Origin of the sequence: Frondihabitans sp. PhB161 (assembly GCF_003814635.1) — a bacterium.
Lineage (GTDB): Bacteria > Actinomycetota > Actinomycetes > Actinomycetales > Microbacteriaceae > Frondihabitans.
In genome coordinates this window covers 1-55,112 of sequence record NZ_RKQW01000005.1, presented here as the reverse complement: position 1 = coordinate 55,112, position 55,112 = coordinate 1, and the positions used below count along the sequence as shown (strand labels likewise).

The window sequence follows — 55,112 nt, the reverse complement described above, 5'->3', positions numbered from 1 at the left end:
CGCCCGCATGGGCCGCCTCGTTGAGCAAGCCCAGTCCGGGAAAGCGGACGTGCAGCGCCTCGCCGACCGGGTCTCCGCCATCTTCGTCCCCGTCGTCATCGGGCTCGCCATCGCGGCATTCATCGGCTGGCTCGTTGTCGGGGGAAGTGTCGAGGCGGCATTTACCGCCGCGGTCGCCACGCTGATCATCGCCTGCCCCTGCGCACTCGGTTTGGCGACTCCGACAGCGCTTCTGGTCGGGACCGGGCGCGGCTCTCAACTCGGCATCCTCATCAGCGGCCCCCACGTCCTCGAGCAGACCCGCAGCGTCGACACCATCGTCCTCGACAAGACCGGCACCATCACCACCGGAAAGATGACCGTCACCGGGACACACCCCCACGGCGACATCTCCGAGGAGGACCTGATCAGGGTGCTGGCCTCGGCCGAGCACGGATCAGAACACCCCATCGCCCACGCCCTCGTCGCACACGCTGAAAGCTTCGGCCTCAACCTCATCCAGGCCGAGTCCTTCACCGCCACCCCCGGTCACGGTATCCACGCCGTCGTCGACGGTCGAGTCATCCTCGCCGGGCGCACAGACTGGCTCAGCACCCACTGGTCGATCCCCATCCCTGTCGAGGCCGAAGCCCTCCGCGCGACGGCGGAAAGCGGCGGGGTGACGGTCGTTGCTGTCGCGTGGGACGGGGAGCTTCGGGGGCTGGTGATGGTCGGTGACAGCGTGAAACCGACAAGCGCCGCCGCGATCGCCCACTTCCGGCAGCTCGGGCTGCACCCGATCCTCCTTACTGGCGACAACCACGGCGCTGCCTCGCACGTCGCCCGGCAAGTCGGAATCGACACCATCCACGCCGCCGCCACCCCGCAAGGGAAACTCGACGTCATCCGCGACCTGCGATCGGCAGGACGGACGGTGGCGATGGTCGGTGACGGCGTCAACGACGCCGCCGCCCTCGCGGCCGCCGACCTCGGAATCGCGATGGGCACCGGCACCGACGCGGCGATCGCCGCCAGCGACATCACCATCGTGACCGGCGACCTCGCCGCCGCCGCCGACGCGATCCGCCTGGCACGCCGAACCCTGGGCACCATCAAAGGGAACCTGTTCTGGGCATTCGCATACAACGTCGCAGCGCTCCCCATCGCCATACTTGGCCTGCTGAATCCCCTGCTGGCCGGGGCCGCGATGGCGTTCTCGTCCGTTTTTGTCGTCACGAACAGTCTCCGTCTGCGCAAATTCGCGGCCGCCCCTTCAACCGCCCGCATCACTCCTGACCTGCCAGAGAGCACGCTTCGCAGCCCACAGATCAACTAAAGGGGTGAGCCAAACCTAGACACAGCCGGCAGAACTAACGGGCTCGCGCGTGGGGGGCGAACATGAGCACTGACACACCGAGAAGGCAGATGATCGCGCCGGCGATGTCCCACCGGTCGGGTTGAAACCTGTCAGCGATCATCGCCCACACGAGCGACCCCGCCACGAAGACGCCACCGTATGCCGCCATGATCCGCCCGAACTCGGCACTGGGTTGGAGGGTGGCGATGAACCCGTACGCGCCGAGCGCGATCACGCCAACGCCCCTCGCGGAGGGCCTGCCAGACAAGCCACGCGCCACCGATCTCGGCGATGACCGTTAGGACGAAGAGGACCACGATCCGCGCGATGGGCATGTTCGATCATCCCAGGCGCACCGGGCCCAATCCTCGTTACGAAGGAAACCGAAGGCGTTCGTAAGCCCGCTCTCTCGGTACTCCTCCAGCCGTGATCCTTAAGGTGTCCGATGACGTTCTGATGACTTCTCTCAGTTGCAAGTTCACCCCCGAACCTTGAGGATCCCGTGGCTCGAACCCCGCCCGACGGCAGCTCTAAGACCCCGTCAACGAAACAGGAACGCCTCGCCCGCCGGCAAGAGAAAGTCGCTGAGCTTAAACGCCAGCAGGCCCGGGCCAAACGCAACCGTCTTGTCGGCCTCATCGTGGGAGGCGCCGCCGCCGTTACCGTCCTGACTCTCGTGATCGTGTTCGTCGTCACCTCGGGATCATCGAGGGCGCCGGCCGCGTCGTCGATCACCGGCGTGAAGACGTATGACGGCCTCACGAGCAACCACGTCGCAGGAACTGTCGACTATGCACAGACACCGCCGGCGGGCGGGAACCACAACCAGGTGTGGCTGAACTGCGGCGTCTACACCAAACAGGTCCCCAACGAGAATGCCGTCCACGACCTCGAGCACGGCGCGATCTGGATCACCTACGACCCCGACCAGGTCACCGCGTCCGACATCGCAGCGCTCCGCAAGCTCGCCCCGAGCACCTACGCTGTCCTCTCGCCCTTCTCGGGCCTGGACAAGCCGATGTTCATCTCCGCCTGGGGCGCGCAGCTCGGATTCTCCAAGACCGACGACCCGCGGATTCAACAATTCATCACCAAGTACTGGCAGGCCTCCACCGCGCCGGAGCCGGGCGCCCCGTGCACCGGCGGGCTCGACGGCCCCGGCAAAATCGCGTGACGAGAAGCAGGATCCGCCTCACCGCCGCAGCCGTCCTCGCGGCGACACTGATCCTGGTCGCCGGGGTGTTCCTCGGGACCCGGACCGTTCGCGGTGACGCCGTCCCCTCGACCACGAGCGCGGAGGCCGGCTTCGCCCGAGATATGCAGGTGCACCACAACCAGGCCGTGGACATGTCTTTCACGGTCCGCGACCGCGGTGAGAGTGCCGCGGTGAAGACGATCGCGTACGACATCGCCAGATCCCAGCAGCAGCAGGCAGGACAGATGTTCGGGTGGCTTGAAGTGTGGGGGCTGCCGCAAGCACCGGCCGAACCCTCGATGACGTGGATGAGCGGGCCTGCACTCGCTCGCGGCATGTCGATGGGCCACCGGGGCGGCGCCGCGCCTGCCGTGATGCCGGGATTCGCGTCCGCTCGTGACCTTGCACGGCTGGGGAAGCTCTCCGGCGCCGAAGAGGATCAGTTGTACCTGCGCTTGATGATCGCCCACCACCGCGGCGGCATCGAGATGGCGCAGGCAGTTCTTGACCGGTCCACGAACCCGCAGGTCACGGCGTTGGCCCGCAACATCATCGTGACCCAACAGAGTGACATTCGGGCCATGCAGGCTCTGGAAGAGGGCATTTAACTGGTAGCTGCGCAGGTTTCCTGCTGAGGTTCCCGGCGCTATTCGATTAGACGCGCGGCACGCGGCGACCCGGTTCCTCAGGTCAGGATGCTCGGGGGTTGGTCATCTCGCCGACGGCGTGGTGTCCGGTGGGTCACTCCGCAGTCGCAACGCCACCCAGAGTCCGCACCTTCGACAGATGAGCGCGGTGTCACCAAGTGCGTGGAGGCGGCGGCGCGGATAAGACCGACCACAGCAGGAGCAGACGGGACTGATCGTGTCATCCATGAGCTGCAAGCGCTTCAAGAAGTTGTTCCTGCGTTGGAGCGCCCGCCAGGCCGTTCGGGGTGATGTAGATCCGGCAGGCAAGGTCGCGGGTGCGTCCCTCCGAAGGGAAGAGGTCCATTCCGTTGACGAGGATTGTCGGGGATCCGCTGAAATGTGTCGCCTCCGCTTTCTCGGCGGAATCGATGAGTGTTGCAGTCAGGGAAGCATTCGTGGAGAGCGCTGTCCCGGCGGCAATTTCCAGCCGCTGGAAGGTCTCTTTCCAGTTCGGGCAATCTGCGATGTGGAGTACCTCGAGCGTGACCATGGGTTACTTTCTCACTTTGTAGACGGTCAGAAGGTTTAATCCGGCTGCTACACAGACCCCGAGAGCCGCCGTGGCAAACAGGACGAGGCTGGCCGCTTGTTGATCGGTTGCAGCCGCGCCGAGACCGTCTGGATTCATGACGGCGAACCAGTCAGCGAGCCGTTGGGGCCCGAGAAGCGTCACGCCGGCGAGTGTCAGCGCCCCCACGACTACGGTGCCGAGACGCAAGGAACCGGTCCATGCCCCTGCTGCCTGGGCGCGTCGCCTGGCGAATGAAAAGCCAGCTCCCGCCACAAGAACCAGTGCAAACACCACCATCCGCCCCACGGGGTCCGTCACAGCCCACCGCATGCCCCACGGCAGCACAGCAAGAACCACGACAGCCCCGGCCGTGACCCCGGCGCCTGCTCCGGTGAGCAGCACTTGGGCGACTTGTGATGTCCAGAGCGTCCGCGCCCATTCCCGAGAACCACGGGAATTGTCCGCCCGAGTAGGGAGGGTGAGAGCGGCGAGGGAACCGGGCCTCCCGGCTGCAAGCAGCATTCCGGCCCCCAGCAGCAGAACGACAGACAGTGTGTACGCGCTGACCCGGTAGGTGCTGTAGATCGACAGGGGACCGCACGTCACCCACAGCGCGAGGAAGAGGCCCGCCAGGAACACCACCGTCCGGGAGAGGCGCCAGGAGACCCGACGCCTAGCGAGGATACGAAGGGCACCGAGATAGAGAATCCCGGCAGTGGCGACGGCGAACAACCAGACCGGGTCGGGCTGTCCGGAGAAGACCGTCGACCAGGTGGGGGCCGCGGGGAATGCCGCTCCGGTAAGAGATTCTGCGGCGGTCACGGGACCGGTGTCGTAGATCTCCTGTTCCGCACCCGGCGGTGCTGTGCGGGCCAGAACCGCCGCCAGACCCGAAGCGACCCCCATGAACACCACCTCGACCGCGACGAGCACCCAGAACATCCTCGAGCGTCCACTCTCGAGCAGCGGCAACAGCCTGGTTCGGAAGGAAGCACCGAGGGAGCCAAGGATCAACAGCACCGCGATTTTGCCGAGGAGGATCAGGCCGTAGGAGGTGCTGGTCAACGTGGTGAGGTCGGTGATCCGAACGGTCGCGCTCACAAGCCCTGAGAGTGCCACGGCGAAAAAGCACACCAGCGCGGCGGCCGAATACCGCCACATGACGCTGGGAAGAAGACGGGCCGGGAGGGTGCGGCGAAGCCAGACGATCCCGACGAGGCCGCCGAGCCAGAGCGACGCGAAGCTCACATGCATGAGGATCGACACGACGGCCAGGTTGTGGGAGGCGGAGCTGGCGGCGTGGCCCTGCTCGGCAAGGGGCACCAACCCGCCGATCCCGACGAGGGCCAGGGCCGCGGCATGCCCAGCGGACGGGACAGCGACTGACGCCCAGACCGCGATGACCAAAGCGACCACGATGGTGGCGGTCCAGCCCTGGCCGAGTTCGATGCCGGTGGCGTAGTAGCTCGCCTGTGACCAGAAGTCGCTCCTGCTGGCGTTCCCGATGGGGACGCCGCTGATGTTGGCGAAGGTGAACACGCTCGCGACAATGCCGGCGCCGGCCCAGGCCAGGGCCGCGGTGCGGATGAGCCGGAACATGCTCCGGCGAGCGGCTTTGTGAGCGGTGAGGGCGGTGGCGACGAGGAAAGCGGCACCGATGGTGACCGCGGCGGCGAGATTGCTGGCCGTCTTACTGAGGGTGTAACCGGTGCGGACGATCTCGCCGGGGTCGACGATCAACACCAGCTCGCCCGGCTTGATCACAACCAAAACGGCCACGACCACGGCGAGGGTCACGGCCGCCGCCAGGCCCAGCACCACCAAGGTGCGGGGCCGCGCCATCTGGGGGCGTGTCGCCGTCATTCGTCGCCGTCCGGCCGGGCGGGTGCCGTGCGGAATCCGCGCCGGCGCCGGGTGAGCCAGATGACAGCGCCCATGACGAGGACCAGGGGGATGCCGATGACGAGCGCGGCCGGAGCAAATTCGATGCCACGGTGCGAGCCCGCCGATGGCGGCTCAGCGGTCGTCGAGGCGGCGTCTGAAGCTTCTGCCGTCCTGGCGGGCGAGGGTGTGTTCGTGGTCTCGGGCTGAGCGGTGGGGAGGGGGCCGGCGTACGTGAAGGTGAAGGTGCCCGAGACGGGGTGCCCGTCCCGGGACACGCTCTGCCAGGCGACGGTATGGACCCCGGTGCGGGTGATCGTCACCGGGACGGTGAGGGAGGTTCCCTCGGCCGTCGGGGCGCCGGTGGTGACGGTGGCTCCGGTCGGGTCGGTGACTTTCAGCGCGATCGCGGAGGCGAAGTCCGCAAGGGGCGCTTCGGTGAAGGCGACAGCCACGGTGGTGAGGGCCGTGGTGACGGTCTCACCGGCGGCGGGGGTGGAGCCGGCGAGGGCGTCGTGTGCCGCGGCCGGTCGGGCAAAACCGACGATGCTGCCCAGGACGATTCCGGTCAGAACGACCAGGGCGGCGAAGCGGCGCGAAAGGGTAGGAAGTGGCATTGGTGTCTCGTCAGTTCGTGGGGCAGGTGAAGGTGCCGGTGGGTCCGTCGTGGGTGCCGGGGCCCTGCTCAGCGCAGACCCCGGTGTCGCCGTTCACGACGGCATGGAAGTAGAAGACCCCAGCGATGAACACGCTCGTCGCTGCAAGGCCGACGATGATCCCGGCTACTGCGACCGGGTTGGGCTGTTTCCGGTGTCGGGATCGAAAGAACGCGGTGGCGCTGACAGCGACACCGACCGGTCCTGCCAGGCAGGAGAGGATCAATCCGAGGACGGCCAGGGTCCGAAGCTCGGGACGGTCGCCGTCTTGCGTTTGTGGCCGTCGGGTGGTGACCGGCGGCGTCTTACCCATTGGCGACAGCCTTGGCGACGGCCGATTCGAGGTCTCCGACGGCTTGGAGGTTCACTTTGTCGCCGTCGACGAAGAACGTGGGCGTGCTGGTGACCCCGAGAGCTGTCCCTTCGGCACGGTCCGAGACGACCCGTTCGAGCGTGGCGGGATCTTGGACAGCGGCATCGAATTTCGCCATGTCGAGGCCGAGGTCTTCGGCGAAGCTGCGGAACAGGGCCGCTTTCGACTCCTGTTTCTCACCCCATTCGGGCTGGGTTTTGTACATGCGCTCGTACATCGCCTCGAGCTGGCCCTGCTGGGCGGCGGCCTCCACCGCGACGGCTGCGTTCTCGGAATTCCGGTGAGAGGGGATCGGGAAATAGCGGACCACGACGTTGACCTTCCCGTCGTATTTCTCGCGCATCTTCTCGACGTACGGGTACATCGCCGCGCACGACTCGCACTCGAAATCGAGGAACTCCACCACGGTCACCTCGTCATCTCCCGCGGTGTCGAGATAGCGGCTGTTGTCTCGGACGAGCTGCGCGGTACCTGCGGACACGGTGGGGTCCGCTTGCAGGGGTTGCGGGGTGTCGGTGCGGGTGCCGTTGTAGACGACGATCCCGATCAGTGCGGCCGCCCCGAGGACGACGGCGATGACAGCGACGATGAATTGATTTCTCGCCATCACCGTGCCGGCCCGTCCTGACGAGTGGTCCGGCTGTCGGCCGCGGGTGCGGGTGCGGGTTTTCGGGGTGGGAAGAGCATGAAGAGGTGTCCTTTGTCTCGAAAGAGCGCGCGCCGCACGGGCAGCGTCGAAAGCTGCCGTGGGTGGCCGCGCAGGTTGGGAGCGCAGAGACCGCTAGATGCGGGAGATGCCCAACACCGTCAAACTGACCGGCCGCGCACCAATGCCGCCGGCCGCGACCCGGAAGGCTGCAGCGCCAGCCCCGGCGGGGGTGAAGAACACTGCCAGAGAACCGCGTGCGTGCAGCAGCAGAACCACCACGGTCACCGCTGACAACAACGCCAGCAGCTCACACGCCACGGCGCCATCCAGGCCGGCGACGTCGACACGGTCAGACGCGACAGTCGAGAAAGCAGGGAAGTCGGGCGGCGACGCTTCAGTCACCGGTTGGGCCACGGTGGTGGCCGTGGGCTGGTGTCCGAGGGCTGCGGCCTGGTCACCGAGGGTGTGAATCCCGAGGATCCCGGCAAGCGCGGCCGCGGTGACCGTCAGCAAGAGCGTCCACATTCCGAAGGTGCGACGCATGCGGAGCGGCGCTGATGACCGGGGGAGCATTACGCCTCCTCTTGATCGTCGATGCGTGTCCTGTCGAGCAGGACACAGGGTAGCGAACGAGCGTGCAGCCACCCTGACCGGGGAAGCGAAGGCCGCTCCCGAGGGATAGATCTCGTGCGGGATCGCTTCTGGCGTTCAGGCGTGGTCGGTTTCGGATTCGTGGGCGGCGTGAGCTGCGGGCTCCAGCTGGAAGGTGCTGTGTTCGACGTCGAAGTGACCGACCAGGCATGCCTGCAGCTCGTCGAGAACCCGCGGTGCGTGGCCGTCGTGGAAGCACTCGTCCGTCAACGTGACGTGAGCGGAGAGGGCGGGCAGATCCGACGTGACAGTCCACACGTGCAGGTCGTGGACCGTGAGGACATGGTCGGGTTCCATCAGGTGCCCGCGGATGGTGTCCAAGTCGATGCCCTCGGGGGTGCCTTCCAGCAGGATGCGGCCGGAGTCTCGGAGGAGCCCCCAGGCGGCGTGCAGCATGAGGACGACCACGATCAGCGACGCGATCGAGTCCGCCCGGGTGAATCCGGTGAACAAGATCACAATTCCGGCAACGACGGTGGCGATGAACCCGTAGAGGTCGGTGAGGATGTGCTGGAAAGAGCCCTCCACGTTCAGGCTCTGACGGTTCGCTTTGGCCAACACCCACACCGCGACGATGTTCACCGCCACCCCCAACAGCGCGACGATGAGGACTGGACCGCCCTCGACCTCGGGTGGGTCGAGGAGACGACGAATCGCCTCGACGGCGACGATGGCGCTGATGACCACAAGCGTGATGCCATTCACCGCAGCCGAAAGAATCTCGGCCCTTTTCAGCCCGAACGTCCATCGTGAGCTGCTGGGACGAGCGGCCAACCGGATTGCGACAAGCGACCCAGCAAGGGCGGCTGCATCGGTGAGCATGTGCCCGGCGTCCGAGAGCAAAGCCAGCGAACCGGAGATGATCGCGACGACGACCTCGACGATCAAGAAGCCGACCATCAGCGCCAACGCGATGCTGAGAAGGCGGGTGTTCGCGTCGGGTGACGCCCCGTGGGAGTGGGAATGGCCCTTCTCGTTCTCGTGGGCAGTGTTGGTCACGGGCGAGCTCCGGTCGAAGTGGGGCGTGTCAAAGAAGGGTTGTCCGGGTGCGAGGTCGTCAGCGTGTCGGTCAGCAGCAGTCGCACGCGTCGACCTCGCGCTCACCCGTGAGGGCAGACACAGGAGTCTTGCACGCGTCACCACGCCACGCTTCCAGTCCCTCACGGACGGCGAACACGACGATCACGAGCCCTGCCACCGCGTCAGCCCAGGCCCACCCGAAGGCGAGGTTCAGCACGAGCCCGATGAGGACCGCGGCGGACAGGTAGCTGCAGATCAGCGTCTGCTTCGAGTCCGCCACCGCCGAGGCTGAGCCCAGCTCTTTGCCCGTTCGCCGCTCGAGGAGGCTGAGGAACGGCATCACCACAAGGCTCACGGCGGAGAGGACGATTCCGACCGGGGAATGGTCGGGCTCTCGAAGCCCCGTCAATGCCAGTACGGCGTCGACGCTGACGTAGGCGGCGAGGCCGAAGAACGACACCGCGATGACGCGAAGAGCGACCCGCTCCCGCTTCTCGGGGTCGGGGGCCGCGAACTGCCACGCGATAGCCACCGCCGAGAGGACCTCGACGATCGAGTCCAAGCCGAAACCGATCAACGCGGTCGAGGACGCCACGCTACCCGCCGCGATCGCGACGATGGCCTCGATCACGTTGTAGGTGATCGTGATGGCGACAATGATCCGAATCCGCTTCTGCAACACCGTCCGGCGGGCAGGAGCAAGCAGCGTCGGGACGCTCGTCACGCTCACGCGCCGACTCCGCAGCACAACGGCACATTGCACGTCTCGTCCATGCAGGGTTCGCCGTCATCGACCGCGAGTACGACGTCGACCAGCGCCGTCAACGCCCGCGTCAGGTGCGCGTCCGCGATTTCGTACCGGGTCGAGCGACCCTCAGGCACGGCCACGACGATACCGCAGCCGCGAAGGCACGCCAGGTGATTCGACACGTTCGAGCGGGTCAGCCCAAGCTCCGAGGCCAGAGCCGCGGGATACCCGGGCCCTGCGAGAAGGTGAAGGAGAATGCGAGAACGCGTGGGATCCGCCATCGCTCGCCCGAGACGATTCATCACGTCGACGCGCGTCGAAAGAGTCAGCATGCACTGACTATACAGCGACCGCTGACTCGTCTGGTGGGTGGTCCATTCGTATTTTCTCGCTGGACGTCGGCCCGTGGGCTCCCTGGTGGTGACGGTGGCGGGCCGTAGGGTCCCGACCGTGGGTGTCCAGGGTCCAGGCGAGAGCGTCGACAAGATCCTCCGACGCCCGATCCCATCGCACCCGCTCGCCGTCCCGCCGATCCCGGGCTCCTTCGGGGTGTGGCAGGTGCGCCGGGTGCCGGAGGCCCCGATCGGCTATGTCCTATCGCGAAGCGAGCGCGGGGTAATGGTGTTCCACTGCTACGCCCACGGCCGCGACCCGGCCGGCGGCCGGCCCTGGCTGCGCCGGGCCGACACGCTGAACAGCGCTGTTGCGTGGATGGTTCAGCACGAGGCCGAGCTGTTCGCCTTGACGAAGACTCTCGCGCCCGAGCCCGACGAGTGGCCAGCATGAGCGCAGGTAACGCCCGTGTCGTGACCTGGTTCGTGCGACACCGCCGCAAGGGCGACACCAACGCGGAGGCGACCGTCGTGGAGGTCCAGGCCGCGACGCCGGCCGAGGCGATCGCCCGGGTGCGTCCGACGCTGCCCGAGGGGCACATCATGACCTCCGTCGCCCCGTACTGACACCAACCCTGGGCCCCGGGTACCGTGGGCTTCGTCGCCCTGCCCCCAGGGCGTCAGAGAGCCACCAGGTGAACCCCCCTTCATCTGGCGGCCTGTAGCCCTCGACTCGTAGCCCCTGGCTCGTCGGGGGCTTCTCTCTGCCCGGGACTGCGCTCGAGGCGGGTTTTCCAGAGCAGGCCGGCGGGGCCGGCAGGTCGCTGCGCTCCCGGGGGAGCCGCTACGCGGCGCGGGGTGTTCTTCGGGGACGTCTTTTTGCCGTGAAGCCTTCGGCGGCTCGGTCGCTGCGCTCCCTCGTAGCTACCTCCGGGCTCCGTTCAAGTGGCTCCGCCACCGGCTCCTCCGAGATTTTCGGCACGCGGTCGCAAGCTCCCTTATTTCGCGCCGAAATTCTCTCCCCTGCCGCCCTTCGGGTTGCACTGCGCCCTCCGGTTGCTAAGGCGGAAAACCGCCTTCCTTACAGTTTTTCTCGTGGATTCGGGGCCTTCGTAAGCTTCGGAACGCGCCAGGGATCCTGGGTATGGCTGCCCGCCTTCCGCCGCCTGACGGCACGCCGTGATTAGCCGCCCGAGATCCCGCAACGGCTCGACCGCTCATTGAGAAACGCGAAACAGTTCGCCCCGTAAGGACATGCCGGCATGGTCGTTCACGGCGCACCACACCATCACCGAAAGGACCTTACGTGCCACAACTCTGGGCCGGAATCGACGCCGGCAAAACCGAACACCACTGCGTCGTCATCGACGGCAACGGAACCAAACTCCTCTCCCGCCGATTCAAGAACCGGGAAACCGAGATCCTGACGCTCATGGGCGACGTAGCCAGCCTCCCCGGGGGAACCGAAGTCTCCTGGACCACGGACCTCAACCACGGCGGCACCGGGCTTCTCCAGTCTCTGCTCGGCAGTCACAAACAACCCCTGCACTACATCTCCGGACGCGCCATCCACCACGCTTCCGGTGCCTACCGGGGCGAGGCCAAGACCGACGCGAAAGACGCCGTCATCATCGCCGACCAAGCTCGAATTCGACGTGACGTGGACCTCATTCGCCAGGCCGACGACGTCACCGCGGAGCTGCGACTGCTGTCGGCCCGGCGAGAGGATCTAGTTCACGATCGCACCCGCGCCGTTAATCGGCTCCGCGCCCTCATGACCCACTACTTCCCATCCCTTGAAGCCGCGTTCAACTACGCGACCACAAGAGCTCCGCTGGTGCTGCTGACGAAGTATCAGACTCCCGCGGCCATCCGTCGGGTGGGGGAGCGGCGGCTGGCGACGTGGCTAAAGAACCAGGACTGCTGGAAGTCCGCATCGGTTGCCGCGGCGGCCGTCCAAGCCGCGGGCGAGCAGATGGCCGTCGTCACCGGCGAAGGAACCGCTGCCCGCATGGTCGCTCGCTTCGCCCGCGACCTACTACGCCTTCGAGACGAGCTCGCCGAAGTCGAAGCGGAGATCGACACGGCCCTGAAAGGCAGCCGGCTCGCGGCCCCGTTGATGACGGTGCCGGGGTTCGGGCCGCGCCTCGCAGCCGACTTTCTTGCCGCCACCGGCACCGACCTGGCGTCGTTTGAAACCTCGGACCGGCTAGCTAGCTTCGCCGGCCTCGCACCTGTTCCCCGCGATTCCGGGAGAATTTCTGGCAACCACCACCGCCCGAGACGCTATGACCGGCGGCTGCTAAACGCCTGCTTCCAGGCCGCCTTCATCGCTGCCAGAACTTGCCCGGTCTCAAAGTCGTTCTACGAGCGAAAACGGCGCGAAGGCAAGTCTCACAAACAAGCTCTGATCGCTCTTGCGAGGCGGCGCATCAACGTCATCTGGGCGATCGTTCGAGACGACACCACCTACAACCTACCCATTTTGGATGCTGGTCAAGACCTTCGACGGTTAAGACCAAGCCGCACGATGACCGCGCCGAGGAGCATCACGCCGACCACCAGTAAGACGATTTTCCCCACTCCGGCATTGTGAATCACTCCGTCGAGGCCAACGAGGAAAAGGACTAGGCCTCCAATTCCTACTACCAACAGCGCTATCGGACCACCACGTCTCATGGGGGGAAGCCTACGGCGATGATTCCGACATGACGACGAATTCCTGATGCCGCATCCATCGGGAGGTTTGCAGGACTAGGGGTCGCATGCCTTCGGCAGGCGTCGCGTTGCTGCGCTGCGCGCTTTTTCGCCTGGAAGCCTTCGGCAGCATACGGACCTCCCTCGTCCACGCAAGCGGCAAGCCGCTGCCTCCTCCGACATTGCCGGCACGCGGTCGCTGCGCTCCCTTATTTCGCGCCAACAATGTCTCCTCCGCCACCCTCCGGGTTGCCCTCCCGCCTGCGGCCCTGCCGGTACTTCGTACCTTCCAGGCGAAAAAGACGTGGGGAGGGAATGACCGTCAGGACCATCTCGAGCGCCCGTTTCGGCTTGACAAACCTGATTGAGAATCACGGCAAAAAAACGAGAGGGAGAGGAAGACCACATGCAGCAGATCACCACCGTCACCACCACCGTTCCGACCGGAGACGACGACGGGCCGTTGCGTCAGCGCCAGTCGGCGATGCGCGACGAGGACTTGGCCGCTCTCGGCCGGGTTCGCTACACGCTCCACAACACGCAAGTCATCACGGGCACCGAGCGCGTGACCTTCGTGGACACCCTCACCCGCGACAACGAGTGACACAGCGCGGGAGGGGACGAACCGTAATCGCCCCCTCCCGCGCCTCCCATCATCCCCGACACCAGCCCGAGAGGCACAGACCATGACCGCCACCACCCGCACCACTAAGACCACGACCCGCCGCCCCGCCAAGGCCGCCGCACCCCGCAAGACGATGGAAGAGAAGAAGGCCCAGGCTGCGGCCCTCCACGAGTCGATCGCGACGCAGGTCGATGCCCTCCGCGACTCCGACCGCTGGACGGCCTTTCTCGCGTTCGCTTCCGCGTTCCATGCCTACAGCCTGGGCAACGTGTTGTTGATCCTCAGCCAGCGCCCCGACGCCGAGCGCGTCGCGGGGTTCCGCAAGTGGCAGAGCCTCGGCCGCCAGGTCCGCAAGGGTGAAAAGGCCGTTCGGATCTTCGGCTACAGCACCAAGAAGGTGACCGAAGAGGACGAAAACGGTGACGAGGTAGAAAAGCGCATCGCCCGTTTCCCCATCCTCTCCGTGTTCGACGTGGCACAGACCGATCTCGTCGACGGGGCGGCCGATCCGAGCATCGTCGACGACCTCACCGGCGCCGATGGACACGGCATCGTGGACGCCCTCAGCGCCTACCTCGACGGCGAAGGGTGGACGGCCTCGCACCAGGACCTCACCGGCGGCCGCAACGGCTACAGCGACCCCGAGGCCCAGCGCGTCGTAATCGGGAACCACCTCAGCCCCGAGCACGCCGCCAAGACCATGATTCACGAAACCGCGCACGTGCTCATGGGCCACGTCGACGACCTTGCGGAGTACGCCGAGCACCGCGGCCTCATGGAAACCGAAGCCGAGAGCGTCGCCTACGTCGTCGCCGGGCTCGCCGGATTCGACACCAGCGCCTACAGCGTCGGCTACGTCGCCGGATGGGCGGACGCCGACACCGAGATGATCCGTTCGACCGCCGCCCGGGTGCTCGCCACCGCGCACCAGATCGCCGCGATTCTCGACCCCGAGGACGAGGACACCCACGAGGACGACGCCGCCTGACAACGGCCGGGGCCGTAGCAACAGCTACGGCCCCCTTACCCGCCGTCAAGCGAATCAAACCCGCAAGGAGAACCGCCGTGATTATGAACTACAGCCGCCCCCAGGGCCTCGACCCTCAGCAACTCGACCCCGCCGCCCCCGCCGCAGACCTCGACCCGACCGGGGACGAATGCCAGGCCGAGACGGTCGACGTCGACGGGACCCCGTGGAGCTGCACCCGCCGCCCCGGTCACACCGACGACGAGCACCGCGCCGTGTTCGGTCAGCTCGGAGACGGGCCCGCCGAAGCCGTCGCGATCGCGTGGGCCTACGAGTGGGGAGGGGCCGGTCACGGTCCGGCCTCTCCCGAGCCCGTGCACACCATCACCGTGACCATCACGTTTCCCGAAACGGCCGCGACAGGCGTCGACGCCGACCGCATCGCGGCCGACGTGCTGGCGAACTTCTGGGAGTGCGACCACGACCACGTGCGCGTGGCCGTGACCAGCTCGACCCGTCCGGCCTGACCCAGCGGTGCCCGGCCGCCCGCGAGCGGCCGGGCGAGGGGCCGGCCCCTCGCACACCCCAGCGGAGCAAGCTCCGAAAGAGCCGGCGTGAACGCCGGCACTGCTGGGCCCCGTGCCGGGGCCGTTTCTTTGGTCGTGGAGCCTGGGGCAGCGTACGGACGATCGGGCTCCGCGCAACCGGCTTTCGCGGCATATCCTCCCTCGCTTCGCTCAGTCCGGTATTCCACGACCAGTTGCACTGCACCCGCTCGTCCTGCCGGCGATTCCATCGCCTCCACGGCCAAAAAAACGTGGGGGAGAGAGGGAAGAAGCCATGACCCAGACCATCGACACCAGCGCGCCCGAGGTCGTGCAGTTCCTCGACGTGTTCGACGACCAGATGCTCGCCGGGGACGTCGGCCCACGGTTCACCTGTGGCGAGGTCGAGGCCCTAGCCGGGATGCTCCGAGCAGTCGGAGCCGAGGGTGCGGCCGCTGCTTGGATCGAGGGGCACTCGTGGGGAGACGACGATATCGACGACCTCCACCGCCACCCGGAAGTCGAAGCGAAATAACACTATCCCCCCTTGTGCTATTAGCACTAGGGGGGATATACTTTTAGTTAGGGACAGCAACCAAGGGGGTTGGAATCGTGATTACCGTCTACAGCAAGCCCGACTGCATGCAGTGCCGCATGACCTACCGAGCGCTCGACGCCAAGGGGCTCGACTACCAGGTGGTCGACGTCACCGAGAACGCCAACGCCCTCGAATTCGTCAAGGAGCTGGGCTACCTCACCGCCCCCGTCATCGTCGTGTCCGAGCACGACCACTGGGGCGGGTTCCGGCCCGACCACATCGACCGCGTGGCCGCCGGGGGAGCGACCGAGAGCGAAGCGGTCGAGGCGTAGTCATGGATCAGTTTGGGTGGGCCGAGGAGGAGGTGCCGCCCCTCACCGACGCCGACGCCCCACCCGAGTACGACGACCCCACGGCCGACGTCGAGCCGTGGGAGCTGACCGCCCACGAACGCCGCATCTACGAAGCGGGGTTCATGGTCGGGTACGCATTGCGCGAGCCCGAGGTCGAGCAACTGAACCACGAAGCCGACCGCCTGTACCGAGCAGCGTTCGACCACCGCAACTGTGCCTGCTGGAAAGGGCACAAGACCACCACGAGAGAGAGCCGAGCATGACCGCCTACGAGCACGACACGATGACCACCACCGTCCCCGACGAGGCCGACCCGTAGAAGCGCGGCGAGAAGCTGGTCGACCGGCAGGCATGGCTCGACGCCTCCGGTCGCAGCGGGTGGAAGCTCGCGAGCACGATCACCCTCCCCGGCGATCGCGTGACCTACATCGTCGACACGATCGAGCGAGAGAAGGACTAGCGCCATGCCTGACACCAGGACCGAGGACGTGACCGTGACTCTCGCCCGTGAGGACTGGGAACGCCTCGTGCGTCTCGCGGACAACGCCGCGCAGGTGTCCGCCCAGAGCGTCGAGGATGCCGAGGACTACGACCCAGAGGAAGGCCCCGACGCCGACTGGATCGCCAGCCGCCACGAGCGCGCCGAGGCCGGTCGGGCGTTCTCGACGCGACTCCGCGAGAGCGTGACGCACGCCCAGTGACCCACCGGCCGCAAAAGCAATAGCCCCCCTTGTGTTGCGAACACTAGGGGGGCTATACTAAAGTCATGCCGAAGCCGCAGAAGTACCGGGACGTGACCAAGTTCCTGAAGTCCCAGGGATGGGTTTTCCTTCGGTCCGGCAAGGGCAGCCACGAACTCTGGGGCCTACCGGATGAGTCAGTGTCCGTCGCGATCCCGAAGCACGGCGAAGTGTCGGCAGGCATCGTCGGCCAACTCATCAAGAAGCTACCCACCCACCCGCACAACTGGCGATAGGAGACACCGTGACCGATACCAGCTCCGGGCCTCGGCCCGTTGTCGTGACGCTCGACGTCACCGACGACGACGTATACGCCGTTCTCGTGAACTCACTCCGAGAGGCCGCCGACCGCGGGGCGTGGGACGCAGAGCGTGAAGGAGAGATGACGAACCCCAACGACGACTGGGCCGAGGACCAGGAGCGAAAGGCGCAGATCGCGCGCGAGCTGGCCGCGAACATCGAGACACAGGTCGACGCACTATCCACCGCCCCGAAGAAAGAGCAGTCATGACAGAACCCCGCCAGCTCGAAGCGACCGCAACCCGCGACGGACGCTGGTGGCTCGTGCGCGTGCCAGACCTCGACGCCGTGGGCCAGGCCCGTACCGTCCGGGACATTCCCGCTGTAGCCGCCGAGGTCGCCGCGCTCCACTTGAACGTCCCCGAAGAGGACGTCGACGTGCACGTAACCGTGCACGTCTCCGAGGAAGCGGAACGCCTTTGGGAGGAAGCCCGCAAGATCGAGGAGGAGGCCCGGGCCGTGCAGCAGCGCGCCGCCGAGCTGCGACGCGAGGCCGTGCGCCTGTCCCGCGCGGACGGCTACAAGCTCGACGCCGCTGCCGCGGCCTTCGGCGTCACCCCCGGCCGTATCCAGCAGCTCGCTGCCGAGCCCGTCGCCTCCTAGCGCCGGCACGATCCGAGGAGGCCGGCGTGAGGCTCAGCGAGCACGACCGGTTCTGGGGCTACGTCGTGAAGGGGCCGGCGGCCGACGACTGCTGGTTGTGGACCGGAGCCGTATCCGACGACGGCTACGGCCGGTTCTGGACCAAGCAAGACAACGGCCGCCAGCGGGCCGTGCGTCCCCAACGGTATGCGTACGAGGAAGCGACCGGCGTCGCTCTGCCGTCGTCGACACTGCTCCTCCACGGGTGCGATGTTCCGTTGTGCGTGCACGCCGACGTCGATCCCGAGGTGTCACACGTGACCCCCGGAACACATCGCGACAACATGCTCGACCGCGCGCAGAAGGGGAGGCACGAGAACCGCTGGACAGCCGTTCACTACTGCGGCCTACCCCGGGAGGAACGGGTGCGCCGATCGCGCGAGCTGCGCGACAGTGTGCGCGAGTTCGGGTGGGACCCGGAGCGCATTCGACGTGCCCTAAATGGAATCGGCCCGGGCCAACCAACTCTGTGGTGACCCGGGCCGAAACCTAACGCCTACTAAGCGAACGAGGGTTCGCCCTCGCGCTGCTCCGCAGGCGCTTCCGCGGACTCGTCTTCGCCTTCGGACGGCTGCGCCGCCCCGGCGGGGGAAGTCTCGCCGCCGTCCCCGGCGGGGGCCTTCTTGACGTCGCGCACCGCGACACCGAGACGGGATGCGACCTCGGTGCGAGTGATGCCGAGAGCGAGCATCTTCTGCATGACCGACTCCGCCTCTGCCCGAGCGTCGGCGCTCTGCTTCTCCGCGCGAGCGCGGACAGCGGCTATCTCTTTCTCGGTCGCGGCGTCGATTTCATCGAGCGAGTCCGCGGCGACGAAGTAGTCCACCGCGAGCTGTTCGAGCTTGTCCTGCTGCTCCCGGAACTCGGCAGCCTTCTCGCGCGCCCGGCGGCGCGCCTCGGTCTGCTTGGCAGACTTCCGAACCTCAACCATGAGCGGCCCCCTCCTGTTGGTGCCTCCATTATGCACGCACCCCTCGCGCGGCTCGGGGTGGCTCGGCGCTCTGGCACCGACGACACCCCCCGGCGGGGTCGTCGTGGCCCTGGTCGGGCCACCGGCTCGGACTGGCCGCGGGCCGGTTCCCGAGCCCGACGTGCGGCCACGGGCGCGGCTCGGCCTTGGCTGCTCGACCGACGTTCACTCCCGCGGCTTTCCTCGTTCCTCGTCAGCCGCTCCCGTTCACTTCCCGGTCTCCCAGCACAGCCGCAGTCTCTACGAGCCTGGCCGCCAGTCCACTCGTTCCTCGCTCCCTAGATCGTCACACCTCTGGCATCAATTGATCAACGAGGTAAAGTACCCCCATGATGACCATGCACGTCCTCTCCGCAGGGGACGGGTATGCGTACTACACCAGCGAGACCGCCACGGGCGACGTCGCCCGCGAGAACGGCCGTGAGCTGGGCGACTACTACACCGCGGACGGCAACCCTCCTGGCGTGTGGGTCGGATCCGGTCTCGACGCTGTCGGCGTCAAGGGCACCGTCACCGAGGAGCAGATGAAGGCCCTCTTCGGTGAAGGACTGCACCCGGACGCTGACCGCATCATCCGTGAGGCACAGGCGGCCGGGAAGACCGCGGCGCAGGCGCAGGACGCCGCACGGCTCGGCCGCGGCTACTACAACTACGAGCAGGGCGCGACCGGTCTCCGCGCCGCCATTGACGAGGGCTACGCCCGGTTCGAGCGCACCGAACACCGCGAACCCGACGCGGAAGAACGGCGCGCTATCCGCGTCCGCGAAGGCGCGCAAGCGTTCCGCGAGGCCAAGGGCCGGCCCCCGGCCGACAAGGAAGAACTGGGCCGATTCATCACCGCAGCGTCCCGCCCCACGCAGCAGGCCGTGGCCGGCTTCGACCTCGTGTTCTCACCCGCCAAGAGCGTGTCGACCCTCTGGGGACTCGGGGACAACGACACCCGGAAGGTGATCGAAGACGCCCACGAGCAGGCCATAGCCGACACCGTCAAGTACCTCGAAGACGAGGCCATAGCTACCCGCGCCGGACGGAACGGCGTGGCGCAGATTGACGTTGAGGGCGGGCTGATAGCGACCCGGTTCCGGCACCACGACTCCCGCACCGGTGACCCGCAGCTCCACGACCACCTCGTCGTGGCGAACAAGGTCAAAGGCTCCGATGGGAAGTGGCGCACCATCGACTCCAAGCTCCTTCACCGCCAGGGCGTTGCGGCGTCCGAGTTCTACAACGCCCGCGTGATGGACTTCGTCACGGAACGTCTGGGCGTCACCACGGAACTCCGCGAGGTCACCCGCGGCAAGCGCCCCGTCGTGGAAATCGCCGGCGTGGACGACCGACTCACCAAGGGCTTCTCTACCCGGTCGGCCAGCATCAAAGACGCCATGAAGAAGCTCGAACAGGACTACCGGCACGACCACGGCCGCGCCCCCGACTTGAAGGCCCGCATCGCCCTCGCCCAGCAGGCCACCCTCGACACCCGGCCCCAAAAAGAGACCGCACGGTCCCTGTCAGCGCTCCGCGATTCCTGGCGCGCCCGCGCTATCGGCATCGTCGGCGACCGGGTCGTTGACGACGTGGTGGAGTCCGCCAAGCAAGCTGGCAGGGACGCCCGCGCCGGCACCTCCGGCACCCGTGAAACCATCACCACGGCGGACGCCTCAGCCCGCGTCGTGGAGACCGTCTCCGAGCACCACGCGGTCTGGGGACCGCACATGATCGAAGCCGAAGCCCGCCGGTTCGTCCAGGCCGAACGGACCAAGGGGAACACGGTCGAGGGCACGGTAGAACAGATCACCAAGCACGCTCTCACCACCGACTCGATCACGGTCACTCCTCCCGCTCCGCACGGCGCATTCCAGCCCCTCACGCGCAAAGACGGCACGAGCATCTACGAGCACAAGGGGACGCAGCTCCTCACGTCGCAAGCCGTCCTCGTGGCCGAAGACACCCTCCTCGACGCCGCCCGAGACCGCACCATCCGCCCCGTCAGCCGGGAGACGTTCGACCGGATCGCGAGCGAGCAGGGACAGCACCTGGACGCCGGGCAGCGAGCCCTCGCGGGCGAGTTCGCGACGTCCAGCAACCGCCTCGTCGTCGGCACCGGCCCTGCCGGCACCGGGAAGACGACCGCCCTGCAAGTCGCGGCCCGGGCGATTGAAGCCGAGGGTGGCCGGATGATCGGCCTTGCCCCGTCCGCCGCAGCGGCCGACGTCATGGCCGACGCTATCGGCATCGAAGCGAACACGATCCACTCGTTCACCCACGGCCACGGCACCCTGGCCGAACTCCTCAAAGGGAAGGGCCGCATCGAAGGCGTCGACGTGAAGCCCGGCGACGTTCTCGTGGTCGATGAGGCCGGCATGGCCGGCAGCACCAACCTCGCCAAGGTGACCCGGATCGCAGAACGCCACGGCGCACACGTCCGCCTCATCGGTGACGATCGTCAACTTTCCGCAGTCGAAGCAGGAGGCGCACTCCGGCTCCTCGAACACGAGGTGGGATCGGTCAAGCTCCAAGAGCTGCACCGGTTCTCCAACCGTGAAGAGGCCGAGGCCACCAAGCTCCTCCGCGACCCGGCGAAGACCGGCGACCCGTTCGCTTGGTACGTCGACAACGGCCGCGTCACGGGCGGGAGCGTTGACCAGATGACGGCCGACGTGTTCTCCGGGTGGCAGCACGACACCGACGCCGGGTTGCAGTCCGTCATGGTCGCCAAGACCAACGCCACCGTCTCCGAGCTGAACGCCCGAGCGCAGGCCCTCCGCATGTCCCAGGGGGTCGTGAAGGGCCGCGAGTCAGCACCGCTTCACGACGGCCTGTCGGCCTACCGGGGCGACACCATCGTCACCCGGCAGAACGACTCCCAGTTGAAAGTCAACGTGGGCCGTGACCGAGTAAAGAACAACGACGTCTGGACCGTCGAGAAAGCCCACCAAGACGGCTCCCTGTCGGTTACGGGCGTGAAGACTGGCGCGAAGATCACCCTCCCCACGGAGTACGTGGCGAAGAGCGTCGAGCTGGGTTACGCGTCCACGCTGCACCGCACGCAGGGCATGACCGCCGACACCGCACACGTCCTCGCAGACAGCTCGACATCCCGCGAGCTGGCCTACGTCGGGCTCACCCGCGGCAAGCACGAGAACCACCTGTACGTCGAGACCGAACAGGCCCAGCCGGTCTCCGACGTCCTCGCGTCGATCGCGCGGACCAGTGACGCGGCACTCTCGGCCACCGAGACGATCCGAGGGGAGCAGGCGCGCGTCGACAACCTCGTGACACTCATCGACCAATACGGCGACGTCGCCGAGCGCGCCGACGTGATCCGGTTCGAGAAAATTGCAGACGAACGCCTCGGCGTCGCTATCGCGGCCGAGCTTCGTGGCCACGACAGTTGGGGTGCCGTAGAAGCGGGCCTGCGTCGTGCGGAGGCGGCTGGCCTTGACCCGGCCGATACCCTCGACCGGGCATGGCACCAGCGCGACATGACGGGCGCCGAAGACCAAGGCGCGGTCCTCGCCTCCCGGATCACGGACGCCACTGACCGTCAGACTGCCGAGAACGCGGACAAGCGGCCGCAGGAGTCCTCGCGGGTGCCGGGGTGGATCGCTGATCGCCGGCCGCTCGACTCCGAGCACACCGCGCCCGAGTGGCGCGAGCACCTGGCCGAACGGTACGACTACCTCGAAACCCGCCTCGAGGAGCGCGGCCAGGCGATCGCAGCCGAGCCGCCCCAGTGGGCTCTGCAGCTCGGAGACGTCCCGGTGGACGACAACCGCCGCGCCCAGTGGACGCAGCTCGCCGCCGAGGTCGACGTGTTCCGCGAACGCTACCGCGTGCCGGCCGATGCCCCTGAAGCAATCCCGGCCGAGTACCGCCAGCGCCCTGTCGGCGCAGACCTCGCCGCCCGGGTGACCGAGCTGAACGGGTCCAAGGCGATCCGTGACCAGACGCCCGCCGTATCAGACGATCGACAGCAAACAGCCCCACGAGCGGAGGAAACAGACCGTAGGGCCCGCGAGGCGGCTGCCGCCTCCTCTGCGCAGCAGTCGGCCGCCGCAGTACCAACTCAGCTAGAAGTGGACTCCCGCAAAAGCCAGCAACAGGACGCCTCAGCGCAGCCCGAACGAGATTCCGTATTGGAGGCGAAGCGGACACCCGAGCAGCAGGAACGTTCGGTCACCTCGTCTCGTCGGCCTGAACAGGAGGTCCAGCCGGATCACGAAGCGCCGCAGACGATCGATACGTCTGTGACTGCGCGGGACCGCGTTTCGCGGGCTAATCAGGCCAGCACCAACCAAACCGCAGTGCAACGAGACGAGCCACTATCGGCTCAGAAACCCGCATCGGCGCCATCCCAGGGTTCGGAGGAACAGATCGGCGGAGGTGAGCGGCTGACGGCCGCGGAGCGAGTCGCGCGCGCGCGACAGGCAGCCGAGGAACGCCGAGAGCAAGACACCGACCGGGAACGCTAACACTGCCTGCTTGGCTGCGGTGTCGGTGCTGGGCGGCAGGATAGACAGCTCAGGGACAATCGCACTCCCCCGCCGACCGCTAACCAGGCCGGCTCGGGGTAGGCGGGTGGAGGGGATGCATGATGACGTGGGGTCCACAAGCACACGGTGGGGCCGCCGCCCCGAACCTCAAACGTGGAGGTGGGTGGCTGTGGTGGTTCCCCGTCCTCTGGGCGTTCACCTTCCCCGCCTGGCTGATTGGGCTTCTCGCCTCCATCGGCACCCCGGTTGGCTTCACCTGCCCCGGCACCACACCCAGCGACCCACAGAACTGCCCCGACGTCACCCGCCCCGTGATCGCAGGTCAAATGCAAGGCTTCGAGGATCTGCTGCTATGGGCGTTCATCCTCTCGGGCGCGATCGCCGTCTGGATCGGTTGGCTGAACGGCCGACGCGCCACCCGCCCCTTTTACGCTCGCCCGTACCTCACAATCGCTGCATTCGTTGTTTCACTTCCCCAGGCCCTCGCTTACCTCATCGGCTACTTCCTGGGTCGGCTCCCTCGCACCGGTCGCCCCAAGAGTCCGTCCAAGCGAACGCTTTCGAGGACCGAGTCCCATCAACTAATCGCTGCCCCGAACACGGTCGCTGCCATCACCGACCGGATCACCGATCGCACCGGGAAGCTCCCCGGAGCGGTCCTTGGCTGGTCCCTGGACGGCAGCGCCACTCTCGTCACCGCTCCCCCACGCGGCGGCGTCCTCGTCCTCGGGCCTCCCGGATCCGGTAAAACCAGCGCCGTCCTCATCCCCAGCGTCCTGATCGCACCGGGTGCATGCGTATCGTCATCGATCAAATCCGACATCATGATCGCCACCGCCCCCACCAGGGCCGGCAAAGGACGCGTCTGGCACTTCGATCCGGGCGGCGACGAAATCACCCCACCCGGAATTGAACACGTCCGCTGGTCACCGCTCGTGTCGGTCCGCAGCTGGGACGACGCCCTCCAGGTCGGTCAAACAATGGCCGAACCCCTCCTCCAAGGCGGAACTGGCGGTAACGATAGGCACTTCATTGGCCGCGCCACTGATTGGGTGCAGACGCTTCTTTACGCCGCTCACCTCGGCGCCCGGCCGATCGCCGCCGTCGCCCGATGGGCCCTGTCTGCTGCCGACGAGGACACCCAGACCGAGATCGTCACCATCCTTGGCGACGCTGAAGCGGACGGTGATGAAGGGGCAGGTATTGCCGTTCAAAAGCTCCTTGGGTTGATCGCGACGCCGGACAAGGAGCGTGGCTCGATCATCTCCACCATGGTCGGCCTCCTCCGCGTCTATGACTCGGTCAGCGCCCGCAAAGTCGGAGACAACCCCAACTTTGACCCACGAACATTTGTCGAATCCAACGACACCCTCTACATCACAGCCCGGCCGGACAAGCAGAGTCTTTATGCCCCACTCCTCGCGGCACTGCTCGAGCAGATCCGCTTTGAAACCTACGATCGGACAAAAAGGGAACAAGCGGGCCTCGAGCGAGTCCTTCCACACGTCACCTTTGCTCTCGATGAAGCCAACACCACCGCACCAATCCCCCTGCCCGCGATCATTTCCGAAGCCGGTGGCCAAGGCCTGCACATCATCGTCGGAATCCAAGCCCTCGGCCCCGCAATCGCCCGCTGGGGCGACGCCGCGAGATCCTTCCTCACCCTCTTCCCCACGAAGGTCATCTTCCGCGGCGTCTTCGACAAAGACACCGTCAGTGCTCTTAGCTCCGCCTCTGGCGAGTACGACCGCCAAATGACCTCGTACTCCGTCTCCACGTCGTACCTGGGCAAGTACGCGCTGCCCATCCAGCAAGTCACCCCGAGCTACACCGCCCAGCGGCAACAAGTCCTTACCGAAGGTGACATCACCTCCATCCCCCAAGGACGTGCCCTTGTTTGGGACGGACCCACCTGGGGTCTTCTCGGAATCGGCATGCACTGGAACACGGCAATATGGCAAGCAGTTAGCGACCAGGCGCCACTTTCAGCGCTTCCGAGCGGGTTTGAATTAGATCAGACGTTAGGTGGGGGCAACTAGAAGGCGACGCTCAAATGGGTGCGTCGCTCCCCCTCACTCGTGCGCGGAGGAAAGCTCTTGAGCCGTAGCCATGATGGTCGCCGCGACGGTCATGATCGGCTCATTTCGAGAGAACGCCACCGCCAGCTTGTCATCAAGAATCCGTGTCTCTTGCGAGTTCAAGCCGTCCACAGAAATGGTGTCGCTCAGCGTGTCATAGATGATCTTCATTGTGCTTTATGCCCTCCCGAGGAGCGATTGTGGCCCGTTGGGCAGCTCAGCCCGTCTTGATGCCCTCGCAATGAGATCGAGTGGGTCATCCCCCAGCGCACGGCAAAGCATGATCAATTCCACGACAGTTACGGGGCGTTGGCCTCGGAGAATTCGGTAGATCGAGTCATGGCTCACAGCTGCTGTCCGTGCCCAGGCCCGGACCTTGATGTTCGCGATCGCCAAGGCGCCACGCAGTTCGGCAGCGAGAGCCTCTTGTAGAGCGTCGGCAGCTTCGTTGCTGCTGAGCTCCACCTCTTCGGTGGGGCGGCGACTGTCGGGGTCTGCGCCAGCACTTAATTGATGAGTCGTGTGAAAATGCTACCCGCAAGCAACCGCGCTAATCCCTTGCAATTCTGCTAGAGCCCGTTTTCCACGCTTTGTAATGGGCAAGGATGCGGGGTTCACGGCTCGATATCTCCGGGAGCCTTGTCCATTCCGATGACACCCGCAACCATGGCCATGACTCCGATGCCCTCAACTAAGAGACCGGCGGTAGCGACAACGGCTGCCAGTGAGCTGGGTCGACTGGACAGTATCCGGCCTGTCGGTGCAAGGGTCATGCCGCCCACGGTCAGTGCGGCTCCACCGCAAAGCACCACGATTGACCTGGCCAGGACTTTACTGAACACGAATCGATCCAAGCACGAGTACGTGGATCTGAAGACGTCGATTCTCAGTCCGACTGACGCTACGAAGCAGGTTCATTGGCGTTGCCTAACTCGGAAGTGGCGAGTCGCGCGGGTTCGCGCTCCGAATTTAGAAACATGATGCGCTTCCGTAACAGAGCGCCGTAATGCCCATTCTCGCGACACGCCGGTCGCCAGAGGTATGTGCATGCATGTTCCCAGCACGATGGGCTTCATGAGTGACTACGGACGCCGCGCCAGCCGTGCCCAGAACGCCCCCACGGTGTTACTTCAGGGCCGTGTTTCGCCGGAAACTCGTCAAGCATTCAAGGATGCAGCCGAAGCAAGTGGTGTCTCTATCGCCTACTACCTCGACGCGTTCACTCGTCAGCTGGTAGCGGAGAATGGCCAATTGCCTTTGGTTCGTGACCCGCGCTCCATCACTCACACGGAGCTGCCCATCGCAGACGTTGCCTAACGAGTAAGAGCCCGTCGTTTCCACGACGGGCTCTTCAAGAGTCGTAGCTCAGAACCCTCCTAGCCGCCAAGCACGAGGTTCGAGCTAATCCAGTCCAAGTTCCGGCAATCAGCCGGGCCTTTTGCCTGCCCCGCAGGAATTCACCTGAGGAGATGACGCCATCGTAACGCGTCTACGTCCCAACGCGCCATCTGCGTACCCGAAATCTTCCGGCGAGTCGTCAGCAATGTCGACTGCCTGGGGGCTGTCCCGTGTGCTTTCTCCGCGGGATCGGGTGCGTGTGATGAAGCGCGACGCGTATGGGCGTCTGGATGAGAACTCTTACCCGTTGTTCCACCAGGTCGGACCCACTCCTCCGACGACGCCGTGGGCTATCCGCCTGGCAGATGCCACAGGCACATACCGCTTGCTCTGTTTTGACTTTGACGGCAAGGAAGCCGGCGGCGTCTCCCCTGGGCTGATGGAACGTGCAGTGGACGATTGCGACGAACTCTCCGCTCTCTTGAACACCCACGACGTTCCCCACGTCGTGTGCCAGTCCTCCGGCACAGGCGGGCGGCACATCTGGATCGCGCCTCGTAACGGCGCCACAGCGGAGCTCGTCGGGGCGCTGGCGCGGGCAGCCCGTGCCCGCTTCCGAACGCTGGACCACGGGATGCTCTGCAACCCGGCCGAAGGCGCCGCACGCCCGCCGCTGTCGCCGCACCGTGACGGTTCCACATCCACCGTCCTTCGGGGCTCCTTGGAGGCGCTGACGGGCCGCCACGCGACTGTGGCTGGCCTGGTCGGTGTGCTGGAGGCCCTCGAGACGCTCCGGCCGGCGCCTCGCGCTCAGGACAGTGCCCCTTCGGGGCCTGTGAACACGGGCCACCGGCCGCACCGGCGCTTGAGCCGTCAGGGTGAGGCGCATATGGGCACCATCAACGGGGGCTCTAATCCGTCCTGGACGGGGTTCATGTGCTTGCTGTCCGCCGCGGTAGCCGGTTGGGCCCTCCGGGACGTTGAGCATGCCGTCAGGACAGCGCCGGGAATGGAGCACTACCGGACGAAGAACACCGGCCGTGGCGGCAGGCGGAAGAGGGATCCTCGGGAGGCTCAGGCGCGCCTGGAACGGCAGTGGGACAAGGCGCAGCAGTACGCGGCCCTGTACCGGCCGCTCCCGGCCGAACAGGAGCCCCGCGACTACACGGAGCTGATTGGCATCGTCAACAGCGTCGAGCAGCTCCTGACCCGGCTCCGGGTTACTCCCGGCCGGTGGACCCGGACCGAGGCCGCCCACTCCCAGGTCAGCGTCCTGCAGGCCGTGGCTTTTCTTACTCTGCACACCGGGAAGCAGGTTGTTGCGGCGTCCATCCGAGACCTCGCCTTGATGACGGGCCTTGGCCGCACCACCGCAGCCACTGCGCTGCACGCCCTCCAGGAGGCCGGCTTCGTCCAGCAGGTCGCGGGCGCCGATCAGGGCAACGCCGCTGAATGGCGGCTCACCCCGCCACTTTCCACAGGTGACGGCATGGTCCGGTCACAACCACTTAATAACCCCCGCCCCCCTACCGGGCTTTTCGACAAACGTGCCGAATTGATCATGGTTCTGGAGAACACGCTGGTAGATGCCCGGCACGATCTTTTTACCCGTGCCGGCATTGGACATCTCGCAGGGAGGACGTACGCCCTGCTGCGCCAGCACGCAGCTCTGACGGTCGATTCAGCAGCTGCGCTACTTGGAGTGACGGCACGACACACAACGACAATCTTGAGCAGACTGCGACGGCACCGGCTCATCATCACCCACCCCGCGGGCTGGGCGCGCAGCAAGCAAGATCTACGCACACGAGCTGCACGCACTGTAGGCGTTGACGGGTACCTTGTCGCTCGAGCGCATCGATATTCGGTTGAGCGCGAGACCTGGCAATGGTGGCTAGCAGAACTAACCACCATGAACTCCTCCCCCAAGTCACGTCCGAGGCGCCAGCACGTCAGCAGCCGAGTGCTTTTTCAGGCCGAACCAAGCGGTGAGCGCACCTGGCCCCGGTACCCCCGGTCCGCTGATCGTCGAGCCGACCACAAAAGCGCCCGCTCACTTGTTTTCGACGGTGTGCTCAATCCGGAGAGCCGATTCCAATACCTCGGGGATGCAGCGTAGGCGCAAGACTGATTACTTCCAATGACAGTAATACGTGTAATAGCGCTATTAACGGTAATGTCGTCGACAGACATGACGGCGTGGCATCGACAACAGTCGGTTAATCGTGAGAATACTGTTTTTAACCCTTATGGAGGTAATGGCAACAATGACTGTAAATATGGTCGAACGAGGTGCCCTGGAACGAGTCATCGCGGTAATCAATGGGAAGGGTGGGGTGCTTAAGACCACCCTGACGGCTAATGTTGCCGGCCTTCTGGCGACTAGCGGATATCGCATTCTTGTTGTGGATTTGGATCCGCAGGGCAACCTCGCCGAGGACCTGGGCTACACGGATGATTCGAGGGACGACAAAGGTCGAAGTCTTGCTCAAGCGTTGATGTTCGGCGGGGGAGCGGCACCGGTCGTGGGCGTCCGACCCAATCTCGACGTGCTGGTCGGCGGCTCGGTGTTGGATCAGGCGACCGCTGGCCTGTCCTCTCGAGCCAATAAGGATCCCGACGGCGCGAAGCTGGCTTTGGCGCAGTTGCTTGTTCCCCTGGCGGGGGACTACGACATGATCCTGATCGATTGCCCTCCGGGGGATGAGACGTTACAGACGGCGGCGGTCGCTGCGGCACGGTGGGCTCTTGTCCCGGTGAAGACGGACAAGTCGAGCCGGAAGGGGCTGGGGGCGGTCGCTGCGAGGCTCGATGCTGTTCTGGCGATCAATCCGACTCTTGACCTGTTGGGTGTGGTTCTCACTGCGGTGGGTTCTGGTGCGACGGCGGTGCAGCGCGAAGCGCGTGAGCAGATTGCCGCGCTGTTCAACTCTGACCATGACGTGGTGTTCACCGCGACGGTCAGGCACAGTGAGGCGACCGCGCAGGCGACTCGCGAGCGGGGCCTTTTGGTCCATGAGCTCGATGAGCAGGTCCGGAAAGGACCTAAGTGGTACGAGATCAGGCGGGGAGATGCGAAGGCGCAGGCGCAAGCGCCTCGGAGTGCGTCGTCCGTGGCTGATGACTTGCAGGCGGTCGCCCAGGAGATCGTGTTCCGGATGAGCGCTGCGGAAGCTTTGGAGGTGACCGCATGAGCGACACCCCGGACCGTGCGATTACCGGCCTTTCACCTCGTGGAGCCGCCCCGGACTTTTCGCGACTGCAACGCCGCAACAGGGTCGTCGTGCCGGAACCCGCAGTCGTCGATGTGCAGCACGTCGAGGAGCCTTCGCGGCCGCCGGCGGTCACATCAGAGTTGCCCGCACCATTTCTGCTCGCAGCTGCGCCAACTGTCGTGTCAAAGTCGGCGGTGACGGAACGAGAGCGTGTGACGACGTATCTGGATGGGCGTCTTCGTGCGCGAGCGAGGGAGGCGTACCGGGCAACGAGTCACCTCGAGGGCGACAAAAGTTGGTCTGACTTCGTGGAGCGGGCAATTCTTGCTGAAGTCATTCGGCGTGAGGCCGCCCATAATGACGGCCGGCCGTATGCCGGTGACGAAACCCCGTTGTCACCCGGGAGACCGCTCAAGTAATCGAAACCGGCACCGCGTCCTACCAGCTTGCTCATACCCGCCAGCAGCAATTCGCCTGACCGGGCGGTGTCTTTAGTTGGTTCCGGTGACGGTGCTGCGGCGTTCGAGTAAAACGTTGTTCCGCCATTGCCCGGCCCAGGGACCAAAGCTCATCCGCCCGATGCGTTCGCGGATGCCGACTTCCCGGAAGCCGTGAGCGGCATGAAGGGCAAGGCTTCCGCGGTTCTCGGGAAAGATCGCGGACTGGATCATCCACACCCCGGCCAGTTCCGACACGGTGATGAATTCCGCCAGGAGCAGGTGCCCAACCCCGGCACCGCGAGCCGTCTCGGCGACATAGATGGAGTGCTCGATGACACCCCGATACACCGGCCGAGACGACACCGTCGACGCGGCCGCCCACCCGACGACGTCGCCCTGCGCGTCCACAGCGACGAAGCGAAGATCTCGGATCTTTCCTTTGTCGAACTCTTCCCAGGACGGGGCCTTGTCCTGGAAGGTCGCGTTCCCCGTCGCGATGCCCTCGGCATAGATCCGCTCGACGGCTGGCCAATCGCCCGCCTTCATGACGCGGATGGTTACCACGGTCATACCGGGTTGAGCGCCCGACTGCTGACTGTGAGGGCGGTGAAGTCGGCGCGGTAATAGGCCCACTTGCCGCGCTGCTCGCGGGTGGCAAGGCCAGCGTCGACGAGCTGCTTCATGTGATGGGACACCGTCGGCTGCGACAATCCGACCGGGGCGGTGAGGTCGCAGATGCACGCTTCCCCAGTGGGGCTTGCCGCGATGAGAGACAGGAGCCGGACCCGGGTCGGATCTCCCAGGGCCTTGAAGACCTTCGCGACGTCCTCAGGTTGCGACGCGTCGAGCGCGTCTTCACCGGCTGGTGCGCAGCAGGCGTCGACGGGCTGGAGAAGGAGTGTGGCGCTGGTGGTCCTGGACGAAGCTGATCGGCGGTGATGGAATTCCTGCTGCAGCTAGCACCTCTCACCTTTCCCCATTCGTGCGCTTCAGAAAGCATATTGCCAGCCAGCCAAGGCACAGCCCTGGACCGTCCACAGCCGGTGCGAGCTCGTGCGCGCTACTCGCTTGCTCGGCCAATGAGCGTTTACTCGGGGTGATGGCTTTGTCGACGGGGCGATAAGCGGGCTTCGTCCTACCCGACCCCTCACGAGTGTTGCTTTGAGATATGCCCCAAAGCAACATTTCCTGGGGTAGAACTCGTGTCGCACCTAACGGTTGACGAACTTCTGGCCCAAGCCGACAGACAGCTGGCTGCTTCCACAGCGCGTGGGTTTGGACACACCGAAATAGGCGTGGCCGCTCGAGGACTCGCGTGGAACGGGTGCCACCTCTTGTGGAAGGGGTGGCACCCGCCCGTCCGGCCAACCGACTAAGGAAACTGGCCGCTTTGCTGCACACGCTGGGCGTGTGCCGGTCCGGGTTGGTCGCTCAAAACCGCCCGGAACGCCTGTGGGCTCAGTCGACCAGGCCGTAGGGCAGGTCGGGGTGGAGGTCGCTGATCTCGGTGAGCCTGTTGTACTTGGCGACGCGTTCTCCGCGGGCGGGGGCTCCGGATTTGATCTGCCCGGTTCCGGTGCCGACGACGAGGTCGGCGATGAACGTGTCGGTTGTCTCTCCGGACCGGTGCGACACCATGCTCTGCATACCCGCGGTGCGGGCGGCAGCGATGGCGTCGAACGTCTGGGAGACGGTGCCGATCTGGTTGGGTTTGATCAGGGCCGCGTTGGAGAGTCCCTCTTCGCCGCCGGCTTGGATGCGGGCCGGGTCGGTGACGTAGAGGTCGTCGCCGACGATCTGAATGCTGTCGCCGAGGCTGGTGAACATCGCTCTCCACCCGTCGTGGTCGTCTTCGGAGAAGCCGTCCTCAATGCTCCTGATCGGATACGAGCCGACAAGGCGCTCGTAGTACGCCACCATCCCGGCCCGGTCGAGAGTGCGATCGGCGATCCGGTAGTTACCGCCACCGGTGGCAAATTCGTTCGCGGCCGGGTCAAGGGCGATTGCGAGTGCATCGGCGCCGGGCTCGTAGCCGGCCCGCTGGATCGCGGTGACGAGGAGGTCGAGGGCTTCTTCGGGGGCTCCGATCGAGGGGGCGAAGCCGCCTTCGTCGCCGAGGCCGAGCGACCCGAACCGGTCCCGGACGAGGCCCGCGAGGGCGTGGTAGACGTCTGTTCCGATGCGGACGGCGTCGGTGATGGTGGCGGCGTTCACGGGCGCGATCATGAACTCTTGGAAGTCCAAGGCGTTCGCGGCGTGCGCGCCACCGTTGAGGACGTTGAAGTGCGGCACGGGAAGCCGTGGCGTGCTCCGTGTGGCGTCCGCGATCCACTGCCACAGCGGCAGCTGGGCTGCTGCGGCGAACGCCCGCGCCATGGCGATGGACGTCGCGACAACCGTGTTCGCTCCGAGCCGCCCATACCCAGCAGTGCCGTCCAGCTCTGCCAGGGCGCGGTCGACGTGGCTGATTGAGTCCCAGGACCGACCGGTGATCATGGGCTGGATCTCTGTGTCGAGGAGGTTCAGGGCGTGGGTGACGTCGCGGCCGCCGTAGGGGGCGCCGCCGTCTCGGAGTTCTTGGGCTTCGTGCGCGCCGGTGGAGGCGCCCGCGGGGGCGTCGCCGGTGACGTGTGTGCCGTCGGTCAGTCCCAGGTGCACCCGGATTGTCGGGTAGCCGCGGGAGTCGAGGATGCGGCTGCCCCGCACCTGGGCGATCGAGGCCGGGTGGGAGGTGAGGGTGACGTATTCGCCTTGACGGTGGGAGTGGTGCAGGTTGCTGATGTAGTCGTTCATGGCCGGAATCCATTCGAGGAGTACTGCGGGCAGCCCCAGGGGTGTGGGGCGGTGGGGGTGACGGTCACGGGTGCAGGGTGGCCTGCTGTTGTGCCGTGCGGATGACTGCTTCGGCGTCGGTACGTGGAGCCCACCCGTTGGTGGTGACGTGCTTGCCGTGTTCGATCTCCTTGTAATGGGAGAAGAAGTGCTCGATCTCCGTCAGCGTCGCGTCGGGGACGTCGGTGATGTCGCGGAGGTGGTCGAAGCGGGGGTCGCCGTTCGGGACGGTGAGGATCTTGTCGTCGCCGCCGTTCTCGTCGACCATGCGGAGCATCCCGAGCGGGCGGACGTCGACGACGACTCCAGGGAATGTCGGGCGCGGCAGGAGCACGAGGGCGTCCAGGGGGTCGCCGTCTTCGCCGAGGGTGTCGTCGAGCGAGCCATAGTCCTGGGGGAACACCATGCTGGTGAACACGGCCCGGTCCAGCCGGATGCGTCCGGTGCTGTGGTCGACTTCGTATTTGTTGCCGCTGCCGCGGGGTATCTCGATGGTGACGTCGAAGTGCATGGTCAGGGTCCTGTCGTAGATCAAAGGTGGGTGCCGAGGAGAATGCCGGCGGTCGCTGCGGCGACGGAGACGACGAGCATCCCGAGACCGTTGACGGTCGCGGCGGTGATGCGGCCGCCGCGGGCGAGGCGGACCGTTTCGAAGCTGGCGGTGCTGAACGTGGTGTATCCACCCATCACCCCGGTCCCCAGGACCGCCACGGGAAACTCCCCGAGGTGTAGGGCCGCGCCGGTGATGAGCCCGAGGAGGAGGGAGCCGGTGATGTTGATCGTCAGGGTCCCGACCGGGAGCCGGAACTGTCGGCCGGCGTTGATGCTCCCATCCAGCAGGAACCGCAACGCAGCACCAATCCCACCCCCAGCGGCGACGGCGAGAACAGCAAGCCCGCTCACGAGGTACTCCCTGGGGTGGGGCGGGGCCTGAACCAGCCGGCGATGGTGAGACCGACCGCGGTCGCTATCGCCCCGGTAAGGACGGTCAAGAGGGCGTACCCGGCGGCGGCGAGTCCCCGGTCGGCGAGGAACAGGCCGGCGGTCGTCGTGGCGAGGGTGCTGTAGGTGGTGAACCCGCCAAGGACACCCGTCCCGAGCAGCAGCCGCAGGATGCGGCGGCGGCCTTCGTCGGGGCCTCGGTGCGCGAGCGCTTCCAGGAGCACCCCGAGTAGGAGGGCGCCTGTGACGTTGATCCAGAAGATCGACCAGCTGACCCCGTCGTGTGCCGGGTACGCGGAGCTGAGGAGGTCGCGAGCGGCCGTGCCGAGGGCGCCGCCGAGCGCGACGACACCGAGATACCGCCAGCGCAGGTGCACGGGCCGCATGGTCTTTTGCGGGTCGCCGACGTCGATATCCGGATCGTCGGGAAGAGAGTTCTCGGGCATGGTGGTGTCCGTTCGGGTAGTCATGTTCCGCCTTCTGCCGCGACCAGGGCTGCGGCGTCGTCTGCTGTCCGGTCCAGATACTCGCCACCACGCGGGCGCAGCGTGTCGCCTTCACCGACCCGGTAGCGCAACGGTTGCCCGGTCGGCAGATTCAAATCTGCGACTTCTTTTTCGGTGAGGTCATCGATGCAGGCGCATAGCGCCCGGAGGGAGTTGCCGTGCGCGACAACCAGCACCGTCGCCCCGCCCAGCACCACCGGCAGGAGGTCGGTCTCGTACAGCGGGCGAACCCGTTTCACGACGTCGGCAAGCGATTCCGTCCGTCGAACAGCTCTTCTTGGGAGCCCGCGGAGGGCCGGGGTGTGGCGAAGAGCCCACCAGTTCCGGAGTGACATTGTCGGTGGCCGCCCGGTCAAGGACCGGCGCACGCGGGTGAACTCCACCTCGCCCAGCGCTGCTCGAGCGGCCGTCTTGCTCTGCCCGGTGAGAGCCCCGTAGTTGCGTTCGTTCAACTCCCACCGTTTCGTTGCCTGCTGGGGCATTCGGAGCTCGTGGGTGACGAGGTCAGCTGTCCGGACCGCACGTTGCAGGGTCGAGGTGACGACGATCGTCGGCGTGATGCCGTTCGCGCGGAGCAGCTCCGCCGCCCGGACGGCTTGCCGCTCGCCCTCCGGGGTGAGCGGGACGTCGAGCAGACCGGTGAAAGTGCCCCCGGCGTTCGCGGTGCTCTGCCCGTGACGGAGGAGGATCAACTGACCAGTCATGAAGCATCCCAGGGCAGCGGGTCGTCGAGTCCGACCGGATTCGTGGGGACCACGACGACGGGACGATGTTGTTGGTGGGCCAGCCGGGCGGCGACCGAGCCGTTGAAGAACTCCCCGATGCGTTGCCGGCCCGAGTGGGTACCGACGATGATCAAGCCTGCGTCGTGATCCTCGGCGACGGCCGCCAACGCACGGGCGGGCATCCCTGCCCGGAGAAGGAAATCGACCGGAACTCGGTGCTCGCCGGCAATGGTGCGAGCAGTGTCCGTTTCGTCATCGGACAGGCCGCGGGGTGTGCTGTCGGCCGTGTCCGGGTCCAGCGGCTCGATCATCTCCGACCCATCAGCGCGCTTACCCAAAGACAGCAGAGACGCGTCGACAGTGACGCACAGCAGGGACGCGTGAAACCGGTGCGCGAATTCGGCGGCGGTCCGGACGATGCCGGGTGCGAATCCAGGTTGCAGTCCGACGACGATCACGGCCGAGTGAGCTGGTGTGGTCATTTCGTTCCCTACCTCAGGCGCGCGTGAGCACGACCGTATGAGATAGGGACTGTTGTCGACGACTGTCGAGGTTGGGTCCGGCAAGCCCCACTGCCGGGTCTGACGACTCCCTCAGTATGCACCCGGAGAACGCACGGCGTTCAACATCGACTGGGTTTCCTCGTGGCGGTCGCTTGCCGACGGCGTGGGACCGCGTCGGAGTACCGTCTGACTCATCCGGGTTCGACGACATAGTTGCCCGAAGATCTGGTCGAGCAGCGAAGGGGACACCATCGTGGAGTGGTCGAAGCGGTTGGATCAGATCGTGCACGAGCACGACCCTTTTAACGCCGAACCTGACCCGCGCCAGCTCGGGGTGGATCGGGTCACGGATACGACACGGTTCTACTCCCGGAACCATGGCGCGATCCCGACTATTGATCCCGTCGGGTGGGAACTTCCCATCGACGGCCTGGTCGGGCAACCTATCGTGCTCCGCCTTTCGGACCTCCAGTCCCGCTTCGAGCACGTGACGATTGACGCGACCTTGCAGTGCGCCGGGAATCTGCGGTCGGGACTGTTCTCCGTCGCTGAAATCCCAGGCGAAGCTCCGTGGGGTGCCGGAGCGACGTCCTCCGCCGTTTGGACCGGGGTTCGCCTGGCCGACGTCCTCGCCTCCGTGGAGGTTCTCCCCGAGGCACGCCACGTCGTCTTCGAAGCGCCGGATGTGTCGCAAATTCCGGATGAACCGCAGTCCTACGGCAGTTCGATTCCGCTGCACAAAGCCCTTTCCGGGGAGGTGCTTTTGGCGTGGGAGATGAACAACGAACCGCTCCTTCCGATTCACGGCGCACCCGTCCGGGTTGTGGTGCCCGGGTTCATCGGGGCTCGGAGCGTCAAGTGGGTGACCCGCATTCACCTGGAGGCGGAGCCTTCGACGAACTACTTCCAAGCGACCGCCTATCGGCTCCTTCCACCGGGATTCGACCCGAAAAAGGCTGGCCCAGGCGATGGGCTCTCCCTCGCTTCCGTCGCCCTCAACTCTGCGTTCTTCCTTCCCGACACTGTTGACGTGCCCGTCGGCACGTTCCGGCTGGACGGGTATGCGTATGCGGGCGATGACCGCGCGGTCAGCCGAGTTGACGTGTCGATCGACTCAGGAGCCACCTGGACGTCGACGCAGCTGGAAGAGCCGACTAACGAGTGGACCTGGCAGTTCTGGCACGCCGACGTGTACTTGACTGCCGGCACACACGAGGTAGTGGTCCGCGCCTGGGACTCCACCGGGGCGCTCCAGCCCTCGGACCCGGAAGATGTCTGGAACCCGAAGGGGTACGTGAACAACTCCTGGAAAAGAATCATCATCACCGCCCGCTAACCCAGACCCTGGAAGCTGTCTTGCCGAGACGCGAAGGCATGCTTGCGCAGGTTCCGTTCTCGCCTGGCTGCGGCGCGCTTCTGAGGTAGAACCACACGACTGAAGATGACGTCATGAAAAAGCAGATACCTTCGCACTGCTGGCCGACCCCGGTCCAGGCGGGGCCGCCGAATGTCACGATCGCTCGGAGCCCGGTGAGCTCTTCCAGCAGTTGCACAAGCGCGGGGCGTGGTTGTTCCAGGTCAGTGGTCGTCGATGGTGGGGCAGTGCCGAGGGGACGCTGTTCCAGCGCAGGTAGCTCTGCCGGGCGCCCCGATTGGATGCGGGCGGCGCGGAACGCTTTCGCGGTGGGGCCGGCGTTGTCTTCGCTGCAGATCGCGTGAGCGCCTTGCGCGAGGGTGGCCGGTCCCGGTGATTGCATCAGAACGAGCACGGGAGAAAGTTCGCCCCCGGACCAGGGATCGAATCCGGGGACGAACCATTCACCTGGGCTCGTGATGGGGTGCCGCCACGCGTCCGCCAGCGGTGTCAGCCGGTGAAGGTGTGGCGTCGGCATCTGGTGAGTGTGGCGCAGCTGTCAGGAGCTGGCACCGTTGATGGTGAAGGTGACCGTCTCGATGTGGGATGCAAGGCCGAGTGCGGTGAGGTCGGCGGCATTGACCTGGCCGTCGTGGTTGGCGTCGGTGATGACGGCGGGCGCGTCGTTGTAGACACCGTCTTTGTTGATGTCCTTGACGACGGCGACAGTCAAGGTGGTGGTCGAGGTTCCCGCGATGGGGGCGCCCACGATCCAGTCATCTTGGATGGTTGCTGAAGTTCCGTGTCGGTTAGTGACACCGGTGAGGTTGAACAGGTTGGCAAGGTTCGTACCGGGGCCGGAGAAGCCGGTGGCGGTGGACGTGGTGGTGGAGGACAGCACGACAAGGCCGGGAAGCTTGTCGTCCTTTCCAGGAGAGAAGGTGCCGGGGAACGGGGCGATGTTGTTGTGGCCTGCCGGTCCGGTGAGTTGCGGGCCGGTGAACCCGGCCGCTTTCAGGCCTGCCTTGTAGGTGAGGGACAGGTCAACGACCCACCCGGCGCCGGCGATGCCCGCACTGTCGCCCTGGTGCGGGCTGAGGATTCGGACGCTCACCGGGCTGCTGTCGTGGTCGTGGTGGCGCCAGCTGTGACCGGGGTTGGATGCTTGGGCGGCTGCGGCGCCACCCAAGGTGAGGGTCACGAGGGCGGCGGTGGTGACGCTTGCTGCGACGATGCGGCGAGTTGCGGTTCTCATGGGGATGGTCCTTCGGTCGGTGGGGGCGTTCGAGGCCAAAAAGGAAAGGCCTCCACTTCCACAACTCCGCGGCAGCGACGAAGGTTCACCGCAAAGCAAACACCGTCGAGGAGAACCGTCTGCGTCGAATGAACTGCGGGTGGGTGCGCAGCGTTATCAGAGAGAGGAGGCGGGTATGACCGATGAACACGACGCCGTGCTGCGGTTCGTTCTCGACGTCCATGCGGCGCCGCTGCACCGTTATGTCCTCCGGCTCACCGGGAACAACGCCACTGCAGAGGACATCGTCCAGGACGCCCTCTTCCGGCTCTGGCGACACCCGGAAGTACTTGAGCAAGGAGACCTCCCGGCGCGGAGATGGTTGTTCACCGTGGCCCGGAATCTGGTTGCGGACGATCACCGCAGTTCCCGGGCCCGACATGAGCAACTCACCTCAGACCTCCCGGACGTCGCCGTCCGCGACACCACGGAACAAGCCCTGACGAATTGGCTACTCGAAGACGCAATCCAGACCCTCACCGACGAGCACCGACTCACACTGATCGGCGCGTATCACCTTGGCCTGACCACCAAGGAACTCGCCGCGCGATACGGCGTGCCCGAAGGCACCATCAAATCCAGGCTTCATTACGCGGTGCGGGCACTACGTCTCGCCCTTCAAGAACGAGGAGTCACACCATGAACCCCGATGACGAGGATCTTCGCCACTGGGACGCCGCGTACGTGCTCGGCGCGCTCACTCCCGAAGATCGGCTCGCTTATGAAACGTACTTGGCCGACCACCCCGAACGGGCAGCCGACGTGTCCGACATCGCCGGTATTCCCGGGTTACTGAAAAGACTCCCTCTCGCATCGGCGATCGCGCTCACGGAACCTTCCGAGTCACCCTCCGCCGGTAGCGGTCCCGGACCGGGACTTGCGCGGGCGATGAGGAAGCGGCGACGACTGCTCCGGGCCGGTTTCGCTGCAACAGTCTCCGGCGTCGCGGCGGCAGCGCTGCTGGTCGGTGTCCTCATCGCCAGCCCCCATCCCACAGCATTCCCCAACGCCGGCGTCACCTCGGCGCCCGCGACTCCCACGTCCATGACGTCCGCACGCGCACACACGATCACCGCCGACCTCGTGGCTTTAGGCAAACCCTGGGGTACCAGCCTCGATGTGAACTGCTCCTATTCGCCGCGATGGGCGTCGCCGGCGAAAACTTTTGACCTCGTCGTGACCGCGAAAAATGGCACGAAGACCACAGCGGCTACGTGGACCGCAGCAGGATCCACCGCCAAAGGGATCACTGCCGCCACAGGGATTCCCCTCGATCAAATCAGCCGAGTCGAAATCCGGGACGCGAAAACCGATCTGCTGCTCGCCTCCACACGCCCCTGACTGTCCGCAGCGGCCGCCCGCGACGAACCAGGTGCCCTGCGGCCCGCAGCCGCGAATCCGGGGTGGGGCCTTGGCGGAGGGATACTGAAGCATGCGCGTTGAGATCCTCCACATAGAGCAGTGCCCGAACTGGGTCGACGCTGAGACCCGCGTCCACCAGGCGTCAGCTATGCTCCAGCGCGCCGACGCGTCCATGACAGCACGGCTCCTACGCACCAGCGCCGAGGCGGCCGCAGTTCCGTTCGCCGGATCGCCCACCATCCTCATCGGCGGGGTCGACGCGTTCCCCACGGGTGGGCGAACGACGCAGATCGCATGCCGCGTCTTTTCCTCCGATCAAGGTTTGTCGGGCGTTCCCACCGTCCCGGCTCTGGTCGAGGCGTTCCAGGCACACCCGTGAGAGAAAAGACGACAATCAGGCCCGGGCATCGATTGCTGCAACGAGGGCAGCGGTCCAGATGGTGACCGCAGCAGGGATCCCGTCACCGCCGATCAGCTACATCCAACTGGGGCCGCTGACCGTGCACTTCTACGCCCTCTGCCTCCTTGTCGGAATGGTCATCGCCGTTCTCGTCACGAACAGACGCCTCGTGCGGCGCGGTGTCGCTTCGGGAAAAGTCATCGACATCGCCATCTGGGCAATCCCGATCGCGATCGTCGGCGGGCGGCTCTACCACGTCGTCACCCACCCCACCGACTACTTCGCCCCGGGCGATAACCTCTGGAGCATCCCGGCCGTGTGGCAAGGCGGATTGGCGATCTTCGGGTCCATCCTCTTCGGCACTCTGGGCGCCTACCTCGGCTGCCGGCGCTCCGGCGTCCGTTTTCTGACCTTCGCCGACGCCCTCGCACCCGGGATGCTTCTTGCTCAAGCCTTCGGCCGGTTCGGGAACTACTTCAACCAGGAGCTGTACGGAAACCCGACGACGCTGCCCTGGGGTCTGCAGATCAGTTCGGCGAGCCCTGCCTACCCGCCAGGCGTGCCAGACGGCACACTCTTCCAACCCCTGTTCCTCTACGAGATGATCTGGAACATCGGTGGCGCGCTCCTTCTGATCTTCGTTCTCGAACGCAGACTGTCGTTGCATCGCGGTCAAGCAACCGGGTTCTACTTCCTCTGGTACGGTTTCGCCCGAGCCATCCTGGAATACATGCGCGACGATCCGACCGAACTGTATGTCGCCGGACTCAAGATCAACGAGGACGTCGCCATCCTCGCGGCCATCCTCGGCCTGCTCCTGATCCTGGTCAGCCGCCGCCGACAGCGACTCGTGAACGATCCCGCTTCGGACAATCTCGACATCGCCGAGGACACCACGCCAGCACAACTGCCCGCCAGCCGGACATGACCCACAAGGCGCTGGGCAAGTGCGGGCGGATTCCGCCGAGCCAACGCCAGCCCTGGTTGGGTTACACGGAACAGGCGTCGTTCCAGTCCCGTACCGGGCGGATCGGGTCGTGGATGTCGACAATCGCTGACGCGGCACTTTTGGGTTCATCGATATCCCGGTAGTGCTGCGCCGCCTCGCTGGTGCCGGCATTCCGGTCGCGCCTGCGCTCGGAGGTGGTTTCCACCCACAGCGTCCAGTGGAACCGTGCCCTCGAGGCCGGTTCAAGAACCCCGGTGCCGAACACGATGCTGATTCCCCCGGACAGCGTGCTGCTGTCCTGGTTGGCGGGGCTCTGACTTACGCGCATCACTCCAATCCGACGGAAGGCCTGTGCAAGATGGTCGGCAACGACCTGTAGTGATGCGGTCCCGCTGATGCCGATCCTGCCGCCGTCGGTCGGGGTCGCGACCAAGGCTTCGCGTGCGAAATCGTCCCAGAATTCAGTGCTCATCAGAATGTCCTCCCTTTGCTTGTCGTTGTTGGCTCGTAGCCGTGTTGCGCCACCATTCGGTCCGAGGGTGCATGTCTGGGCAGACTCTCTTCATGATTCCCCCCAGGTTGCAGTCGTTGTCCCTTCTGGCGGAGCAGTGGCGCCACCCGGCGGATGGCTCGGAACGGTTCGTACCGGGGTTTGATACGGACTCTGGCGGGGACCTGTCCCGGGTCTTGGTGTTGATGGAGAGCCCAGGGCCTTCGACCATCGCGCAGGGTGCGGCGGCGATCAGCAGTGAAGACAACCCGGGTCCGACGGCGAGGGCGTTTCGTGTTGCCCGTGTCGAATCGGGGCTTCGGCGGGATCATTACCTCCGGTGGAACGTGATCCCGTGGGCAATACCGCACTCCCCGGGTGTGGTCGACCTTGACCAAGCACGTCCCGCTCTCACGCAGTTGCTCGAGGCCCTCCCGGAGCTGCGGGTGATCGTCACGTTCGGAACCCCCGCGTTGACGGGCGTCATGCGGTACTTCACCTTGGCGGACGACGTACGGGTGGTCCCCGTCCTCGCGGTGCCGCACCCATCGCCTGCAAACGCCACCAGGGTCGCGGAGAAGCACCGGCGCGCAGTGAACGCCCTCCGACACGCTGCCGCCCTGTGAGCGCCCTGTCCGGGCAGGTCACATACCTGCCGGGACCGTATCGACGGGCTGCCCTGCTTTTTCTCGGTCGAGGTCGGCGTCGACCATGTCGATGACCAGCTGCTCGAATTCGACGGTTGGTGTCCAACCGAGGACTCTGCGCGCCTTTGTGGAATCGCCGATGAGGAGGTCGACCTCGGCAGGGCGGAAGAACTGCGGGTCCTGGTACACATGCTTGCCCCAGTCGTCGATGCCGACGTGACCGAAAGCAATATCCAAGAACTCGCGGATCGAGTGGGCCTCCCCGGTGGAGGCAACGTAATCGTCGGCGAGGTCTTGTTGCAGCATGCGCCACATCAGTTCGACGTAGTCGCCGGCGTACCCCCAGTCGCGTTTCGCATCGAGATTGCCCAGGCTCAGCCGGTCTTGAAGACCGAGAGCGATCCGGGCCACCGCGATGGAGATTTTTCGGGTTACGAATTCCGGTCCGCGCAGTGGGGACTCGTGGTTGAAGAGGATTCCGGAGGAGGCGTGCAGGCCGTAGGACTCGCGGTAGTTGATCGTCATGTAGTGGCCGAAGACCTTCGAGACACCGTAGGGGGAGCGCGGCCAGAGAAGGGTGGTCTCTTTCTGCGGGACCTCCTGCACGCGGCCGAACATCTCCGAGGACGATGCCTGGTAGTACCGAACCTTCGTCATGTCCGCGCCCGAATAAAGGCGAATCGCCTCCAGAAGATTCAGGACGCCGAGTCCGGTGACTTCGCTGGTGACGCGAGCGTTTTCCCACGAGTAGGCCACGAAGGAGATCGCGGCGAGGTTGTAGACCTCGTCAGGTTTGGACGCATTCAGCGCCCGAAGCAGGCTTGACTGGTCAAGCAGATCACCGGTGAGGATCTTCACCTCGGGCGCCCACGCCTCGATGATTTCCCGCTTGGGGTTGTTCTGCCCCCGGATGAGCCCGTAGACGTCGTACCCCTTCGACAGAAGCAGCCGGCTGAGGTACATGCCGTCCTGCCCGGTGACACCGGTGATGAGAGCGCGCTTGGTCATAGAACTGTTCCGTTTCGTCGAGGGGCCGAACGGTTGCAAGTGTGACTGGAGCTCTGTGAAACTCGCTACGCTCATCTCGTTGTGGACTGACAACTTCGGCTTGTCAGCCGGAAGCGAAGAGAACGGGAGCGCGCCATGCGTGAGGAGATTCCAGATCTGGTGACGTTGCAGATCATCCAGGCCATCGGTGAGACCGGAACGTTCAAAAAAGCGGCAGCGACGGTCGACATGTCCCAGCAAGCCGCGTCGTCCCGCATCCGTGCCGCAGAGGAAGCCCTCGGATTCTCTCTCGTGGACCGCACCCGGAAAGGGTCAACCCTCTCCAGTCGTGGGCAGTTGATCGCTGAATGGTCAGCCGGGTACCTCGCTGCCATGCACCAATTCGCGCTGTCGGTGAAAACACTCCGCCCGGAAGCCGCAAACATGCTGACCGTCGCTGCGAGCCAGACGATCTCGGAGCAATTCATTCCGCAGTGGATGGCCGCGTTCCGCCACCGTACGGGCGGCGACGCGTCCCTGCGCCTCACCTCCGGGAACAGTGCGTTCGTCATTGACCAGATCCGGGAGGGCCACAGCGCCGTCGGGCTCATTGAAACCCCGGACATCCCCGCCGATCTCGCGTCCGCGACGATCCGCATCGATGAACTCGTCATCGTGGTCGCCCCCTCGCACCCGTGGGCTCGGCGTGCGCGCCCACTGACACCAGAGGAACTTGCCAGTGAAGCTCTCGTGACGCGAGAGGCCGGTTCCGGGACCCGGCGCACCCTCGAGGCCGCCATCGGCACCGCCCGCCCGGAGATCGCCCTCTCGGAGCCGGCAGCGATCCTTGCCACCACCAGCGCTATCCGCGCAGCCGTCGCCAGCGGTCTCGGCCCCGCCGTCCTCAGTGCCACGACTGTGCAGGACGACATCATGCGAGGCATCCTCCGCCGGGTCCCCATTGAGGGCCTCACCCTGCATCGTCCCTTTACCGCCCTGTGGCGCTCAGGAACCCCGCTACCGCCTGCGGCCGAGGTGTTCTTTGCTATCCTTCGCGACTAGACACAACCATTGGTTGTCATCTGACAACGAGGTAGGTGTAGCGGAAGAGGTTCCCAGGGGAGGACGCTTCACTCATGACCACCACCGCAGGCCGCTCCGCCGCACACGCCACCTCTCACCCCGGACGGCGGCTTTTCCGAGAACTTGAACGACCCGGGCATATCGTGTCGAACCTGACCCCGAACTGGTTCGCCTCGATCATGGGCACCGGCATCGTCGCCAACGCGGCCGCGAGCCTGCCCTTGCAGTTCCCGGGCCTGCGGGTTTTCGGCACTGTTGTCTGGGCCATCGCCAGCGTCGTCCTGGTGGCCCTCACCGTCGCGACCGTCCTGCACTGGGTGTTTTACCGCGACGCCGCGAGAAAGCACCACCTGAATCCCGTCATCTCCCACTTCTATGGCGCCCCCGCGATGGCGTTCCTCACCGTCGGCGCCGGCACTCTCCTCCTCGGCAAAGACGTCATTGGCCTCCCGGCGGCCATCGGAATCGACTGGGTGCTGTGGTCGCTCGGGACGGCGATGGGCCTCGTTACCGCGATCGCCGTCCCCTACCTGACCTTCACCCGGCACGAAACCAAACCTGACAGTGCGTTCGGGGGGTGGCTGATGCCGATCGTCCCCCCGATGGTGTCCGCCTCCACCGGCGCCCTCCTGATCCCCTACGTTTCCGCCGGTCAGCCCCGAGAAACCCTGCTGTGGGCGTGCTACGCCATGTTCGGGTTGGCGCTGGTGTCGTCCCTCGTCGTGATCACCCTCATCTGGTCCCGTCTCACCCAACACAAAGTCGGACCCGCCGCCATGGTCCCGACCCTGTGGATCGTCCTCGGGCCCGTCGGGCAGTCGATCACGGCCGTGAACCTCCTCGGTGGTAACGCCCACCTCGCCGTCAGCCCCGCGATCGCGGATGTGCTGCTCACCTTCGGGATGATCTACGGCGTCCCGATGCTCGGCTTCGCCCTCATGTGGACCGCTCTCGCGCTTCTCATCACGATCCGCACCGCCCGGGAGAAACTCCCGTTCTCACTCACCTGGTGGTCGTTCACGTTCCCCGTCGGAACCTGCGTCACCGGTTTCAGCGGACTGGCCCTCCACACCGGCCTGATCGCCGTCCAGGTCCTCGCCTGCGTTTTCTACGCCGGCCTCGTCGCCGCGTGGATCACCGTCGCCATCCGCACCTTCCACGGCAGTGTCATCCGCGGCACCCTCCTCGCACCACCACAGGCCATCGCCTGACCTCCGCCAGAAAAGCGACCGACGCACAGAGGGACAACTCATGACCGAAAAAGCCAGGCCTTCGCGCAAGCGCCTCGTCCCATTGATACCGCCAGTGCCGGGCGAGGCAGACTTGGCCGATGGAGTCGATCGGGAGGTGGCGTTCTACCGGCAGATGGTCTTGATCCGCCGCTTCGAGGAGCGGGCCGCTCGCGGGTATACCCAAGCGTTGATCGGCGGTTACTGCCATCTGAACCTTGGCGAAGAAGCCGCCGTCGTCGGTCTCCTCGCAGCCCTCAAACCCAGCGATTACCTGTTCACGAATTATCGCGAGCACGGTTATGCCATCACTCGGGGTATCGAACCGCGACGAGTGATGGCCGAACTGTTCGGGCGAGTCGATGGAGTCTCCAAAGGCTGGGGCGGATCCATGCACATGTTCGACGTCACGCAACGACTTCTCGGCGGGTACGGCATCGTGGGTGGCCAAATCCCCCTGGCCACAGGTGCGGCCCTCGCTATCGACTATCGCAGCGGCCCCGAAGTGGTGTTGTGCACGATGGGTGACGGAACCACCAACATCGGAGCGTTCCACGAGTCGCTCAATATCGCCGCGCTGTGGAACCTCCCGATCGTCTACGTCATCATCAACAACGGGCTCGGCATGGGAACCACCGTGCAGAAATCGTCCTCGGAGCCGGAGCTGTATAAGCGAGCCGCGGCCTACAAGATGGCCGCGGAGCGGGTCGATGGCCTAGACCCTCTAGCTGTCTTCGAAGCTGCGAAACGAGCCGTCGACACCGCTCGGCAGGGCCACCCGTACCTTCTTGAGGTCGTCACGGAACGACTCCGCGGCCACTCCGTCGTCGACCCCGCCAAATACCGATCTGCAGATGAAGTGGCCCTGTTGGCGGAGAACGACCCCGTGCACACCTTCGCCGCCCGACTGCTGGCGGAAGGGAAACTCGACCAGTCAGCACTCGAACAGATTGACTCCGACGCTCTGAAGCAGGTCGTCGATGCCGTCGAATTTGCCGAACGAAGTCCCACCCCGGACGTTTCGACGTTGTTCGACTACACCTACGCAACCCCGGTACCCAACGACTCTCGCCGACTCCCGGGGGAACCCCTTTTTCCCGCGGAGCCGTTCTTGACATCAGGAGCGACCAAGTGACACTCATGACCTACCGGCAGGCACTGCACGACACCTTGCGCAACGAAATGCTCCGAGACAAAGATGTCTTCCTTCTTGGCGAAGAGATCGGAATCTTCGAAGGTTCTTACAAGATCACGGCTGGTCTTCTGCAAGAGTTTGGCGAAAGACGAGTCCGAGACACCCCGATCGCTGAAGAGGGCTTCACTGGCGCCGCCATCGGAGCTGCCATGCTTGGCCTCCGCCCGGTCGTGGAGATTATGACCATCAACTTCTCACTCCTGGCCCTGGACCAAATCGTCAATCACGCCGCCAAGATCTACGGCATGTTCGGCGGGCAGGCCCGTGTTCCCCTCGTCATCCGAACCCCAGGAGGCGGGGGACAGCAACTCGGAGCCACTCACTCCCAGAACGTCGAGCTGTACTACGCATTCGTTCCCGGGATGAAAGTCGTCGCACCCAGCACACCTGCTGACGCAAAGGCATTGCTTTTGGCGGCAATCCGGGACGACGACCCCGTGCTGTTCCTAGAAAATCTTGCCCTCTACAACACACAAGGTGACGTCCCCGATACCAACGAGCCAGCCCAGATCGGACAGGCGGCCGTGACACGCAAAGGCAGGGACCTCACGCTCATCGGCTACTCCCGGATGGCACACGTCGCAGCCGAAGTCGCCTCTGACCTCGCCGACCGGGAAGGGCTCGATATCGAAGTCATCGACCTTCGAAGCCTCCGCCCCCTGGACCGGGACACCGTCATCGCATCGGTCAAGAAAACACATGCCGCAGTCATCGTCGAAGATGACTGGTTGACCTACGGGATCGGAGCGGAGGTCGCGGCGAGCATCTCCGACGGCGCGTTCGATTATCTCGACGCCCCCGTCCGGCGGGTCGCGATGGCCGAAGTGCCCTTGCCCTACGCGAAATCGTTGGAATCCGCCGCCCTCCCATCGGTGGACGACATCATCGGCGCCATCCACCAGACACTCGATGCCGTCGGCCACCGGCGTCCGCAGAAAGAGATGTCATGATCCAGATCACCATGCCCCGCCTCTCGGACACCATGGAAGAGGGTGCGATCGCCGCCTGGCACAAGCACCCCGGCGACCACGTCGACGCGGGCGACATCCTCGTGGAGATCGAAACCGACAAAGCCACCATGGAATACGAGGCCTACGACAGTGGCACCCTCACAGAGATCCTCGTCACCGAAGGCGAACTCGTCGCGATCGGCACCCCCATCGCCATCCTCGACGACGGCCAGGAAGACTCCGACATCGGCCCCACCACAACCGCCGGGCCTGTCGAGGACGACACTGCAACGCCGGATACGCGGCAGGAGAAAGCCGCCAGCACGCCGACCCCTACCCCGTTAGTCGAAGCCACCCCAACAGTGCCACGCTCGTTTGCGTCGCCGCTCGCGAGGAAACTTGCCCGCGACCATCACCTCGACCTCTCTGACGTCACCGGAACGGGGCCGGGCGGCAGAATCATCCGCCACGACCTCGAACCCCTGCTTGAGCACGACCCTCGGCCGAAGACACCGGCCAGGCAAGAACCCGCGAACACACACGTCTCGGGCGCTTCGGGTACTGACCGTTCAACCGTTGATCGTGCAACGACCGTCGACATCCGCGACTCCGACCCGGTACCCCTGTCTTCCACGCGGCGCGTCATCGCAAAACGCCTCAGCGACAGCGCACAATCCATTCCGCACTTCTACGTCACGGCCGTCGCCGACGCCGAACCCCTCGTGCAACTGCGAGGCGACGTGAACGCGCGTCTCCTGGAGGCGGGTCGGCCGAAAGTCAGTCTCAACGACTTCCTGATCCGTGCCGTTGCGCTCGCTCTCCATCAGCACCCGGAGCTCAACGTGTCCATGGGCGATGACTCCGCCAGCATGCTCGTCCACCGCCGGATCAATATCGGTGTCGCCGTCGCTGCGACCGGAGGACTCGTCGTCCCCGTCATCCCTGACGCCGATCAAAAGACCGTCACGCAACTCGCTTCCGAGGCCCGGCAACTCGTGGACCTCGCCCACAACAAAAGACTCACTCTCCAGCAGATGAGCGGCGGAACCTTCACCATCAGCAACTTGGGAATGTTCGGGGTGGAACACTTCACCGCCGTTATCAATCCGCCCGAAGCCGCCATCCTCGCCATCGGAAGCGCCATCCCGGAACCGGCCGTGCACGACGGTGCGATCACGGCCCGGCATCGTCTCCGTTACACGCTCTCCGCCGACCACCGTCTCATCGACGGCGCCCTCGCTGCCTCGTTCCTCGCCACCCTCACCGGTCTCATCGAGAACCCCTGGACCATCCTCGCCTAACCGGCGACAAGGAGCGGTTGTTTGATCACTTTTTGTCGCGGCCCTAGCGTTGCTCCGAGTCGCTTCTGGATTTGCACCCACACCATCAGCCAGGCCACTAACGAAGGGCAGCTGCCGTGCCACACTCCACGCCTCACCTGCGATTGCTGACGCCATGACCACCGAAGCGACACGGCCAAGCACAGCCACGACAGAGAACCGTTTCGTCACGACGCGAGTCGGCCGGAAGGGAAACGTGGTCGTCCGCTGGGTGACGACCACCGACCACAAAACGATCGGTGCCCTCTATCTGATCACCTCGTTCCTGATGTTCCTCATCGGCGGGGTGATGGCCCTCGTCATCCGCGCCCAACTCTTCGAACCGGGCCTGTCGGTAGTGGCGACAAAGGAGCAGTACAACCAGCTGTTCACCATGCACGGCACGATCATGCTGCTGCTGTTCGCCACCCCGTTGTTCTCCGGGTTCGCCAACGCGTTGATGCCGTTACAGATCGGGGCCCCCGACGTCGCGTTCCCCCGGCTGAATGGTTTCGCGTATTGGCTGTACCTGTTCGGGGCGATCGTCGTCCTGAGCGGCTTCCTCACCCCGCAAGGTGCCGCCTCCTTCGGCTGGTTTGCCTACGCACCCCTCTCCGACACCACCTTCACGCCGGGACTCGGCGGGAACCTCTGGGTGTTCGGGCTCGCCCTGACCGGTTTCTCCACCATCCTCGGCGCGGTGAATTTCATCACCACCATCATCACCATGCGCGCCCCCGGGATGACCATGTTCCGGATGTCGCAATTCACCTGGACCACCCTGATCACGTCGATCCTGATCCTGATGGCCTTCCCGGTCCTCGCCGCGGGCCTTTTCGGGTTGGGTTTTGACCGAGTGTTCGATGCAAACATCTACAACCCCGCCAACGGGGGCGCACTGCTATGGCAACACCTGTTCTGGTTCTTCGGCCACCCCGAGGTCTACATCATCGCCTTGCCGTTCTTCGGCATCATCTCCGAAACCCTCCCGATCTTCAGCCGCAAACCGATCTTCGGCTACAAAACCCTCGTCTACGCCACCATCGCCATCGCCGCCCTCTCCGTCACCGTGTGGGCGCACCACATGTACGTCACCGGATCCGTGCTGTTGCCCTTCTTCTCCCTGATGACGATGCTGATCGCCGTCCCGACAGGGGTGAAGATCTTCAACTGGGTGGGCACTCTGTGGAAGGGATCCCTCACCTTCGAGACCCCGATGCTGTGGGCGATCGGGTTCCTCATCACTTTCACCTTCGGCGGCCTCACCGGGGTGATCCTGTCCTCACCGCCTTTGGACTTCCACGTCTCGGATTCCTACTTCGTCGTCGCACACTTCCACTACGTTGTCTTCGGCACCGTCGTCTTCGCCATGTTCGCCGGCTTCTACCTCTGGTGGCCCAAGTGGACCGGGAAAATGCTCAACGAGCGGCTCGGGAAGATCCACTTCTGGCTGCTGTTCATCGGCTTCCACACCACCTTCCTCATCCAGCACTGGCTCGGGGTCCTCGGAATGCCCCGCCGCTACGCCACCTACCAGCCCTCCGACGGGTTCACGTGGATGAACCAACTCTCCACCACCGGCGCCATGCTCCTCGGAATCTCGATGCTGCCGTTCCTCTACAACGTCTACATCACCGCCCGGAAAGCCCCCCGCGTCGAAATCAACGACCCTTGGGGGTATGGCCGTTCCCTCGAATGGGCAACCTCATGCCCACCCCCGCGGCACAACTTCACCACCATCCCCCGCATCAGGTCCGAATCGCCCGCCTTCGACCTCAACCACCCCGAAGCCGGACCCCAAAAAGGCATCGGACCGATCAAAGACGTCCCCGATTCCGAAGAACACTTGAAAGCAGCAGACGCATGAAAATCAACGCCAACATTTTCACCATCATCGGCATATTCTTTGCCGTCGTCACCGCCGCATACACGGCGTGGAACCTCATCTCCAACGGACAGGTGGAATGGGCCGGCACCGTCTTCCTCGGGCTGGCCACCATCATGGCCGTCTTCCTGGCTTTCTATCTCAACCGCTCCCACGCCGCCCAAACCGGAGAACTCTCCGAAGACCGACTGGACGCAGAAATCGACGACGGCGACCCTGAAATCGGATTCTTCAACCCCTACAGCTGGTGGCCCATCGCCCTCGCAGCAGGCTGCACCCTCTGCTTCCTCGGCCTCGCCGTCGGATTCTGGATCTGCTTCATCGGCGGCGCCGTCGTCGCGGTCACCCTCGTCGGGTGGGTATTCGAAAACTATCGCGGCCACTACCAGCACTGAACTCCCTCCCGGCCGCCCTCCTCACGCCCTGGAGCGGGCCCCGGCAACAACCGATAAAAAAATGACCCTGCATCTCGGACACAGATTGGCCAGCCCCAGAAATGACCCCTCGCGCAGAAATCGCCTCCTGTGTTCTCTTCGTGGGGAATGTAGAACGGTCTGCGCAGTTCTACAGGGATCTCATGGGGTGGAAGGTCACCGTCCGAGAAGCTGACGCCATTTTGTTGGCGTCGCCGATGGGGTTTCAACTTTTTCTCATCAGTGCCGGCCACCGGGCCCGGCATGCCAGTCTCGGAGTCGGCACGCACCACCTCATGTGGGCCGCGGACACGGCTGACTCCCTCGACCAGTTCGAACAACTCCTTCGTGGGAACGCCCAGGGAGGCAACTTCGTCGATCGCCACGTCACCGACGGGGTCACCTTCGTCGAAGGGCACGACCCGGACCAGATCCGCCTCATCCTCTGCTACCCGGGACCGCACCTGAAACCGCGAACTGTCATCGACAGCAGACTCTTCACCTGAAAACCACAACGTCCGTCCACCGCAGCACCGCGTTAGGACGTTTCTGCACCGCACCTGAGCGACAGGGACCCGCATGACAAGTGACGACAGCTCCCGCAAGTGACCACTACGACGTGATCGACATCGGCGGCGGAACTAAGGCGGGAGTTAGCGAAGACCGGCGAGAGAAATACTGTTGCTGGAGCGAGGAGATTCCCTCACCCGGGAGCGGGAGAACGGGGACCCCAAGTCGATGTTCTCCGATCGACAGAGGCCTCGCCACCCTGGGCATGGATGACCGAGTGATCGTCTTCGAGGGTCGCCCTCAAGTCTTCAGCGGCTCCAATTCGCTGTATTCAGGCGCCAACAACCACTACTGCGGTCTCCGCAGGGCTCGAGACAAGTTTGGCCACGTCTCGCAGGAACTGACTCTTGCCGGCGTTGTTGGGACCGACGATCAGGACCACCCCGCGGTCAGGGAGATCAACGACGGTTCCATCGTTCAACCTGGGGTTGGCGATAGCGACTTCGGCTCGCATTTTTGAAGCGTAGCGACAACCAGTGGCCGCGTCCCAGGCGGCGGCTCTATCTATGTCAGCAACGTCGTCCCATATCCCTAGGGCGGTCTCAAAGGGTCGTTGCAACACCTACTGATGTGGAGTGTTGCCGATGGTTTCTAGAGACGCTGGGAGAGCGCGTCAGGCGCGATTTTGGGAGCTAATTCGGGAGGGTAACTCGGCCAGCGGTGCGTGTGAAGCTTTCGGCGTGGGCAGGCGTCAGGGATACCGGTGGATCAAGGCTGCAGGCGGAAGATTTCCCGTGCCTGACACACCCCGATCGGGCAGGTATCTGGGGCAGGAGGACCGTCTGACGATCGCGGATCTGCGTCTGGGAGGCGCCAGCGTCCGAGCGATTGCTCGCGAGCTCGGTCGGGCGCCGTCTACGATCTCGAGAGAGCTGCGCCGGAATGGGCGACCGAAGACGGGCGCTTACCGGCCATACGCCGCCCAAAAGCGTTCCGACCTCCGAGCCAAACGGCCCAAGCCCGGCAAGCTCGAGAACCCCGATCTGGTCTCTGTTGTCGAGGCCCGACTGGTGAAGAATTGGTCACCGCAGCAGGTCAGCGACGACCTCCGGCGAGTGTTCGTGGGGCAGAAGGAGATGCAGGTGTCGCACGAGACGATCTACCAGTCCCTCTTCGTTCAGGGCCGCGGCAACCTGCGCGCTGACCTGCACAGACACCTCCGCACCGGCCGCGCAGCGCGGAAACCCCGCGGAATGCACTTCACCTCGAAGGGGAAGATTCGAGACAAGATAATGATCAGTCAACGCCCCGCCGAAGCAAAAGATCGAGCCGTTCCCGGGCACTGGGAAGGGGATCTCATCATCGGGACGGCGTCGGGATCCGCGATCGGCACACTCGTGGAACGCAGCTGCCGTTACGTCATGCTCGTGCACCTGCCCAACGGCCACAGCGCCGAGAACGTCCGCGATGGACTCATCGACACGATCAGCACCCTGCCAGCACACCTGCGACGGTCACTGACCTGGGATCAAGGCACGGAGATGGCCAAACACAAAGAAGTCACCCTCGCGACCGACATGTCGATCTACTTCTGCGACCCCGCCAGCCCCTGGCAGCGAGGATCCAACGAGAACACCAATGGTCTGCTGAGGCAGTACTTCCCGAAAAAGACCAACCTCAACGTTCACGACCCGGCACGCCTACTCGAAGTCGCCACGGAATTGAACCAGCGCCCACGCCGCACCCTGAAAGGCCTCACCCCTGCCCAAGCCCTGGAACGGCTACTCTCAGAGCCACCAAAACCCCCTGTTGCAACGACCCCTTGAGACCGCCCTAGGGTTGTGAGCTGCGTTTACGCGACACATGTGGACCGTGGGGGAGTGGGCCGTCTGGGTCTCGGAACTATGTGCCGAAACCGCGAGGTCGAGTTTTGCTGCGATCCTGGGTTTTGGGACAGACGGCAGATGCTAGGGGCCGGTGTGGATGAGGGCGCTGGTGGCGCCCGCGGAGAAGGCGGCGGTGAGCGCTTCGCGGAGGTCGGTGCTGGGTCGCTCCTTGAGCCAGCGGGCGACGAAGGCGTCGCGCTCGGCGTGGATGTGGGCGAGCTGGAGCTGAGTGGGTTCCGCCATAGTTCTATCCTCGCGCGATGCTGACCGTCCGGCGGTGCGTTCAGGGCGGGGGAGTTGAATGATTCTTGTCGGGAAGGCGCCGATCTTGTCTTCCAGCACTAGCCGGTTCCGGCTTGTCCGGCCGCTCTGCAAGACGGGTGGTCGATGAACACCAAACCGGCGCGCGTTCTGCTCCCTCAGTGCTGAGGGAGCAGAACGCCCCGAAAGGTGACCACGAACGTCCCAGCCGGACAAAAGGTCGTGGCTGTCACGGGGTTCGAAGGATGTCCTTGTCGACTGCGTATTCGGTAAAGCGGGCTTCATTCCAGGCGGTGATGGCGAGCTCCCGGAGGCCGAGGATGCTTTGCCCGGCAATGGCGACGACGATCCCGCCGACGTAGGGCGCCCAGACGACGGGGTAGATCCACGCGCTGGGTCCGAGCTTGATGACGCCGAACGTGAACCATCCAGCGGCGACCCCGAACCCGATCACGAGCAGCACCCACCCGATGACGTGTCGGGCCCGGTGCGCCGGGGCTTGTGCCGTGAGTGCCACCTGGACGGCGAGTCGGTCTCGCAGGTCGCGCATCATCGCGAACGACCTGGTTCCAGGTGTCAGATGACTCGTGATCGTGGTGACTCGTTCCAACCGGCCAAGCCCGTTGCGGTCCCGGGCAATGTTCCACCCGGCCGTGACAGCGCCGACGAGCAGCGTCGCGAGAGAGACCCAAAAGGACACGAGGGCCTCACTCGGCCATGTCGGTGCGGGACGTGGGCGAGAGACCTACGGGAGAGGAGGCTTTCTGGTGCCGGTACAAGGTGGCTCGGCTCCATCCGACGAGGGAGGCGGCCTGCTCGGCCGACTTGCCTTCAGCGCGGGCGCGTGCCACCACTTCCAGTTTTTGCCCAATGATGGCGGGGTCACTCTTGGGCCGCCCGAACCGGGTTCCCGCTTCTTGGGCGACGGTGACGCCGGCGCGGACGCGTTCGACGATGAGCTCGCGTTCGTATTCCGCGAGCGTCGCGAGCATGTTCAGCATCAACCGGCCGGTCGGGGTGGCTGGGTCGATCCCGTCGGAGATCGACTGGACGTGGATGCCTTTTTCCCGGAGCCCCGTGACCGTGTTCAACACGTCCAACAGGGAGCGCCCGAGACGATCGATCCGCCACACCACCAGGGTGTCACCCGCGGTCGCGTGCTCGAGCAAGCGCTGCATCCCTGGTCGCTCGGCAGCGTTTCGCCGACCCGAGGTGACGTCGGAGAAGATGTCTCGTTTTTCGACTCCGAGAGAGAGGAGTGAATCGATCTGAAGTTGTGGGTCCTGGTTGTGGGTGCTGACACGGGTGTAGCCGAGAAGCCTCATGACCCCAGTGTGTCTCAGAAACTCCTAGAAAACGGGCGACACGATGAAAGTGGTCGAGACTAGTTATCGAGACACGAGCCTGT

The 55,112-nt window shown here is 65.2% G+C and carries 64 protein-coding genes and 1 pseudogene (1 of these 65 running past the window's edge); 39 read left to right on the top strand and 26 right to left on the bottom strand.

Translation table 11 applies throughout. From position 1 onward, the window contains the following. Positions 1-1,315: the 3' portion of a cation-translocating P-type ATPase gene (locus EDF39_RS17005; RefSeq protein ID WP_123945032.1), read on the top strand. The gene continues 980 nt to the left of window position 1, outside the view; the window shows 1,315 of its 2,295 coding nt (coding positions 981-2,295); its start codon lies off the left edge, out of view; the stop codon is at positions 1,313-1,315. 34 nt (positions 1,316-1,349) lie between these two features. Here EDF39_RS17005 and EDF39_RS17000 read toward each other — a convergent pair. Beyond that, positions 1,350-1,671, bottom strand: a pseudogene (locus EDF39_RS17000) (YnfA family protein). A 167-nt stretch (positions 1,672-1,838) separates the two neighbouring features. On the opposite strand from EDF39_RS17000, the gene EDF39_RS16995 reads away from it, so the two are divergent. Next, positions 1,839-2,510, top strand: a complete 672-nt coding sequence (locus tag EDF39_RS16995) for a DUF3105 domain-containing protein (RefSeq protein ID WP_123945030.1) — start codon at positions 1,839-1,841, stop codon at positions 2,508-2,510. Beyond that, complete coding sequence (locus EDF39_RS16990; protein ID WP_233573192.1) at positions 2,507-3,139, top strand: DUF305 domain-containing protein; 633 nt, start codon at positions 2,507-2,509, stop codon at positions 3,137-3,139. Before EDF39_RS16995 ends, EDF39_RS16990 begins: the two co-directional genes overlap by 4 nt. 259 nt (positions 3,140-3,398) lie before the next feature. Here EDF39_RS16990 and EDF39_RS16985 read toward each other — a convergent pair whose 3' ends face one another. From EDF39_RS16985 to EDF39_RS16945, 9 genes are all read right to left on the bottom strand, one after another. Further along, complete coding sequence (locus EDF39_RS16985) at positions 3,399-3,710, bottom strand: thioredoxin family protein (RefSeq protein ID WP_123945028.1); 312 nt, start codon at positions 3,708-3,710, stop codon at positions 3,399-3,401. Positions 3,711-3,713: 3 nt separating this feature from the next. Then, positions 3,714-5,594, bottom strand: coding sequence for a cytochrome c oxidase assembly protein (locus tag EDF39_RS16980; RefSeq protein WP_123945026.1), 1,881 nt, complete (start codon positions 5,592-5,594; stop codon positions 3,714-3,716). Beyond that, the gene (locus tag EDF39_RS16975) at positions 5,591-6,229 is read right to left on the bottom strand and encodes a copper resistance CopC family protein (protein WP_123945024.1); all 639 of its coding nucleotides are present in this window, start codon (positions 6,227-6,229) and stop codon (positions 5,591-5,593) included. The genes EDF39_RS16980 and EDF39_RS16975 overlap by 4 nt, the downstream gene beginning before the upstream one ends. A gap of 10 nt (positions 6,230-6,239) precedes the next feature. Next, positions 6,240-6,581, bottom strand: coding sequence for a hypothetical protein (locus tag EDF39_RS16970; RefSeq protein ID WP_123945022.1), 342 nt, complete (start codon positions 6,579-6,581; stop codon positions 6,240-6,242). Next, positions 6,574-7,248 carry a thioredoxin domain-containing protein gene (locus EDF39_RS16965; protein ID WP_123945020.1) on the bottom strand — a complete coding sequence of 225 codons (675 nt, stop codon included), beginning with the start codon at positions 7,246-7,248 and terminating at the stop codon, positions 6,574-6,576. The genes EDF39_RS16970 and EDF39_RS16965 overlap by 8 nt, the downstream gene beginning before the upstream one ends. 174 nt (positions 7,249-7,422) lie before the next feature. Then, a complete protein-coding gene (locus tag EDF39_RS16960) occupies positions 7,423-7,833 on the bottom strand; it encodes a hypothetical protein (protein ID WP_123945018.1) in 411 nt (136 codons plus the stop codon). A gap of 165 nt (positions 7,834-7,998) precedes the next feature. Continuing rightward, positions 7,999-8,940, bottom strand: coding sequence for a cation diffusion facilitator family transporter (locus EDF39_RS16955; protein WP_233573193.1), 942 nt, complete (start codon positions 8,938-8,940; stop codon positions 7,999-8,001). 70 nt (positions 8,941-9,010) lie between these two features. Further along, positions 9,011-9,685, bottom strand: a complete 675-nt coding sequence (locus EDF39_RS16950) for a cation diffusion facilitator family transporter (RefSeq protein ID WP_370275205.1) — start codon at positions 9,683-9,685, stop codon at positions 9,011-9,013. A gap of 2 nt (positions 9,686-9,687) precedes the next feature. Beyond that, the gene (locus EDF39_RS16945) at positions 9,688-10,041 is read right to left on the bottom strand and encodes a helix-turn-helix transcriptional regulator (RefSeq protein WP_123945016.1); all 354 of its coding nucleotides are present in this window, start codon (positions 10,039-10,041) and stop codon (positions 9,688-9,690) included. 118 nt (positions 10,042-10,159) lie between these two features. On the opposite strand from EDF39_RS16945, the gene EDF39_RS16940 reads away from it, so the two are divergent. From EDF39_RS16940 to EDF39_RS16880, 14 genes are all read left to right on the top strand, one after another. Further along, on the top strand, positions 10,160-10,495 hold the full coding sequence (locus EDF39_RS16940) for a hypothetical protein (protein WP_123945014.1): 336 nt from the start codon (positions 10,160-10,162) through the stop codon (positions 10,493-10,495). Further along, positions 10,492-10,668, top strand: coding sequence for a hypothetical protein (locus EDF39_RS17580; protein ID WP_158613257.1), 177 nt, complete (start codon positions 10,492-10,494; stop codon positions 10,666-10,668). The genes EDF39_RS16940 and EDF39_RS17580 overlap by 4 nt, the downstream gene beginning before the upstream one ends. 679 nt (positions 10,669-11,347) lie before the next feature. Beyond that, positions 11,348-12,637: an IS110 family transposase gene (locus tag EDF39_RS16935; protein WP_233573195.1), complete on the top strand. Its 1,290-nt coding sequence runs from the start codon at positions 11,348-11,350 to the stop codon at positions 12,635-12,637. A gap of 507 nt (positions 12,638-13,144) precedes the next feature. Then, complete coding sequence (locus EDF39_RS16930) at positions 13,145-13,342, top strand: hypothetical protein (RefSeq protein WP_123945012.1); 198 nt, start codon at positions 13,145-13,147, stop codon at positions 13,340-13,342. Between the two features lie 82 nt (positions 13,343-13,424). Continuing rightward, a complete protein-coding gene (locus EDF39_RS16925; protein ID WP_123945010.1) occupies positions 13,425-14,351 on the top strand; it encodes an ArdC-like ssDNA-binding domain-containing protein in 927 nt (308 codons plus the stop codon). Between the two features lie 77 nt (positions 14,352-14,428). Next, positions 14,429-14,857, top strand: a complete 429-nt coding sequence (locus EDF39_RS16920) for a hypothetical protein (protein WP_123945008.1) — start codon at positions 14,429-14,431, stop codon at positions 14,855-14,857. A 313-nt stretch (positions 14,858-15,170) separates the two neighbouring features. Next, a complete protein-coding gene (locus EDF39_RS16915) occupies positions 15,171-15,410 on the top strand; it encodes a hypothetical protein (RefSeq protein ID WP_123945006.1) in 240 nt (79 codons plus the stop codon). Between the two features lie 74 nt (positions 15,411-15,484). After that, positions 15,485-15,745, top strand: coding sequence for a glutaredoxin-like protein NrdH (gene nrdH, locus EDF39_RS16910; protein WP_123945004.1), 261 nt, complete (start codon positions 15,485-15,487; stop codon positions 15,743-15,745). 2 nt (positions 15,746-15,747) lie between these two features. Next, entirely contained in the window at positions 15,748-16,029 is a 282-nt protein-coding gene (locus tag EDF39_RS16905; protein ID WP_123945002.1) for a hypothetical protein, read from the top strand. Between the two features lie 201 nt (positions 16,030-16,230). Beyond that, positions 16,231-16,467, top strand: coding sequence for a hypothetical protein (locus EDF39_RS16900; protein WP_123945000.1), 237 nt, complete (start codon positions 16,231-16,233; stop codon positions 16,465-16,467). A gap of 65 nt (positions 16,468-16,532) precedes the next feature. Next, entirely contained in the window at positions 16,533-16,742 is a 210-nt protein-coding gene (locus EDF39_RS16895) for a type II toxin-antitoxin system HicA family toxin (RefSeq protein WP_123944998.1), read from the top strand. An 8-nt stretch (positions 16,743-16,750) separates the two neighbouring features. Next, positions 16,751-17,017: a hypothetical protein gene (locus EDF39_RS16890; RefSeq protein WP_123944996.1), complete on the top strand. Its 267-nt coding sequence runs from the start codon at positions 16,751-16,753 to the stop codon at positions 17,015-17,017. Then, positions 17,014-17,409: an XRE family transcriptional regulator gene (locus tag EDF39_RS16885; protein WP_123944994.1), complete on the top strand. Its 396-nt coding sequence runs from the start codon at positions 17,014-17,016 to the stop codon at positions 17,407-17,409. Before EDF39_RS16890 ends, EDF39_RS16885 begins: the two co-directional genes overlap by 4 nt. A 26-nt stretch (positions 17,410-17,435) precedes the next feature. Beyond that, positions 17,436-17,924 carry a hypothetical protein gene (locus EDF39_RS16880; protein ID WP_123944992.1) on the top strand — a complete coding sequence of 163 codons (489 nt, stop codon included), beginning with the start codon at positions 17,436-17,438 and terminating at the stop codon, positions 17,922-17,924. Positions 17,925-17,947: 23 nt separating this feature from the next. Here EDF39_RS16880 and EDF39_RS16875 read toward each other — a convergent pair whose 3' ends face one another. Beyond that, complete coding sequence (locus EDF39_RS16875) at positions 17,948-18,379, bottom strand: hypothetical protein (RefSeq protein WP_123944990.1); 432 nt, start codon at positions 18,377-18,379, stop codon at positions 17,948-17,950. Between the two features lie 368 nt (positions 18,380-18,747). Between EDF39_RS16875 and mobF the strand changes: the two genes are divergently transcribed. Together mobF and EDF39_RS16865 are read left to right on the top strand one after the other, a co-directional pair. Continuing rightward, complete coding sequence (gene mobF, locus EDF39_RS16870; RefSeq protein ID WP_123944988.1) at positions 18,748-22,890, top strand: MobF family relaxase; 4,143 nt, start codon at positions 18,748-18,750, stop codon at positions 22,888-22,890. A gap of 119 nt (positions 22,891-23,009) precedes the next feature. Next, positions 23,010-24,950, top strand: a complete 1,941-nt coding sequence (locus tag EDF39_RS16865; RefSeq protein ID WP_123944986.1) for a type IV secretory system conjugative DNA transfer family protein — start codon at positions 23,010-23,012, stop codon at positions 24,948-24,950. A 33-nt stretch (positions 24,951-24,983) separates the two neighbouring features. On the opposite strand, the gene EDF39_RS17575 is transcribed toward EDF39_RS16865, so the two are convergent. Then, entirely contained in the window at positions 24,984-25,160 is a 177-nt protein-coding gene (locus EDF39_RS17575; RefSeq protein ID WP_158613256.1) for a hypothetical protein, read from the bottom strand. Between the two features lie 903 nt (positions 25,161-26,063). On the opposite strand from EDF39_RS17575, the gene EDF39_RS16860 reads away from it, so the two are divergent. The 4 genes from EDF39_RS16860 (at position 26,064) to EDF39_RS17570 (ending at position 29,961) form a co-directional block, all read left to right on the top strand. Beyond that, entirely contained in the window at positions 26,064-26,306 is a 243-nt protein-coding gene (locus EDF39_RS16860) for a hypothetical protein (protein WP_123944984.1), read from the top strand. Between the two features lie 283 nt (positions 26,307-26,589). Continuing rightward, positions 26,590-28,446, top strand: coding sequence for a hypothetical protein (locus EDF39_RS16855; protein ID WP_233573196.1), 1,857 nt, complete (start codon positions 26,590-26,592; stop codon positions 28,444-28,446). Positions 28,447-28,552: 106 nt separating this feature from the next. Beyond that, positions 28,553-29,521 (top strand): ParA family protein, encoded by a 969-nt coding sequence (locus EDF39_RS16850; protein ID WP_199726245.1) that lies wholly within the window; start codon positions 28,553-28,555, stop codon positions 29,519-29,521. Then, entirely contained in the window at positions 29,518-29,961 is a 444-nt protein-coding gene (locus tag EDF39_RS17570) for a hypothetical protein (protein WP_158613255.1), read from the top strand. The genes EDF39_RS16850 and EDF39_RS17570 overlap by 4 nt, the downstream gene beginning before the upstream one ends. Positions 29,962-30,033: 72 nt before the next feature. Here the strand turns inward: EDF39_RS17570 and EDF39_RS16840 are convergent, their stop codons facing one another. From EDF39_RS16840 to EDF39_RS16805, 8 genes are all read right to left on the bottom strand, one after another. Then, positions 30,034-30,552 carry a GNAT family N-acetyltransferase gene (locus EDF39_RS16840; RefSeq protein ID WP_123944980.1) on the bottom strand — a complete coding sequence of 173 codons (519 nt, stop codon included), beginning with the start codon at positions 30,550-30,552 and terminating at the stop codon, positions 30,034-30,036. Next, the gene (locus EDF39_RS16835; RefSeq protein WP_370275204.1) at positions 30,549-30,938 is read right to left on the bottom strand and encodes an ArsR/SmtB family transcription factor; all 390 of its coding nucleotides are present in this window, start codon (positions 30,936-30,938) and stop codon (positions 30,549-30,551) included. The genes EDF39_RS16840 and EDF39_RS16835 overlap by 4 nt, the downstream gene beginning before the upstream one ends. A gap of 502 nt (positions 30,939-31,440) precedes the next feature. Continuing rightward, entirely contained in the window at positions 31,441-32,775 is a 1,335-nt protein-coding gene (gene eno / locus EDF39_RS16830) for a phosphopyruvate hydratase (protein WP_123944976.1), read from the bottom strand. A 64-nt stretch (positions 32,776-32,839) separates the two neighbouring features. Further along, entirely contained in the window at positions 32,840-33,325 is a 486-nt protein-coding gene (locus EDF39_RS16825) for an inorganic diphosphatase (RefSeq protein ID WP_123944974.1), read from the bottom strand. 20 nt (positions 33,326-33,345) lie between these two features. Next, the gene (locus EDF39_RS16820) at positions 33,346-33,717 is read right to left on the bottom strand and encodes a CrcB family protein (protein WP_123944972.1); all 372 of its coding nucleotides are present in this window, start codon (positions 33,715-33,717) and stop codon (positions 33,346-33,348) included. Beyond that, complete coding sequence (locus EDF39_RS16815; RefSeq protein WP_123944970.1) at positions 33,714-34,226, bottom strand: CrcB family protein; 513 nt, start codon at positions 34,224-34,226, stop codon at positions 33,714-33,716. The genes EDF39_RS16820 and EDF39_RS16815 overlap by 4 nt, the downstream gene beginning before the upstream one ends. Further along, positions 34,223-34,966 (bottom strand): 2,3-diphosphoglycerate-dependent phosphoglycerate mutase, encoded by a 744-nt coding sequence (locus EDF39_RS16810; RefSeq protein ID WP_123944968.1) that lies wholly within the window; start codon positions 34,964-34,966, stop codon positions 34,223-34,225. Before EDF39_RS16810 ends, EDF39_RS16815 begins: the two co-directional genes overlap by 4 nt. Continuing rightward, the gene (locus tag EDF39_RS16805) at positions 34,963-35,469 is read right to left on the bottom strand and encodes a universal stress protein (protein WP_123944966.1); all 507 of its coding nucleotides are present in this window, start codon (positions 35,467-35,469) and stop codon (positions 34,963-34,965) included. Before EDF39_RS16805 ends, EDF39_RS16810 begins: the two co-directional genes overlap by 4 nt. 274 nt (positions 35,470-35,743) lie before the next feature. Between EDF39_RS16805 and EDF39_RS16800 the strand changes: the two genes are divergently transcribed. Then, on the top strand, positions 35,744-36,826 hold the full coding sequence (locus EDF39_RS16800; RefSeq protein ID WP_199726246.1) for a sulfite oxidase: 1,083 nt from the start codon (positions 35,744-35,746) through the stop codon (positions 36,824-36,826). Positions 36,827-37,403: 577 nt separating this feature from the next. Here the strand turns inward: EDF39_RS16800 and EDF39_RS17810 are convergent. Then, positions 37,404-38,099 carry a hypothetical protein gene (locus tag EDF39_RS17810; protein ID WP_123944962.1) on the bottom strand — a complete coding sequence of 232 codons (696 nt, stop codon included), beginning with the start codon at positions 38,097-38,099 and terminating at the stop codon, positions 37,404-37,406. 175 nt (positions 38,100-38,274) lie between these two features. Here EDF39_RS17810 and EDF39_RS16790 point away from each other — a divergent pair, with 175 nt between their 5' ends. From EDF39_RS16790 to lgt, 4 genes are all read left to right on the top strand, one after another. Then, complete coding sequence (locus EDF39_RS16790; protein ID WP_123944960.1) at positions 38,275-38,781, top strand: sigma-70 family RNA polymerase sigma factor; 507 nt, start codon at positions 38,275-38,277, stop codon at positions 38,779-38,781. After that, on the top strand, positions 38,778-39,479 hold the full coding sequence (locus EDF39_RS16785; protein ID WP_123944958.1) for a hypothetical protein: 702 nt from the start codon (positions 38,778-38,780) through the stop codon (positions 39,477-39,479). Before EDF39_RS16790 ends, EDF39_RS16785 begins: the two co-directional genes overlap by 4 nt. A gap of 91 nt (positions 39,480-39,570) precedes the next feature. Then, positions 39,571-39,879: a hypothetical protein gene (locus tag EDF39_RS16780; protein ID WP_123944956.1), complete on the top strand. Its 309-nt coding sequence runs from the start codon at positions 39,571-39,573 to the stop codon at positions 39,877-39,879. Between the two features lie 58 nt (positions 39,880-39,937). After that, positions 39,938-40,828, top strand: a complete 891-nt coding sequence (lgt, locus tag EDF39_RS16775; RefSeq protein ID WP_123944954.1) for a prolipoprotein diacylglyceryl transferase — start codon at positions 39,938-39,940, stop codon at positions 40,826-40,828. A gap of 61 nt (positions 40,829-40,889) precedes the next feature. Here lgt and EDF39_RS16770 read toward each other — a convergent pair whose 3' ends face one another. After that, complete coding sequence (locus tag EDF39_RS16770; RefSeq protein WP_123944952.1) at positions 40,890-41,321, bottom strand: hypothetical protein; 432 nt, start codon at positions 41,319-41,321, stop codon at positions 40,890-40,892. A 92-nt stretch (positions 41,322-41,413) separates the two neighbouring features. Here EDF39_RS16770 and EDF39_RS16765 point away from each other — a divergent pair, with 92 nt between their 5' ends. Beyond that, the gene (locus EDF39_RS16765) at positions 41,414-41,965 is read left to right on the top strand and encodes a uracil-DNA glycosylase family protein (protein ID WP_233573197.1); all 552 of its coding nucleotides are present in this window, start codon (positions 41,414-41,416) and stop codon (positions 41,963-41,965) included. Positions 41,966-41,983: 18 nt separating this feature from the next. Here EDF39_RS16765 and EDF39_RS16760 read toward each other — a convergent pair whose 3' ends face one another. Further along, positions 41,984-42,994 carry a GDP-mannose 4,6-dehydratase gene (locus tag EDF39_RS16760; protein ID WP_123944948.1) on the bottom strand — a complete coding sequence of 337 codons (1,011 nt, stop codon included), beginning with the start codon at positions 42,992-42,994 and terminating at the stop codon, positions 41,984-41,986. Positions 42,995-43,129: 135 nt separating this feature from the next. Here EDF39_RS16760 and EDF39_RS16755 point away from each other — a divergent pair, with 135 nt between their 5' ends. From EDF39_RS16755 to EDF39_RS16710, 10 genes are all read left to right on the top strand, one after another. After that, the gene (locus EDF39_RS16755; RefSeq protein WP_123944946.1) at positions 43,130-44,035 is read left to right on the top strand and encodes a LysR family transcriptional regulator; all 906 of its coding nucleotides are present in this window, start codon (positions 43,130-43,132) and stop codon (positions 44,033-44,035) included. A 74-nt stretch (positions 44,036-44,109) separates the two neighbouring features. Then, positions 44,110-45,267: a TDT family transporter gene (locus EDF39_RS16750; protein WP_123944944.1), complete on the top strand. Its 1,158-nt coding sequence runs from the start codon at positions 44,110-44,112 to the stop codon at positions 45,265-45,267. Positions 45,268-45,307: 40 nt separating this feature from the next. Further along, entirely contained in the window at positions 45,308-46,420 is a 1,113-nt protein-coding gene (gene pdhA / locus EDF39_RS16745; RefSeq protein WP_123944942.1) for a pyruvate dehydrogenase (acetyl-transferring) E1 component subunit alpha, read from the top strand. A 5-nt stretch (positions 46,421-46,425) separates the two neighbouring features. Continuing rightward, on the top strand, positions 46,426-47,430 hold the full coding sequence (locus tag EDF39_RS16740; protein WP_370275203.1) for an alpha-ketoacid dehydrogenase subunit beta: 1,005 nt from the start codon (positions 46,426-46,428) through the stop codon (positions 47,428-47,430). Further along, a complete protein-coding gene (locus tag EDF39_RS16735; RefSeq protein WP_199726247.1) occupies positions 47,427-48,731 on the top strand; it encodes a dihydrolipoamide acetyltransferase family protein in 1,305 nt (434 codons plus the stop codon). The genes EDF39_RS16740 and EDF39_RS16735 overlap by 4 nt, the downstream gene beginning before the upstream one ends. Before the next feature lie 154 nt (positions 48,732-48,885). Next, a complete protein-coding gene (ctaD, locus tag EDF39_RS16730; RefSeq protein ID WP_123944938.1) occupies positions 48,886-50,616 on the top strand; it encodes a cytochrome c oxidase subunit I in 1,731 nt (576 codons plus the stop codon). Next, on the top strand, positions 50,613-51,029 hold the full coding sequence (locus EDF39_RS16725) for a cytochrome c oxidase subunit 4 (RefSeq protein WP_123944936.1): 417 nt from the start codon (positions 50,613-50,615) through the stop codon (positions 51,027-51,029). Before ctaD ends, EDF39_RS16725 begins: the two co-directional genes overlap by 4 nt. A gap of 101 nt (positions 51,030-51,130) precedes the next feature. After that, positions 51,131-51,553, top strand: a complete 423-nt coding sequence (locus EDF39_RS16720; protein ID WP_123944934.1) for a VOC family protein — start codon at positions 51,131-51,133, stop codon at positions 51,551-51,553. Between the two features lie 281 nt (positions 51,554-51,834). Next, the gene (locus tag EDF39_RS16715) at positions 51,835-52,077 is read left to right on the top strand and encodes a hypothetical protein (RefSeq protein ID WP_123944932.1); all 243 of its coding nucleotides are present in this window, start codon (positions 51,835-51,837) and stop codon (positions 52,075-52,077) included. Positions 52,078-52,201: 124 nt separating this feature from the next. After that, on the top strand, positions 52,202-53,383 hold the full coding sequence (locus EDF39_RS16710; RefSeq protein ID WP_233573198.1) for an IS30 family transposase: 1,182 nt from the start codon (positions 52,202-52,204) through the stop codon (positions 53,381-53,383). 141 nt (positions 53,384-53,524) lie between these two features. Here the strand turns inward: EDF39_RS16710 and EDF39_RS17565 are convergent, their stop codons facing one another. From EDF39_RS17565 to EDF39_RS16700, 3 genes are all read right to left on the bottom strand, one after another. Then, positions 53,525-53,686 (bottom strand): hypothetical protein, encoded by a 162-nt coding sequence (locus EDF39_RS17565; RefSeq protein WP_158613253.1) that lies wholly within the window; start codon positions 53,684-53,686, stop codon positions 53,525-53,527. A 247-nt stretch (positions 53,687-53,933) separates the two neighbouring features. Beyond that, complete coding sequence (locus EDF39_RS16705; protein WP_123944928.1) at positions 53,934-54,404, bottom strand: hypothetical protein; 471 nt, start codon at positions 54,402-54,404, stop codon at positions 53,934-53,936. 7 nt (positions 54,405-54,411) lie between these two features. Beyond that, positions 54,412-55,029, bottom strand: a complete 618-nt coding sequence (locus EDF39_RS16700) for a recombinase family protein (protein WP_123944927.1) — start codon at positions 55,027-55,029, stop codon at positions 54,412-54,414. Between the last annotated feature and the right edge of the window lie 83 nt (positions 55,030-55,112).

Coding starts and splice junctions, on each gene's coding strand:
- EDF39_RS17810 (WP_123944962.1), bottom strand. CDS start 38,099: ATGAGAACCGCAACTCGCCGCATCGTCGCAGCAAGCGTCACCACCGCC.
- EDF39_RS16925 (WP_123945010.1), top strand. CDS start 13,425: ATGACCGCCACCACCCGCACCACTAAGACCACGACCCGCCGCCCCGCC.
- EDF39_RS16875 (WP_123944990.1), bottom strand. CDS start 18,379: ATGGTTGAGGTTCGGAAGTCTGCCAAGCAGACCGAGGCGCGCCGCCGG.
- EDF39_RS16815 (WP_123944970.1), bottom strand. CDS start 34,226: ATGACTACCCGAACGGACACCACCATGCCCGAGAACTCTCTTCCCGAC.
- EDF39_RS16750 (WP_123944944.1), top strand. CDS start 44,110: ATGACCACCACCGCAGGCCGCTCCGCCGCACACGCCACCTCTCACCCC.
- EDF39_RS17565 (WP_158613253.1), bottom strand. CDS start 53,686: ATGGCGGAACCCACTCAGCTCCAGCTCGCCCACATCCACGCCGAGCGC.
- EDF39_RS16740 (WP_370275203.1), top strand. CDS start 46,426: ATGACCTACCGGCAGGCACTGCACGACACCTTGCGCAACGAAATGCTC.
- EDF39_RS16895 (WP_123944998.1), top strand. CDS start 16,533: ATGCCGAAGCCGCAGAAGTACCGGGACGTGACCAAGTTCCTGAAGTCC.
- EDF39_RS16700 (WP_123944927.1), bottom strand. CDS start 55,029: ATGAGGCTTCTCGGCTACACCCGTGTCAGCACCCACAACCAGGACCCA.
- EDF39_RS16810 (WP_123944968.1), bottom strand. CDS start 34,966: ATGACTGGTCAGTTGATCCTCCTCCGTCACGGGCAGAGCACCGCGAAC.
- EDF39_RS16755 (WP_123944946.1), top strand. CDS start 43,130: ATGCGTGAGGAGATTCCAGATCTGGTGACGTTGCAGATCATCCAGGCC.
- EDF39_RS16765 (WP_233573197.1), top strand. CDS start 41,414: ATGATTCCCCCCAGGTTGCAGTCGTTGTCCCTTCTGGCGGAGCAGTGG.
- ctaD (WP_123944938.1), top strand. CDS start 48,886: ATGACCACCGAAGCGACACGGCCAAGCACAGCCACGACAGAGAACCGT.
- EDF39_RS16960 (WP_123945018.1), bottom strand. CDS start 7,833: ATGCGTCGCACCTTCGGAATGTGGACGCTCTTGCTGACGGTCACCGCG.
- EDF39_RS16930 (WP_123945012.1), top strand. CDS start 13,145: ATGCAGCAGATCACCACCGTCACCACCACCGTTCCGACCGGAGACGAC.
- EDF39_RS16860 (WP_123944984.1), top strand. CDS start 26,064: ATGAGTGACTACGGACGCCGCGCCAGCCGTGCCCAGAACGCCCCCACG.
- EDF39_RS16840 (WP_123944980.1), bottom strand. CDS start 30,552: ATGACCGTGGTAACCATCCGCGTCATGAAGGCGGGCGATTGGCCAGCC.
- EDF39_RS17580 (WP_158613257.1), top strand. CDS start 10,492: ATGAGCGCAGGTAACGCCCGTGTCGTGACCTGGTTCGTGCGACACCGC.
- EDF39_RS16985 (WP_123945028.1), bottom strand. CDS start 3,710: ATGGTCACGCTCGAGGTACTCCACATCGCAGATTGCCCGAACTGGAAA.
- EDF39_RS16855 (WP_233573196.1), top strand. CDS start 26,590: ATGAAGCGCGACGCGTATGGGCGTCTGGATGAGAACTCTTACCCGTTG.
- EDF39_RS16885 (WP_123944994.1), top strand. CDS start 17,014: ATGACAGAACCCCGCCAGCTCGAAGCGACCGCAACCCGCGACGGACGC.
- lgt (WP_123944954.1), top strand. CDS start 39,938: ATGGTGACCGCAGCAGGGATCCCGTCACCGCCGATCAGCTACATCCAA.
- EDF39_RS17575 (WP_158613256.1), bottom strand. CDS start 25,160: ATGAAGATCATCTATGACACGCTGAGCGACACCATTTCTGTGGACGGC.
- EDF39_RS16780 (WP_123944956.1), top strand. CDS start 39,571: ATGCGCGTTGAGATCCTCCACATAGAGCAGTGCCCGAACTGGGTCGAC.
- EDF39_RS16980 (WP_123945026.1), bottom strand. CDS start 5,594: ATGACGGCGACACGCCCCCAGATGGCGCGGCCCCGCACCTTGGTGGTG.
- EDF39_RS17570 (WP_158613255.1), top strand. CDS start 29,518: ATGAGCGACACCCCGGACCGTGCGATTACCGGCCTTTCACCTCGTGGA.
- EDF39_RS16760 (WP_123944948.1), bottom strand. CDS start 42,994: ATGACCAAGCGCGCTCTCATCACCGGTGTCACCGGGCAGGACGGCATG.
- EDF39_RS16725 (WP_123944936.1), top strand. CDS start 50,613: ATGAAAATCAACGCCAACATTTTCACCATCATCGGCATATTCTTTGCC.
- EDF39_RS16720 (WP_123944934.1), top strand. CDS start 51,131: ATGACCCCTCGCGCAGAAATCGCCTCCTGTGTTCTCTTCGTGGGGAAT.
- EDF39_RS16945 (WP_123945016.1), bottom strand. CDS start 10,041: ATGCTGACTCTTTCGACGCGCGTCGACGTGATGAATCGTCTCGGGCGA.
- eno (WP_123944976.1), bottom strand. CDS start 32,775: ATGAACGACTACATCAGCAACCTGCACCACTCCCACCGTCAAGGCGAA.
- EDF39_RS16770 (WP_123944952.1), bottom strand. CDS start 41,321: ATGAGCACTGAATTCTGGGACGATTTCGCACGCGAAGCCTTGGTCGCG.
- EDF39_RS16900 (WP_123945000.1), top strand. CDS start 16,231: ATGCCTGACACCAGGACCGAGGACGTGACCGTGACTCTCGCCCGTGAG.
- EDF39_RS16905 (WP_123945002.1), top strand. CDS start 15,748: ATGGATCAGTTTGGGTGGGCCGAGGAGGAGGTGCCGCCCCTCACCGAC.
- EDF39_RS16970 (WP_123945022.1), bottom strand. CDS start 6,581: ATGGGTAAGACGCCGCCGGTCACCACCCGACGGCCACAAACGCAAGAC.
- EDF39_RS16710 (WP_233573198.1), top strand. CDS start 52,202: ATGGTTTCTAGAGACGCTGGGAGAGCGCGTCAGGCGCGATTTTGGGAG.
- EDF39_RS16790 (WP_123944960.1), top strand. CDS start 38,275: ATGACCGATGAACACGACGCCGTGCTGCGGTTCGTTCTCGACGTCCAT.
- EDF39_RS16975 (WP_123945024.1), bottom strand. CDS start 6,229: ATGCCACTTCCTACCCTTTCGCGCCGCTTCGCCGCCCTGGTCGTTCTG.
- EDF39_RS16825 (WP_123944974.1), bottom strand. CDS start 33,325: ATGCACTTCGACGTCACCATCGAGATACCCCGCGGCAGCGGCAACAAA.
- EDF39_RS16965 (WP_123945020.1), bottom strand. CDS start 7,248: ATGGCGAGAAATCAATTCATCGTCGCTGTCATCGCCGTCGTCCTCGGG.
- EDF39_RS16915 (WP_123945006.1), top strand. CDS start 15,171: ATGACCCAGACCATCGACACCAGCGCGCCCGAGGTCGTGCAGTTCCTC.
- EDF39_RS16865 (WP_123944986.1), top strand. CDS start 23,010: ATGATGACGTGGGGTCCACAAGCACACGGTGGGGCCGCCGCCCCGAAC.
- EDF39_RS16735 (WP_199726247.1), top strand. CDS start 47,427: ATGATCCAGATCACCATGCCCCGCCTCTCGGACACCATGGAAGAGGGT.
- pdhA (WP_123944942.1), top strand. CDS start 45,308: ATGACCGAAAAAGCCAGGCCTTCGCGCAAGCGCCTCGTCCCATTGATA.
- mobF (WP_123944988.1), top strand. CDS start 18,748: ATGATGACCATGCACGTCCTCTCCGCAGGGGACGGGTATGCGTACTAC.
- EDF39_RS16805 (WP_123944966.1), bottom strand. CDS start 35,469: ATGACCACACCAGCTCACTCGGCCGTGATCGTCGTCGGACTGCAACCT.
- EDF39_RS16785 (WP_123944958.1), top strand. CDS start 38,778: ATGAACCCCGATGACGAGGATCTTCGCCACTGGGACGCCGCGTACGTG.